The sequence below is a fragment of the Caulobacter sp. GW822-FHT01G02 genome (genome assembly GCF_058802865.1).
On sequence record NZ_JBXAON010000007.1, the window covers coordinates 115,344 to 168,229 of the forward strand.

The 52,886-nt window shown below is 68.1% G+C and carries 55 protein-coding genes, 1 tRNA gene and 2 pseudogenes (2 of these 58 cut by a window edge); 21 read left to right on the forward strand and 37 right to left on the reverse strand.

What is annotated here, in order from left to right; genetic code table 11:
- On the forward strand, positions 1 to 879 hold the end of the coding sequence (locus tag AC1RNC_RS20055) for a TonB-dependent siderophore receptor (RefSeq protein ID WP_492888051.1). The gene continues 1,242 nt to the left of window position 1, outside the view; only the last 879 of its 2,121 coding nucleotides appear in the window; the start codon falls outside the window, past its left edge; its stop codon occupies positions 877 to 879.
- Positions 873 to 2,114 carry a PepSY-associated TM helix domain-containing protein gene (locus AC1RNC_RS20060; protein ID WP_492888052.1) on the forward strand — a complete coding sequence of 414 codons (1,242 nt, stop codon included), beginning with the start codon at positions 873 to 875 and terminating at the stop codon, positions 2,112 to 2,114. Before AC1RNC_RS20055 ends, AC1RNC_RS20060 begins: the two co-directional genes overlap by 7 nt.
- Positions 2,115 to 2,516: 402 nt before the next feature.
- On the opposite strand, the gene AC1RNC_RS20065 is transcribed toward AC1RNC_RS20060, so the two are convergent.
- The 4 genes from AC1RNC_RS20065 to AC1RNC_RS20080 all read right to left on the reverse strand — a co-directional run bounded on the left by AC1RNC_RS20065 (position 2,517) and on the right by AC1RNC_RS20080 (position 8,215).
- Positions 2,517 to 4,034, reverse strand: a complete 1,518-nt coding sequence (locus AC1RNC_RS20065; RefSeq protein ID WP_492888053.1) for an alkaline phosphatase D family protein — start codon at positions 4,032 to 4,034, stop codon at positions 2,517 to 2,519.
- A gap of 64 nt (positions 4,035 to 4,098) precedes the next feature.
- Positions 4,099 to 6,597, reverse strand: coding sequence for a TonB-dependent receptor (locus AC1RNC_RS20070; protein WP_492888054.1), 2,499 nt, complete (start codon positions 6,595 to 6,597; stop codon positions 4,099 to 4,101).
- A gap of 116 nt (positions 6,598 to 6,713) precedes the next feature.
- A complete protein-coding gene (locus AC1RNC_RS20075) occupies positions 6,714 to 7,661 on the reverse strand; it encodes a FecR family protein (RefSeq protein WP_492888055.1) in 948 nt (315 codons plus the stop codon).
- Positions 7,661 to 8,215 carry an RNA polymerase sigma factor gene (locus tag AC1RNC_RS20080; protein WP_492888056.1) on the reverse strand — a complete coding sequence of 185 codons (555 nt, stop codon included), beginning with the start codon at positions 8,213 to 8,215 and terminating at the stop codon, positions 7,661 to 7,663. The genes AC1RNC_RS20075 and AC1RNC_RS20080 overlap by 1 nt, the downstream gene beginning before the upstream one ends.
- 246 nt (positions 8,216 to 8,461) lie before the next feature.
- Here AC1RNC_RS20080 and AC1RNC_RS20085 point away from each other — a divergent pair, with 246 nt between their 5' ends.
- Positions 8,462 to 9,037 carry a TetR/AcrR family transcriptional regulator gene (locus tag AC1RNC_RS20085; RefSeq protein WP_492888057.1) on the forward strand — a complete coding sequence of 192 codons (576 nt, stop codon included), beginning with the start codon at positions 8,462 to 8,464 and terminating at the stop codon, positions 9,035 to 9,037.
- Positions 9,038 to 9,061: 24 nt separating this feature from the next.
- Positions 9,062 to 10,096: an NAD-dependent epimerase/dehydratase family protein gene (locus AC1RNC_RS20090; RefSeq protein WP_492888058.1), complete on the forward strand. Its 1,035-nt coding sequence runs from the start codon at positions 9,062 to 9,064 to the stop codon at positions 10,094 to 10,096.
- Between the two features lie 300 nt (positions 10,097 to 10,396).
- Here the strand turns inward: AC1RNC_RS20090 and AC1RNC_RS20095 are convergent, their stop codons facing one another.
- The 3 genes from AC1RNC_RS20095 to AC1RNC_RS20105 all read right to left on the reverse strand — a co-directional run bounded on the left by AC1RNC_RS20095 (position 10,397) and on the right by AC1RNC_RS20105 (position 12,444).
- Entirely contained in the window at positions 10,397 to 10,762 is a 366-nt protein-coding gene (locus AC1RNC_RS20095) for a PRC-barrel domain-containing protein (protein WP_199743435.1), read from the reverse strand.
- 297 nt (positions 10,763 to 11,059) lie between these two features.
- Positions 11,060 to 11,362 (reverse strand): putative quinol monooxygenase, encoded by a 303-nt coding sequence (locus AC1RNC_RS20100; RefSeq protein WP_492888059.1) that lies wholly within the window; start codon positions 11,360 to 11,362, stop codon positions 11,060 to 11,062.
- A gap of 65 nt (positions 11,363 to 11,427) precedes the next feature.
- Positions 11,428 to 12,444, reverse strand: coding sequence for an NADP-dependent oxidoreductase (locus tag AC1RNC_RS20105; protein WP_492888060.1), 1,017 nt, complete (start codon positions 12,442 to 12,444; stop codon positions 11,428 to 11,430).
- Here AC1RNC_RS20105 and AC1RNC_RS20110 point away from each other — a divergent pair.
- Positions 12,443 to 13,471 (forward strand): LysR family transcriptional regulator, encoded by a 1,029-nt coding sequence (locus AC1RNC_RS20110; protein ID WP_492888061.1) that lies wholly within the window; start codon positions 12,443 to 12,445, stop codon positions 13,469 to 13,471. The two genes, AC1RNC_RS20105 and AC1RNC_RS20110, sit on opposite strands and share 2 nt — an antisense overlap.
- A gap of 50 nt (positions 13,472 to 13,521) precedes the next feature.
- Here AC1RNC_RS20110 and AC1RNC_RS20115 read toward each other — a convergent pair whose 3' ends face one another.
- On the reverse strand, positions 13,522 to 13,902 hold the full coding sequence (locus AC1RNC_RS20115; protein WP_199743437.1) for a winged helix-turn-helix transcriptional regulator: 381 nt from the start codon (positions 13,900 to 13,902) through the stop codon (positions 13,522 to 13,524).
- A 67-nt stretch (positions 13,903 to 13,969) separates the two neighbouring features.
- Here AC1RNC_RS20115 and AC1RNC_RS20120 point away from each other — a divergent pair, with 67 nt between their 5' ends.
- Positions 13,970 to 14,701 (forward strand): SDR family NAD(P)-dependent oxidoreductase, encoded by a 732-nt coding sequence (locus tag AC1RNC_RS20120; RefSeq protein WP_492888062.1) that lies wholly within the window; start codon positions 13,970 to 13,972, stop codon positions 14,699 to 14,701.
- 272 nt (positions 14,702 to 14,973) lie between these two features.
- Here the strand turns inward: AC1RNC_RS20120 and AC1RNC_RS20125 are convergent.
- The 6 genes and pseudogenes from AC1RNC_RS20125 to AC1RNC_RS20150 form a co-directional block, all read right to left on the reverse strand.
- Positions 14,974 to 15,599 (reverse strand): annotated as a pseudogene (locus AC1RNC_RS20125) (site-specific integrase).
- Positions 15,600 to 15,920: 321 nt separating this feature from the next.
- A complete protein-coding gene (locus AC1RNC_RS20130) occupies positions 15,921 to 17,435 on the reverse strand; it encodes a CehA/McbA family metallohydrolase domain-containing protein (RefSeq protein WP_492888063.1) in 1,515 nt (504 codons plus the stop codon).
- A gap of 107 nt (positions 17,436 to 17,542) precedes the next feature.
- Positions 17,543 to 20,431: a TonB-dependent receptor gene (locus AC1RNC_RS20135; protein WP_492888064.1), complete on the reverse strand. Its 2,889-nt coding sequence runs from the start codon at positions 20,429 to 20,431 to the stop codon at positions 17,543 to 17,545.
- A gap of 105 nt (positions 20,432 to 20,536) precedes the next feature.
- Positions 20,537 to 21,460: a FecR family protein gene (locus AC1RNC_RS20140; protein WP_492888065.1), complete on the reverse strand. Its 924-nt coding sequence runs from the start codon at positions 21,458 to 21,460 to the stop codon at positions 20,537 to 20,539.
- Complete coding sequence (locus AC1RNC_RS20145) at positions 21,457 to 21,963, reverse strand: RNA polymerase sigma factor (protein ID WP_099503481.1); 507 nt, start codon at positions 21,961 to 21,963, stop codon at positions 21,457 to 21,459. Before AC1RNC_RS20145 ends, AC1RNC_RS20140 begins: the two co-directional genes overlap by 4 nt.
- A gap of 408 nt (positions 21,964 to 22,371) precedes the next feature.
- Positions 22,372 to 22,448: transfer RNA gene (locus AC1RNC_RS20150), tRNA-Arg, on the reverse strand.
- 264 nt (positions 22,449 to 22,712) lie between these two features.
- Here AC1RNC_RS20150 and ggt point away from each other — a divergent pair.
- On the forward strand, positions 22,713 to 24,455 hold the full coding sequence (ggt, locus tag AC1RNC_RS20155; protein ID WP_492888066.1) for a gamma-glutamyltransferase: 1,743 nt from the start codon (positions 22,713 to 22,715) through the stop codon (positions 24,453 to 24,455).
- Between the two features lie 120 nt (positions 24,456 to 24,575).
- Here ggt and AC1RNC_RS20160 read toward each other — a convergent pair whose 3' ends face one another.
- The 6 genes from AC1RNC_RS20160 to AC1RNC_RS20185 are packed head-to-tail and all read right to left on the reverse strand — an operon-like array spanning position 24,576 to position 28,957.
- Positions 24,576 to 24,791, reverse strand: a complete 216-nt coding sequence (locus tag AC1RNC_RS20160) for a hypothetical protein (protein WP_492837329.1) — start codon at positions 24,789 to 24,791, stop codon at positions 24,576 to 24,578.
- An 11-nt stretch (positions 24,792 to 24,802) separates the two neighbouring features.
- The gene (locus AC1RNC_RS20165; RefSeq protein WP_492888067.1) at positions 24,803 to 26,296 is read right to left on the reverse strand and encodes a sensor histidine kinase; all 1,494 of its coding nucleotides are present in this window, start codon (positions 26,294 to 26,296) and stop codon (positions 24,803 to 24,805) included.
- A 9-nt stretch (positions 26,297 to 26,305) separates the two neighbouring features.
- The gene (locus tag AC1RNC_RS20170) at positions 26,306 to 27,055 is read right to left on the reverse strand and encodes a TVP38/TMEM64 family protein (protein WP_492888068.1); all 750 of its coding nucleotides are present in this window, start codon (positions 27,053 to 27,055) and stop codon (positions 26,306 to 26,308) included.
- On the reverse strand, positions 27,052 to 28,110 hold the full coding sequence (locus tag AC1RNC_RS20175; protein ID WP_492888069.1) for a quinone-dependent dihydroorotate dehydrogenase: 1,059 nt from the start codon (positions 28,108 to 28,110) through the stop codon (positions 27,052 to 27,054). The genes AC1RNC_RS20170 and AC1RNC_RS20175 overlap by 4 nt, the downstream gene beginning before the upstream one ends.
- Positions 28,107 to 28,451 (reverse strand): DUF952 domain-containing protein, encoded by a 345-nt coding sequence (locus AC1RNC_RS20180; RefSeq protein ID WP_492837334.1) that lies wholly within the window; start codon positions 28,449 to 28,451, stop codon positions 28,107 to 28,109. Before AC1RNC_RS20180 ends, AC1RNC_RS20175 begins: the two co-directional genes overlap by 4 nt.
- Complete coding sequence (locus AC1RNC_RS20185) at positions 28,448 to 28,957, reverse strand: SixA phosphatase family protein (RefSeq protein ID WP_492888070.1); 510 nt, start codon at positions 28,955 to 28,957, stop codon at positions 28,448 to 28,450. Before AC1RNC_RS20185 ends, AC1RNC_RS20180 begins: the two co-directional genes overlap by 4 nt.
- Before the next feature lie 79 nt (positions 28,958 to 29,036).
- Between AC1RNC_RS20185 and metX the strand changes: the two genes are divergently transcribed.
- Genes metX through AC1RNC_RS20200 form a run of 3 tightly spaced genes read left to right on the forward strand, consistent with a single transcriptional unit; the run spans position 29,037 to position 31,617 of the window.
- On the forward strand, positions 29,037 to 30,185 hold the full coding sequence (gene metX / locus AC1RNC_RS20190; RefSeq protein WP_492837336.1) for a homoserine O-acetyltransferase MetX: 1,149 nt from the start codon (positions 29,037 to 29,039) through the stop codon (positions 30,183 to 30,185).
- On the forward strand, positions 30,182 to 30,874 hold the full coding sequence (gene metW, locus AC1RNC_RS20195; RefSeq protein ID WP_492888071.1) for a methionine biosynthesis protein MetW: 693 nt from the start codon (positions 30,182 to 30,184) through the stop codon (positions 30,872 to 30,874). The genes metX and metW overlap by 4 nt, the downstream gene beginning before the upstream one ends.
- A complete protein-coding gene (locus AC1RNC_RS20200; protein ID WP_492888072.1) occupies positions 30,871 to 31,617 on the forward strand; it encodes an endonuclease/exonuclease/phosphatase family protein in 747 nt (248 codons plus the stop codon). The genes metW and AC1RNC_RS20200 overlap by 4 nt, the downstream gene beginning before the upstream one ends.
- On the opposite strand, the gene AC1RNC_RS20205 is transcribed toward AC1RNC_RS20200, so the two are convergent.
- From AC1RNC_RS20205 to AC1RNC_RS20215, 3 genes are all read right to left on the reverse strand, one after another.
- On the reverse strand, positions 31,607 to 33,118 hold the full coding sequence (locus AC1RNC_RS20205; RefSeq protein WP_492888073.1) for a phospholipase D-like domain-containing protein: 1,512 nt from the start codon (positions 33,116 to 33,118) through the stop codon (positions 31,607 to 31,609). The genes AC1RNC_RS20200 and AC1RNC_RS20205 overlap by 11 nt on opposite strands.
- Positions 33,119 to 33,178: 60 nt before the next feature.
- Positions 33,179 to 33,523 (reverse strand): P-II family nitrogen regulator, encoded by a 345-nt coding sequence (locus AC1RNC_RS20210; RefSeq protein ID WP_010918409.1) that lies wholly within the window; start codon positions 33,521 to 33,523, stop codon positions 33,179 to 33,181.
- A 72-nt stretch (positions 33,524 to 33,595) separates the two neighbouring features.
- A complete protein-coding gene (locus tag AC1RNC_RS20215) occupies positions 33,596 to 34,402 on the reverse strand; it encodes a class I SAM-dependent methyltransferase (protein ID WP_492888074.1) in 807 nt (268 codons plus the stop codon).
- A 69-nt stretch (positions 34,403 to 34,471) separates the two neighbouring features.
- Here AC1RNC_RS20215 and gloB point away from each other — a divergent pair, with 69 nt between their 5' ends.
- The 3 genes from gloB to AC1RNC_RS20230 all read left to right on the forward strand — a co-directional run bounded on the left by gloB (position 34,472) and on the right by AC1RNC_RS20230 (position 36,285).
- A complete protein-coding gene (gene gloB / locus AC1RNC_RS20220) occupies positions 34,472 to 35,221 on the forward strand; it encodes a hydroxyacylglutathione hydrolase (protein WP_492888075.1) in 750 nt (249 codons plus the stop codon).
- Positions 35,218 to 35,700, forward strand: coding sequence for a cupin domain-containing protein (locus tag AC1RNC_RS20225; protein WP_492888076.1), 483 nt, complete (start codon positions 35,218 to 35,220; stop codon positions 35,698 to 35,700). The genes gloB and AC1RNC_RS20225 overlap by 4 nt, the downstream gene beginning before the upstream one ends.
- 144 nt (positions 35,701 to 35,844) lie before the next feature.
- Positions 35,845 to 36,285, forward strand: coding sequence for a hypothetical protein (locus tag AC1RNC_RS20230; protein WP_492837344.1), 441 nt, complete (start codon positions 35,845 to 35,847; stop codon positions 36,283 to 36,285).
- A 16-nt stretch (positions 36,286 to 36,301) separates the two neighbouring features.
- Here the strand turns inward: AC1RNC_RS20230 and AC1RNC_RS20235 are convergent, their stop codons facing one another.
- From AC1RNC_RS20235 to AC1RNC_RS20250, 4 genes are all read right to left on the reverse strand, one after another.
- Positions 36,302 to 37,291 carry a LacI family DNA-binding transcriptional regulator gene (locus AC1RNC_RS20235; protein WP_492888264.1) on the reverse strand — a complete coding sequence of 330 codons (990 nt, stop codon included), beginning with the start codon at positions 37,289 to 37,291 and terminating at the stop codon, positions 36,302 to 36,304.
- 238 nt (positions 37,292 to 37,529) lie between these two features.
- Entirely contained in the window at positions 37,530 to 38,312 is a 783-nt protein-coding gene (locus tag AC1RNC_RS20240) for a DUF4908 domain-containing protein (RefSeq protein WP_492888077.1), read from the reverse strand.
- 135 nt (positions 38,313 to 38,447) lie between these two features.
- Entirely contained in the window at positions 38,448 to 39,170 is a 723-nt protein-coding gene (locus AC1RNC_RS20245; RefSeq protein ID WP_492888078.1) for a beta-ketoacyl-ACP reductase, read from the reverse strand.
- Positions 39,171 to 39,307: 137 nt separating this feature from the next.
- Positions 39,308 to 40,483 (reverse strand): acetyl-CoA C-acetyltransferase, encoded by a 1,176-nt coding sequence (locus AC1RNC_RS20250; RefSeq protein WP_492837347.1) that lies wholly within the window; start codon positions 40,481 to 40,483, stop codon positions 39,308 to 39,310.
- 218 nt (positions 40,484 to 40,701) lie between these two features.
- Between AC1RNC_RS20250 and phaR the strand changes: the two genes are divergently transcribed.
- Together phaR and AC1RNC_RS20260 are read left to right on the forward strand one after the other, a co-directional pair.
- Positions 40,702 to 41,367, forward strand: a complete 666-nt coding sequence (gene phaR / locus AC1RNC_RS20255) for a polyhydroxyalkanoate synthesis repressor PhaR (RefSeq protein WP_492888079.1) — start codon at positions 40,702 to 40,704, stop codon at positions 41,365 to 41,367.
- A gap of 61 nt (positions 41,368 to 41,428) precedes the next feature.
- Positions 41,429 to 41,758, forward strand: a complete 330-nt coding sequence (locus AC1RNC_RS20260; protein ID WP_492837349.1) for a hypothetical protein — start codon at positions 41,429 to 41,431, stop codon at positions 41,756 to 41,758.
- On the opposite strand, the gene AC1RNC_RS20265 is transcribed toward AC1RNC_RS20260, so the two are convergent.
- Positions 41,755 to 42,057: a helix-turn-helix domain-containing protein gene (locus AC1RNC_RS20265; RefSeq protein WP_492888080.1), complete on the reverse strand. Its 303-nt coding sequence runs from the start codon at positions 42,055 to 42,057 to the stop codon at positions 41,755 to 41,757. The two genes, AC1RNC_RS20260 and AC1RNC_RS20265, sit on opposite strands and share 4 nt — an antisense overlap.
- A 73-nt stretch (positions 42,058 to 42,130) precedes the next feature.
- Here AC1RNC_RS20265 and AC1RNC_RS20270 point away from each other — a divergent pair, with 73 nt between their 5' ends.
- Together AC1RNC_RS20270 and AC1RNC_RS20275 are read left to right on the forward strand one after the other, a co-directional pair.
- The gene (locus AC1RNC_RS20270) at positions 42,131 to 42,196 is read left to right on the forward strand and encodes a hypothetical protein (protein ID WP_125155815.1); all 66 of its coding nucleotides are present in this window, start codon (positions 42,131 to 42,133) and stop codon (positions 42,194 to 42,196) included.
- A gap of 6 nt (positions 42,197 to 42,202) precedes the next feature.
- Positions 42,203 to 42,306: pseudogene (locus AC1RNC_RS20275) on the forward strand (hypothetical protein); the annotation flags it as partial.
- On the opposite strand, the gene AC1RNC_RS20280 reads toward AC1RNC_RS20275, so the two are convergent.
- Positions 42,303 to 43,592, reverse strand: coding sequence for an acetyl-CoA C-acyltransferase (locus tag AC1RNC_RS20280; protein WP_492888081.1), 1,290 nt, complete (start codon positions 43,590 to 43,592; stop codon positions 42,303 to 42,305). The pseudogene AC1RNC_RS20275 and the gene AC1RNC_RS20280 sit on opposite strands and share 4 nt — an antisense overlap.
- Before the next feature lie 136 nt (positions 43,593 to 43,728).
- Here AC1RNC_RS20280 and hemF point away from each other — a divergent pair, with 136 nt between their 5' ends.
- Both hemF and AC1RNC_RS20290 read left to right on the forward strand, forming a co-directional pair.
- Positions 43,729 to 44,616: an oxygen-dependent coproporphyrinogen oxidase gene (hemF, locus tag AC1RNC_RS20285; RefSeq protein ID WP_492888082.1), complete on the forward strand. Its 888-nt coding sequence runs from the start codon at positions 43,729 to 43,731 to the stop codon at positions 44,614 to 44,616.
- Positions 44,607 to 45,404 carry a CPBP family intramembrane glutamic endopeptidase gene (locus AC1RNC_RS20290; protein ID WP_492888083.1) on the forward strand — a complete coding sequence of 266 codons (798 nt, stop codon included), beginning with the start codon at positions 44,607 to 44,609 and terminating at the stop codon, positions 45,402 to 45,404. The genes hemF and AC1RNC_RS20290 overlap by 10 nt, the downstream gene beginning before the upstream one ends.
- Here the strand turns inward: AC1RNC_RS20290 and AC1RNC_RS20295 are convergent.
- Positions 45,353 to 46,009: an O-methyltransferase gene (locus AC1RNC_RS20295; protein ID WP_492888084.1), complete on the reverse strand. Its 657-nt coding sequence runs from the start codon at positions 46,007 to 46,009 to the stop codon at positions 45,353 to 45,355. The genes AC1RNC_RS20290 and AC1RNC_RS20295 overlap by 52 nt on opposite strands.
- Before the next feature lie 86 nt (positions 46,010 to 46,095).
- Between AC1RNC_RS20295 and AC1RNC_RS20300 the strand changes: the two genes are divergently transcribed.
- Complete coding sequence (locus AC1RNC_RS20300) at positions 46,096 to 46,728, forward strand: TetR/AcrR family transcriptional regulator (protein WP_492888085.1); 633 nt, start codon at positions 46,096 to 46,098, stop codon at positions 46,726 to 46,728.
- On the opposite strand, the gene AC1RNC_RS20305 is transcribed toward AC1RNC_RS20300, so the two are convergent.
- The 7 genes from AC1RNC_RS20305 to AC1RNC_RS20335 all read right to left on the reverse strand — a co-directional run bounded on the left by AC1RNC_RS20305 (position 46,715) and on the right by AC1RNC_RS20335 (position 51,529).
- Entirely contained in the window at positions 46,715 to 47,365 is a 651-nt protein-coding gene (locus tag AC1RNC_RS20305; RefSeq protein WP_492888086.1) for an Isoquinoline 1-oxidoreductase subunit, read from the reverse strand. The two genes, AC1RNC_RS20300 and AC1RNC_RS20305, sit on opposite strands and share 14 nt — an antisense overlap.
- A 42-nt stretch (positions 47,366 to 47,407) precedes the next feature.
- Complete coding sequence (locus tag AC1RNC_RS20310; protein ID WP_492888087.1) at positions 47,408 to 48,112, reverse strand: glutamine amidotransferase-related protein; 705 nt, start codon at positions 48,110 to 48,112, stop codon at positions 47,408 to 47,410.
- Between the two features lie 10 nt (positions 48,113 to 48,122).
- Positions 48,123 to 49,376: a CCA tRNA nucleotidyltransferase gene (locus AC1RNC_RS20315; protein WP_492888088.1), complete on the reverse strand. Its 1,254-nt coding sequence runs from the start codon at positions 49,374 to 49,376 to the stop codon at positions 48,123 to 48,125.
- A gap of 198 nt (positions 49,377 to 49,574) precedes the next feature.
- Positions 49,575 to 50,225 carry a CoA pyrophosphatase gene (locus AC1RNC_RS20320; protein WP_492888265.1) on the reverse strand — a complete coding sequence of 217 codons (651 nt, stop codon included), beginning with the start codon at positions 50,223 to 50,225 and terminating at the stop codon, positions 49,575 to 49,577.
- 11 nt (positions 50,226 to 50,236) lie between these two features.
- Positions 50,237 to 50,830: a DUF1285 domain-containing protein gene (locus AC1RNC_RS20325; RefSeq protein ID WP_492888089.1), complete on the reverse strand. Its 594-nt coding sequence runs from the start codon at positions 50,828 to 50,830 to the stop codon at positions 50,237 to 50,239.
- A 50-nt stretch (positions 50,831 to 50,880) separates the two neighbouring features.
- Positions 50,881 to 51,420 (reverse strand): GNAT family N-acetyltransferase, encoded by a 540-nt coding sequence (locus tag AC1RNC_RS20330; RefSeq protein ID WP_492888090.1) that lies wholly within the window; start codon positions 51,418 to 51,420, stop codon positions 50,881 to 50,883.
- A 64-nt stretch (positions 51,421 to 51,484) separates the two neighbouring features.
- Positions 51,485 to 51,529, reverse strand: a complete 45-nt coding sequence (locus AC1RNC_RS20335) for a hypothetical protein (RefSeq protein ID WP_199170699.1) — start codon at positions 51,527 to 51,529, stop codon at positions 51,485 to 51,487.
- Positions 51,530 to 51,626: 97 nt separating this feature from the next.
- On the opposite strand from AC1RNC_RS20335, the gene AC1RNC_RS20340 reads away from it, so the two are divergent.
- Positions 51,627 to 52,886, forward strand: the 5' portion of a protein-coding gene (locus tag AC1RNC_RS20340; protein ID WP_492888091.1) for an MFS transporter. It continues 6 nt past the right edge of the window; 1,260 of the gene's 1,266 nt are visible here — the first part of the coding sequence; the start codon lies at positions 51,627 to 51,629; the stop codon falls past the right edge of the window.

Here is a 52,886-nt window from a genome sequence, read left to right on the forward strand (position 1 = left end):
GTGCGCACTTCGGCCATCCAGGAACGGTCCGGCGCCTATCTGCTGGAAGAAGCCACGATCGGTCAATTCATCGCCACCGCCGGCGTGCGTTTCGACCGCTATGAGGACCGGTCCGACGCCAGCACCTTCGAGGACGAGAAGGCAACCTGGCGCGCCGGCCTGGTCTGGCGCGCCCGTCCCGACGTTTCGGTCTACGGCCAGTGGGCCCAGAGCTACGAGCCGCAGAGCGTGTCCAGTCAGGACCCGCGGGCGGGCGGCCCCTTCGCCCCGACCGAGGGCGAGATCCTGGAAGGCGGCGTCAAGACCGAGCTGCTGGGCGGCCGTCTGCAGTCGACCATGGCCGTCTATAGGATTGTCCGCGGCAATATGCTGCAGAACGATCCGCGCGGCGACGTCGACGGGGATGGCGTCGACGATCTGGTCGCGTTCGGCGAGGTGACCAGCAAGGGCGTCGAGTTCGACCTGGCCGCCGACCTGACCAACAACTGGGTGCTGACCGGCTCCTACGCCTACAACGACACCCGCATCACCAAGACCAACGGCGCGACGGTGATCACCAACAGCGTCGGAGACCGCTTCGCCAACGCGCCCAAGCACAAGGCCGGCTTCTGGACCCGCTATCAGTTCCCCAAGCTGGGCCTGGCCCTGGCCCTGGGCGGTGACTATGTCGACGTCCGCACCTCGATCAGCGGTCAGAAGGTGCGTCCCTATACGGTGTTCGACGCCTCGGTGATCTACAAGCTCGGGCCGTGGTCGACGCTGCTACGGGTCGACAACCTGTTCGACGAAACCTACGCCGCCTCCGGCTTCATCGACCGCACCGGCCACTTCCCCGGCAAGCCGCGGTCGGTGTTCCTGGAAGTGTCGCGGGAATGGTGAGCGTCGAGCGCGCCCAGACGGCGGCGACGCCTCGGCGCGCCGCCAAGCCCAAGGCCTCGCGTCTGTGGTGGAGCGTCCACCAGTGGGTGGGGCTGAAGCTGTCGATCCTGCTGGCCTTCGTCTTTTTGACGGGGACGATCGCGGTGTTCAGTCACGAGATCGATTGGGCGTTGCGGCCCGCCCTGCGCGTCGATCCAGCGACGGTCCACGGTCCCATCGCCTGGTCGGCGGCGGCTCGCAACGTCGCGGCACTGCACCCCGACGCCAGGATCCTTTTGCTGGACGAGCCCATTGACCGGGGCTTCGCCCTGACCGCGACGATCCAGAAGCCGGACGGCGTCCGCGCCTTCGTCTATCTGCACCCCTCGACGGGGGCGGTGCGGGGCGAGGGCCCGTGGGTCGGGGCCCATCGCGTCCTGCGCAACATGCACCGCCACCTGAACCTGCCCACCCCGATCGGGGTGCCGATCGTCTCGGCCTTGTCGATCCTGCTGCTGATCAGCGTCGGCACGTCCTTCGTGGTCTACAAGAAGTGGTGGCGGGGCTTCTTCAAGCCGGTGCGCTGGCGTGACGCCCGCACGGCCATGGGCGATCTGCACCGCCTGGTGGGATTGTGGAGCCTGTGGTTCATGGCCCTGATCGGCGCGACGGGCCTTTGGTACCTGGCCGAGAGCACCGTGGCCAAGGCCCCGCCCTCGCCGCGCGCCAAGGTCGCCGCCGTCAAGCTGGACACCCGGAAGCTGGCCGACCGGCTGGAGACCAGTCTCAGCGCGGCCCAGACCGCCTATCCCGGCCTGCGCATCCAGCGCATCGCCTTTCCGGCCGGCAAGGTGGGCGCCTTCCAGTTCGCGGGCCAGTACAAGGCCGTTTTGGTGCGGGAGCGGGCGAATGTGGCCTGGACCAACCCGGCCACCGGCGCCGTGGTGCTGCTGACCGACGGGCGCGAATTGACCGTCCACCAGCGCATTTCGGAAATGGCCGACCCGCTGCATTTCGGCACGTTTGGCGGGGTGTGGACCAAGTTGATCTGGTTCGCCTTCGGCCTGGCTCTCACCGCGCTGGCGGTGTCGGGTGTGGCGATCTACGCCTTGCGGCTGTCGCGCGAACAGCGGGCGTCGGCCATTTGGGCGTCGGCATGGCGCGGCATGGGCGCCTGGCGCTGGCCCGCCCTGGCCGGGATCGGCGTCGCTCTGGCCCTGCTGCCGGCGTTGTTCCTCGCCGCGGGTGGCGACTAAGGCGCCCCCCTTGACGCTCAGCAACCCGTCCGGCCTTTCGTTCCACCAAGCGCTTCAGGGCGTTTTCCCTTCGAGGCGAGCGGCTCGTCAGGGAACTGTTTGGTGGCCGCACTGGCAAAGCCCAGCACATTTATACGATGCGCGTGTGGCGGCCGTCAGCCACCGCCCCGATCGAAGCTATCCTTAATCAACAACGGTGATCCTCCCTCGTTTGAGTGGACACCCATGCTAGCTTTTCGGAACTGGAGAGGAGTGTCTGATGAGCGTGAAGCGTCGGGTCCGTCCGTACTCCAGACTTCAACCGCCTTGTCGATGGCGCAGCCGTCTCAGCGCGGGGCCTCCGCCACCTGAGTTCCGCGCCTCGCCGCTTGGGTTATGAAGAAGCCGCGGGCGAAGCGGAGGTCATACGGTGAATTGCGCGCCTGGGCGTTGATCCTCGATCACGCACCGCGCCAGGCTTTGGGCGACACCTTTGGGGTCGGCCTGATCGGAGACGGCCCTCAGATCAATGTCCAGTTTCCGGGGCGTCGCCTCGATCAAGGTGTAGCCAGAGCGTTCGATGTCGGCGAAGCGGACGTGGTCATTGCGGGCCCGGACATCGCCATAACGCGCCGGCGGCGCGTGGCTGGCGGCCAGGCATGTCGTCACGAGCTCGGTGGCCACGGGCGCCGCGTCGGCTCGGCCGATCCGCAGGTCGTTGACCATATAGGCATGGATGTCGCCGCTTAGGACCACGGCGTTGCGCACCGATGGACGGGTCATGCTGCGCATAAGGCGGTCGCGCGCGGCGGCGTAGCCGTCCCACTGATCCGACATCACGCCGTCCGGCGTTTCGATCGGCGCGACCACCGTCTGCTGAGCCAGCAGGGTCCAGCGCCCGCGCTCGGCCTTCAGCGTCCGGTCCAGCCAGAGCTCCTGGGCCGCGCCCAGCATGGTGCGGTCGGGCGCGCTCAGAGCGGGGCAGTCGCGGCGCGGTCGGTTGCCGCTCTGGCCTGGCGGATTGCAGGCCTGGGACGAGCGATACTGGCGCCCATCCAATACCGGCAGGCTCACCAGATCGCCCCAGGCCAGGCGCCGATAGAGCCGCGGCTGGCCCGGCCGCGCCCACAGACTGGGTCGCACCGGCAGGTGCTCGAAATAGGCTTGGTAGGCGGCCGCCCGCCGACGGGCGAAGATCTGAGGATCCAGCCCCTTCAGGTTGGCCAGGTCGGCGTAGTCGTTCTCGACCTCATGGTCGTCCCAGGTCACGACCCAAGGCGCCAGGCGATGGGCTTCGCGCAAGTCAGGATCGGACTTGTAGATCGCGTGGCGGCGGCGATAACCGTCCAGGTCCGTGGGCTCGTGCGTGTCGAAGCGGCGAACCTTCGGAAACTGGGCGTAGCTGTTCTCGTAGATGTAGTCGCCCAACTGCACGATCAGGTCGGGTTGGGCGGCGACCATGTCGCGATAGGCGCTGAACCAGCCCAGTTCAAAATGCTGGCACGAGCTGACGGCGATCCGCGCGCTTTCGGCGTGCTCCGGCGCGGTGGCGGTGTGGCCGACCGGGCTGACCGCGCCCAAGGCGTGAAACCGGTACCAGTAAGGTCGGCCGGGGCGCAAACCCGAGAGCTCGACGTGAACCGAATGGCCCAAGGTCGGCGTCGCCGCGCGGCGGCCACGCCGCACGATACGGCGGAAGGCCTCGTCCTCGGCGACCTCATAGGCGACGGGAACGGCCGGTGCGTCGAGCGACGCGCCGCCGGCGCTGAGGCGGGTCCACAGTACGAAGCCGTCGGTCGACGGATCACCGCTGGCCACGCCCATCGCAAAGGGCTCGGCGGGCGCGGCCCGGCGGATCTCCAGTCCCTGCGTCGCCGTCGCGCGGGCCAGGAAAAGGCCGGTCGAGGCCGCCATCACCGCGCGGCGGGTCAGCAGGGACATCGCTGGGATCCCATCAGGAGAACGAAGTGAGGCGATCCGGCCCAAGGACCGGATCGCCCCGCGATCAAAAGTCGAACCGCGCGCCGATCCCGTAGGTGGCGGGCGCCCCAACCAGTCGAGCCGCGCCGTTCAGCTCGGGGAAATAGACCTCGTCGGTGATGTTGCGACCATAGGCATAGAGCGTCCAGTTCGACGGGGTGGACAGGTCCACTCGGGCGTTGACCAGGGTGTAGGCCTTGGCCGTGTTGCCCGGCGTGGCGTTCAGGCGGTTGGATTCCTCGCCGTGGCGGGTGACGCCAACGCGGCTGCGCAGCGACCAGCCTTCCTTCAGCGTGATGCTATGGTTCAGGCTGGCGGTGGCCGAAAAGTCCGGCGCGCCCGGCAGCGGATCGCCGACGGTCTGCAGCACCTCGGCCACCCGGTTGGACGAGAACGACAGGACCTCGGTGTCGAGCCAGGCCGCGTTGACGTCGAAGGTCAGTTGCTGGCGCTCGGTGCGCAGCAACTGGGCGCTGAGCGCCACCTCGATACCCTTGCTGCTGGCCTTGCCGACATTGGCGCGGCCGTTGGTGTCGTTGGCCAGCCGCGTCGTGGCCTGCAGTTCGCTGAAGCGATAGTCGAACGCGTCCAGCGACAGACGCAGGCGCGGCGTGGTCCAGCGCAGGCCCGCCTCGTAGGCGCGCACGGTCTCCGAGGCGAAGGGCTTGGTCTCGGCCACCGTGAAGATCGAAGTGCCGTCGAAGCCGCCGCCGCGATAGCCTGTGCCCGCCGACACGAACACGTTCAGGGCCGACGTGACGTCGTACTTCACGGTCAGGCGGCCCGAGACGTTGTCGTCGTCGAACTTCTCGTCCCATGCGAACGGGTTGGTGGTGGCGAAGGTGGTCGTGAAGGTGCTGATGCCCCACGGATTGTGGTCGACGTTACGGCCGACATAGTGGGCGTTGTCGCGCGTGTAGCGCAGACCCGCCGACAGCTGCAGGCGCTCGAGCAGGTGGTAGTCGGCCTGACCGAACAGGGCGAAGCTGTTACGTTCCTGGCGGTGCAGGTTGTCGTAGTTGGTCAGCGCCGAGTAGCTGATCCAGTTGGTGTTGAACTTGACGTCGTCGGTCACGTAGAAGGCGCCGGCGATCCAGTCCAGCTTGCCGCCCGTGTCGTCGGCCAGGCGCAGTTCCAGCGACGACTGGCTGAGCTTCTCGTTGGCGTCGAAATACGAGGCCGGATAGGGCGAACCATCGCCGTTGCCCTGCACCGAACGCTTGCTGCCCTGCCAGCCGCCGATGGCGGTGAAGTTCAGGTTCTCGCGAACCTTGTGACTGAAGCTCGCCGAGCCGCCGTAGATGTCGATCCTCTGGGTCGGATAACCCGTCGAGTAGAACTCGTAAGGATCGTTGTTCTCGCCGGCGTTGGCGATCGTGGCGTCCTGGGCCCGCGAAATCCGATCGTACTGACGGGTGTCGCCCCGGTCGCGGCTGCCGAACAGCTTCACGACCAAATCGCTCTCCGGGGCCATCTTGAAGTCAAACGTCGCGCGGCCGGCGACCAGGTCCTTGTCGCCAAAGCCTTTGCGGCGGCCCGGATCGACCAGTGGCGGCACCTGGGTCTGGACGACGCCCTTGACCGATGGGCGATAGCCAGCCAGCAGGCCCGCGCCCGCCCCGGTCATGAAGCCACCACCGTTTTGGGCCAGCACGGCCAGGCGGACGCCGACGGTGTCGCTGACCGGGCCGCCGACCGAGGCTTCCATCTCGGTGTAGTCATAGCTGCCATGTTCGACGCGGCCCGAGCCTTCGAGAGCCTGACCAGGACCCCGGGTGATCGCGTTGATGACGCCGGCCGTGGTGTTGCGGCCATAAAGCGTGCCTTGCGGGCCCTTGAGCACTTCGATGCGATCGAGGTCGAACAACGGCATGCCCAGATAGGCGTTCGAGGTCTGGTAGACGCCGTCGACGTGCAGGGCGACCGAGGGGTTGCCGTTGGGCTTGTAGTCGTCGGCGCCGCCGATGCCGCGGATGCTGATCAGACCGTAGTTGGTGCCGCCGAAGGCGTAGTTCACCGACACGCCGGCGACCTGATCGACCAGATCGACGACATTGGTGATCCCGCGCCGCTGGGCGTCGCCGCCTTCGACGACGGTTACCGCGATCGGGACGTTCTCGATCCGCGCCGAGCGCTTCTGGGCCGTGACGATCACTTCTTCCAGCTCGGCGACGACCGGATTTTCCTGCGCCGAGATCAGGAAGGTGCGCGGTCCGGTGGCCGTCGCCTTCAGGCCCGAACCTGCCAGGAGGTCACGCAGCGCCTCGGCGGGCGGGCGCGTGCCGATCACGGCGTTGGCCCGCTTGCCCTTCACGAGGTTCGACGCATAGAGCACCTGCACGTCGGCCTGCTTGGCGAAGGCCGGCAGGGCCAGGTCCAGGGGTTGGGTGGGCAGGGTGAAGGCCACCGGCGGCGCGGCGGGCTCCTGGGCCAGGGCCGGCGCGGCCGCGCCCAGGACCAACAGGGCGCAGCAGGCCATCAGGCCGCGCCGAAGACCGGCGGCGTGGGAAACTCGGTTCGTCATCGTGCTTTCCTAGGCAATCCGGCCCCCGTCGACCGATCATCCCCAGGAACTGCGGCCCCGCTGAAAGCCTCACCTTGTCGTGAAAATTTCATCGAATGCCGGAACGCCAGCCGCCGTCATTCGGCGATCTCCCAGGTCGTCCGGTCGACCTGCTGGACGCGCACGCCAAAGCCCGCCCGCAGGGCGTTGGCGAACTCGCGCGCGCCGTCGTAGCGGAACGATCCGGAGATTCGGATGTCGTTCAGCCGCGCGCCTGGAACCAGGGACAACTGGTCGCTGGAATAGCGATTGAACGCCGCGACGACTTGCGGCAACGGCGTGTCGTTGAACACCAGCCGACCATCGCGCCAAGCCGTCAGCGCGTCGAGATCCGCCGCCGCTACGGACTTTGGCCCGGCCTGACCCGACAGCATATGGCCGGTCGTCAGCCTTCGCGCCGCGGCCTGCCCAGCCGCGACGACGTCGAGCGCTCCATCCTCGATAAGAATCTGCGCCGTATCGCCCTGCCTGGTCACCTGGAAGCACCCGCCGCTGCCCTGGGCGCGCTCATCGCCGACAACGACCTGGAACGGCCGGTCGGGGGCCGAGCGCATGTCGAAGTAGGCCTGTCCCTCGACGAGCCGCACACGACGACGCTGAGCGTCGTACTGCACACGCACCCTCGACAGCGGGGCTAGGGTTACGCTCGATCCGTCCGGCAACGGGGCGGTAAGACGCTCACCCGCGCCGGTGCGGATCGTCGCGCCGGCCGTGCTGGCCATCATCACCGCGACGCCGCCCCCGCCGGCCGCCGTCGCGGCGCCGACGAGGCTGAAGATCATGCGCCGACGGCCGATCCCGGCCGCATCGCGCAAAGCGGCCGCGCGCATCGCTATCAGGCCATCGGCCCCCTTGGCCGCCGCCAGGGACGACCAGGCGTCGGCGGTTTCCTGGTAGGCCTCGGCGTTGCCGGGCGCTTCGAGCCATTCAAGGAAAGCCTTGCGGTCATCCGCCGCCAGCGGCCCCCGGTCGGCCTTGGCGAACCATTGGGCGGCCTGATCTTCGTGAACGATGCGACGCCCCATCAGCCCTGCTCCCGCAAGGCGTTGCGCAGAACAGCCATCGACCGCACGAGATGCTTCTCAACGGCGCTGACCGAGATGTTCAGTCGGGCGGCGATCTGGGCGTGGCTCATGTCCTCGAAGCGACGAAGGATGACGATCGTGCGCGCCCGAGGCGACAGCGACTTGAGGGCGACCTGGATGCGTTCCAGGTTCTGTCGCCCGCCGATGACGTCCTCCGCGTCCGGGAGGTCGTCAGCCAGGTCGATACGATCCAAGTCGACCGCGCTCAGCAGCGGCCGCGCCCGTTCCCGCTTTACCTTGTCGCGAAGGAGGTTCGCCGCAGCCTCGAATACATAACCGTCGATGCTTTCCAGGGCCATCAGGCCAGGGCGGCGCAGCAGTCGCAGGAACAGGTCCTGCACCAATTCCTCGCTGTCAGGCCGCGAACCGGTGCGGCGGGTGAAGTAGCGAAGCAGCGGGATGCGAAGGCGTCGGGTCAGAGCCTCAAAGCGCTCGGCGCCTGGCGGGCCGGCCGACTCGCGCGCCAGGCCTTGATCGGAGGCTGGGATGGACATGAGCCGGCCATGCCAGCGCCTGACGACAATCGTGTGAAACTTCCGTTGGAGACCCCGGCGACTACAACGCGGCGCTAGCGAAACTTCCCCCGCCTCCAGACAGTCGAAATTGAGGAGCTGCCGCTGAACCAAGCCCCCATCAGCGCGCCTAGATCGTGACGAGGCGGTTCCCGCTCTGGTCCACAGGCTTTACGCGAGGTCTCGCATTATTTATAACCGTCCGGTCGGTTATGAATCGGAGCAGCCATGGGACGTCGACGCGTCTTTGACCAGCAAGCTATCCTCGACGCCGCCGAACGCGTCGTCGCGCGCGATGGCGCCACGAACCTCACGCTGGACGCGGTGGCTAAGGAGGCCGGGGTCGGCAAGGCCACGGTGATCTACGACTTCAAGACCAAGCAGGCCCTGATCGAGGCCGTGGTGGATCGCGCGTTCCAGGCCGACGCCGCCCGCCACGCGGCGCTGGAAGCAGAATTGGAAGGCCAGGACAGCCGCGCCATCCGCGGCCGCATCCGGGGCGGTGCCCACGCCCCGCCCGAGGACTTCCGAGCCGTCGCGCTCAACCTCAGCGCCGCCCTGGTATTGGACGCTGACCTGCGGCGTAAGATGCAGGCCAGCCAGGCCAGCGTTGTCGCCCGGGTGCTGGCGACCTCGGCCTCGCCGCGCGGCGCGCAGCTGGCTTATCTGGCCCTCGAGGGCCTGAAGTTCCTCGAGCATCTGGATTTCCACCACTTCCCGCCGGCCGAGCGCGACAGGATCGTTCGAGAGATCGAATGGCTGTCACAGGCCCAACCGCAAGACGGCGCGCCCGCCGGCGGCTGATCCCTCCCCCAACCGGATTTCAAGATGACCAACACCCCCTCCGCCGCCCCCGGCGCGGCGACGATCGCGCACGCCTGCCCGCGCCGCCTCTTCCTGACCGGCGCCGCCGGCTATGTGGGACGCAACCTGGCCCGCCGCTTCCTGCGCGACGACGTCCAAGTGGTGGCCCTGTCGCGCAATCCCCAGGACGCCGAGCGCCTGCGGGCCATGGGCGCCGTGGCGGTCGTCGGCGACATCCTGGACCCGGCGATCGGCGAGGCCATGGCCGGCTGCGACGCCCTGATCCACGCGGCGGCCGACACTGATCACGGCCATGGCGGCCCCGCGCAGATGCGGACCAACGCCGAGGGGACGCGGAACGTCCTTCGCGCCGCACGGGCGGCGGGCGTCCGCCGCGTCGTGCACCTGAGCACGGAATCGGTGCTGGGCGACGGCCGTCCGCTGAGGAACATCGACGAGACCCGGCCCTATCCGGCGCGCCCGGCGGGCTCCTATTCGCGCAGCAAGATCGCCGCCGAGACGATCGCCCTGTCCATGAACGATGTGGGGTTCGACGTCCTGGTAGTGCGCCCACGCTTCGTCTGGGGGCGCGACGACACCACGGCCCTGCCGGCCTTGGTGGAGGCCGCGCGGTCGGGACAGCTGGCCTGGATCGACGGCGGCGGCTATCTGACGTCGACAACCCACATCGACAACCTCTGCCACGGCGTCGACTTGGCGCTGCGGGCCGGACGCGGCGGCGAAATCTACTTCCTGTCCGACGGTGAGCCGGTGACCTTCCGCGCGTTCGTGTCGGCGCTGCTGGAGACCCAGGGCCAGGCCCCGCCGGACAAGACCGCGCCCCGCGCCGTGGTGCGGGTGGTCGCGGCCGTGGGCGACCTGATCGGCGCGGCCACGCGCGGCGCCAAGCCCGTTCCCCTTACCCTGCAGGGCTTCTCCGCCTCGGCCGTCGAGGTGACGCTCGACATCGGCAAGGCTCGTCGCGAACTGGGCTATGCGCCCGTCGTCTCCCTCGCCGAGGGTCTCGCCGAACTGGTCGCCTCGGCCCCGCAGAGATAGTCCTCCAAGTGTGGCACGTCCCCGCGGCGTCCAGCCGCCAGCCGGTTGTCGGTACAGGCCAGAAGTGTCCCGGAAACAGGTTAGGGCTGTCAAAAATGCGACGCAGTCGCCAAGGGGTGATTGGCGTATGGTGGAGGTAAGCAAGCGCCATGGACTGACTTTGGCGCATCTCCGGAAACCAGACACTCAGCGCGCGCAGACGGCGCCCAAGCCCCTTCCAACTCGGCTGGCGCGCAAATGAAAAGCCCCACCCGATAAGGTGGGGCCGGTTCATGGGACGCGCCCCAAAGGTCGCCTGTCCTAACCCTTCCAGTCAGGCAGCGCAGCCAGCTGAGCCTTCGTCAGCTTGGCGCGAACGATGTGGTCGTCCGGATCGCCCGGCTCGGGCGCCACGGTCACATCGGCCAGGGCCACGACAACCTTCTTGTCCGGACCCATGCGGTCGATCTCGATCACGATGGCCGTGGGTTTGCCGGCCGCATCGAGAAGCACGTGCTCGACCTCGCCGGCTTTGCGGTTAGCGGCGTCGATGACATCGGCATCTTCGATCTGGCCAACCGTGAAGGCGCCCTTGGCCGGCTGGCTTTCAAGCTGGGCGATGGTGGTTTGAGCGAGCGCACCAGTGGCGACAGCGGCGAGGGAAAAACCCAAGATAGCGAATTTCATGATCGGCTCCTTCTCACAAGGCGACAGACAGGACCCGCTGTGACGGCAAGGTCCTGTCGGATGTCGTCAATTAACGCCGTGTGCGGAGCATTGATCCGGCGTGCGTGGTAAGCGACCGAAGCTTCGGCGCCGGCGCCTATCGCTCTCGTCAGAGCCATCCGCGAGAAATTCCCTCAAATCCATCCGCTCCCGGCGCATGACTCGCGGAGCTTTGGCGCCATTCCGGTCTTTCCCGCATCGGCTCGATAGGGAGCCGGGTTCCCGCGAATACAAACACAGTGCGGTCGCTTGTAAGATTCAGGCGTCCGCCAAGGCGCGCTCGCGCGTCGCGTCGTACTTTCTGACATCCGCCGAGAGCCGCGGCCCCCATCGCGCCACAAAGGCGACGGTGTCGGCGGCCGCCAGGTGGGCGCTTAGGGCCTGCTGATCTCGCCAGCGCTCCATCACGAGCAGCCGCCCGCGAGACGCGTCGACCACGGCGGCGTCGTAGGACACAACGCCGTCTCGCTGGCGGGTGGCTTCGGCGAGATCGGCGAGATCGCGGGTGAAGGGCTCCAGTTCCGAGGGCGGAACCTGCACGTAGCCCGTGACGATGATCATGGCGAGCGACTCCAGAAGCTAGAACAAGGAAACGGATCCCGCCGCGACGAGCAGGCGCGTCGGCGTCAGGCGACGGTCAGGACGATCTTGCCCTGGATGGCGCCCTCGGCGACGCGCTGGTGCGCGCGCGAGGCTTCCGACAACGGAAAGACGCTGTCGATCACCACGCGGACGGTCCCTTGGTCGAGCAATGCGGCGGCCTGCGCCAGCTGCGCGCCGTTCGAGCGGACCTGGGTCGACGAGACCTTGATCCCGCGCTGCGCCGCGGCGTCGCGGCCCTCGAAGCCCAGCGGGTTGACCAGGAACAGGGCGCCGCCAGGCCTGATCACGTCCAGAAACCGTTCCATCCGAGCACCGCCCACCGCATCGAGCACCAGGTCGACATCCTGGACGACCGCTTCGACGGCGGTTTTTCCGTAATCGATGAACTGCTCGACGCCGAACGCGCCGAGCATCGTCGCGTTCTTGGCCGAAGCCACGGCGATCACCCGCGCGCCTCGCGCCTTGGCCAGCTGCGTCGCCAGATGGCCGACGCCCCCGCCGGCGCCGTTGATCAGCACCGTCCGGCCTTCAAGCTCGGCCGGCTCATGCGGGAAGGTCTGGAAGGGATTGGGCGCGTCGTGGCCAAGTTCGATCAGGAACTGCCACGCCGTCAGCAGGGACATCGGCGCGCCGGCGGCTTGGATGTGATCCAGCTTGGCCGGCTTGCGCGCCAGATGCGAGGCCGGCGCGCTGACATATTGGGCGTAGGCGCCGCCGCCGGTCATCACGCCGTCCGGGAAGCGCACCATGCCGAAGACCTCGTCCCCGGCCTGGAAGTCGGTGACGTCAGCGGCCGTCGCCTCGACAACGCCAGAGACGTCGGTTCCCAGGATGAGCGGGAAGTCCCCGTCCGGTCGCCACTCGGGCGGCAGGGCGCGATAGCCGTCGCGCAGATACCAGTCCGGCGGATTGAGGCCGACGGCCCGGACACGGACCAAGACCTCGCCCGGCCTAACGTCAGGCTTGGGGGCGTCTTCGTAAGTCAGCACTTCAGGTCCGCCAAAGGCGTGCAGTCGGACCGTTTTCATCGTCTCGCCCATGATCAATCTCCTCGCACGGCGCTTGACGGCTGATTTAGCGGGTGGCGATAAGGTTGATAATCAGGCCAAAAATCACTTCAATAGTGCCACCATGGAACAAATTGGCCTCGACCGCCTCACGGGATTGATCGCCTTCGCGCGGGTCGGCGCGCTGGGAAGCTACACGGCGGCCGCACGGTCGCTGTCGATCTCCCCCTCGGCCGTGAGCAAAAGCATCCAGCGGCTCGAGCAGCGGCTGGGCGTCTCCTTGTTCACGCGCACCACGCGTTCACTGGCGTTCACGCCAGAGGGTCGCGACCTGCACGAGCGCGCCTTGAACCTGATCCGCCAGGCCGAGGAGATCGAGCAGATGGCGCTGACGGCGCGCTCGGAGCCGCGTGGCACGCTTCGGGTGGCCGCGTCCCTCCCGATCGGCCTGCACGTGATCGCGCCTGCGTTGCCCGCGTTCCGGCGGCGCTTTCCGGATCTCTCGATCGATCTTCGTCTCGAGGACAGGACGACGGACCTGATCGACGACGGGATCGATGTCGCCATCCGCATCGGTGAAGTTCCGGACAGCCGCCTGTTGTCGCGCAAGCTCGCGCCCTATCGGCTTTGCTGCTTCGCCTCTCCGGACTACCTGGCCGCGCGTGGAACGCCATCGCATCCAAACGACCTCGAGGCCCACGATACGGTCAATCTACGCTATCAGAGCAGCGGCCAGATGTTTCGCTGGCCGTTCAAGATCGCCGATCGTGAAATCGAGATCCTGCCCAGATCCGACATCGTGATCGACGCCAGCGAGGCCTTGATGGCGACGCTGGTGGCGGGCGGCGGGATCGGCCTCGGCGCCTCCTTCGTGGCCGCCCCGTATGTGGATCGTGGACAGCTGACGCCGGTCCTTTCAGCTTTCGCGGTGGAACGCCACAACGTCACAGCCCTTTGGCCGGAAAGCCGGCGCAGCAACCCGGCCGTCCGGGCCTTCATTTCCATGTTGAGCGCCACCTTCGATGACCGGATGGCGGCGGCGACTTCCAGCTTGCCATGACGCCTTCTCCAAGCTCCTCGGTCGCGGCGCGCCTATTGGTGGCTAGGCGATCACCGCTCGGTGCGGCGCATCTCGTCGGCATGGGCCAGGGCCCAGGCGCACAGGGCCTCGAAAGGCTCTCGAAGCGAATGGCCCAAGGGTGTGATCGCGTACTCCACCCCAATCGGAGCGGTCGGCAGCACTGTGCGGGTCACCAGGCCATGGCGCTCGAGCCGCTTGAGCGCGTCGGCCAGCGCCTTATGGGTGATGCCGTCCAGCCGCCGCTTGATCTCGTTGAAGCGTGACGGCCGAGGGCAGAGGACGGTCAGGATCATGATCGTCCACTTGTCGGCGATCTTCTCCAGCACCGGCCGCACCTGCGCCATGTCCTGGCGCGCGCGCTCGGACAGTTGGTCCAGATCGGTATCGTCGGGGATATCTAGGCTACTCATGGTGCGTTCTTGATAGCAGATATATTCCGTATATCTAAACCGTCGTCATTGCATGAGGAGCAACATGATGGCTCGACTGGATAACGATATCGCCCTGGTTGTCGGCGGCGCCAAGGGCATCGGCCTGGCGGTCGCCGGGCGGCTGGCCGCCGATGGCGCGCGGGTTTACCTCACCGGCCGAAACGCGGCCGAGGTCGAGAAGGCGGCCGAGCAGGTGGGACACAATGCTGTCGGCTTGGTCGCGGACGCCAGCGAGGCTGGCGACCTCGCCAAGGTGGTAGAGACCGTGAGGGCTCAGGACGGGCGCATCGACGCCCTTGTGCTCAATGCCGGCTTGGCCGAACCAGCCTCGCTGGCCGACGCGAGCGTCGAGCACTTCGATCGTCATTTCACCGTGAATGTCCGGGGCGCGATGCTGGCGCTGCAAGCCAGCCTGGCGACCATGCCGGACGGCGCGGCCGTGGTGCTGGTCGGGTCGATCGCCGACGCGATCGGGGTGCCCAACTACGGCGTCTACGCGGCCACCAAGGCGGCGATCCGCTCCTTCGCCCGCACCTGGGCGGCGGAGCTCGGGCCGCGCCGCATCCGGGTGAACGTGGTGAGCCCCGGCCCCACCGACACGGCGATGATGGCGGCGACGAGCGAGGAGATGCGTGCGGCGCTCGTCGGCCAAATCCCGCTGGGTCGCATGGCGCGCCCGGACGAGGTCGCTGCGGCGACCGCCTTCTTGCTCAGCGACGACGCCAGCTTCGTCAACGGCGCCGAACTCTGTGTCGACGGCGGCATGACCCAGGTCTAGGTCGGCAGCGCCGTTGGTCGATTTCGACGCCGGAGCCTGCGCTACGCGGTCGTGAGCTCAGTGGCCTCTTGAGGTCCAGATCTCCAGACTGGAGTTCCTTACTTCTCGCCCATCATCCGAGTGGGCGAGAAGCCCCTTCCCTGGTCAGTCGACGCGTCCAACTCAGCGGCTGGGCGGCGCCAGTTGCTGACGTTGGCATGGCTCCAAGAACGCGACATTCAGAGCTGGCGCGTCATGCATTCCGGCCGCGTTAAAGCTGGCCCGCTGTTGCGCTAGAGGTCGATCTGCTCGGACATCTCCAGAGCGTCGTCGACCTCGATGCCAAGGTATCGGACCGTGCTCTCCAGCTTCCTGTGTCCGAGTAGTAGTTGGCATGCGCGCAAGTTGCCCGTCTTCTTGTAGATCAGCGCCACCTTCGTTCGGCGTAGGCTGTGCGTGCCGTACGCACGGGCTCGAGTTCAATCATCGACACCCACTTGTCGACCAAGCGGGCGTACTGCCGCGTGCTGACGTGGTCGCCTGGTCGACTGCGGCTGGGAAACAGCCAGTCGTCGTTGCGTCTTCCACGCAACTTCAGCCAAACCGCCAAAGCGTCTCTTGTGGGCTCGGTGATCTCGAACGGGACGGGCTGTCCGGTTTTCCGCTGGATGATCGTGGCGCGTGCACGTAGCGCGCCGCCCGGCGCCACGTCACTGACACGTAGCTTCACCAAGTCACAGCCCCTGAGCTTGGCGTCTATGGCGCAATTGAACATGGCGAGGTCGCGGACTCGACCGTTCGCTTTGAGCTGCTGTCGGATCCCCCAAATGTGCCTGGGCTTGAACGGCGGCTTGGGGCCGATCACCCGGCCCGTGTTCCAAGGAAGTTTGGGCGGAAGGAAGAGATCAAATTGAGCCATGTCCGCCTCCCGCGAATGGCTACTCCCCTCGTTTCATCCTACCACGTTCGAGTGTCCGGGGCTCCGGCTGCGCATAGCCGACATTGGGGGGCGCCAGGCTCCAGACATGGCATCGTTGGCGCCTTCGGCGGCTCACGACCCTGAGCGTACTTTGCTTCATGCCCGGGAAGCGGACATTCGGTGCTAGAGCAACTAACTTCGGCGCCGCCCCTTTTTGCGCCCCCTCGCGACAGGTGCGTAAGGGAAAAATCTCGCGGGATAAGGCTCCGGGGCAAGCTCGTTGACGCCGAGCCCCCTCTTGAGGGGGCCCGCCCTTGTCGCCTACTTCACGGCAATGAAGATCGGGTTGGCGTAGAACCACAGGTCCGACCACGGATCTTCGCCTGGCAAGTCCGGCAGCGGCTCGCTCTCCGCGCCGTTCGTGCCCCGGACCCGGATATAGGTGGAGCGGCGCACGTCCTTGAGCGCGTAGACCATCGACAGCACCTCGCCCTCGCGCGCCCAGGAGGTCGGGGTGAAGGCGCGCGCGACGCGGGTCGAGGGATTGGCGTCGAGCGTGCGGTCGGCGGCCGGTCTGGTGATGTCGCCCTGGATCAGGTCGATTCGGGCGACGCTGGGCGAAAAGCCGCCGAAGTTCTTGCCCGCTGGGTCGCGCACCCGGATGACCACCGTGACGTCCGCTCCCGCAGGAACCTCCAGTCGCCCGCCGATCTCGGCCCTAGCGCCGGCGGCGCTGGCGGTCACATCGACCTCGGAGACCAGGTCGCCCAGGGTTACGAAGATGCGGCCGTTGCGCAGACCGTCCAGCACGTCGTCATAGGTGTGGGCGGCCTTTACATAGGTCTTGGAATACTCGCCCGGCCAGAAGTCCGCGCCACCATCGGTGTAGTGGCGATGGGAGTCCGAGGTCGAGGTGACCCACCAGCGGCGCCCCTCGCCCAGCATCGCGTCCCAGAAGCCGCCGAGCTTGGCGGTCATCTGGTCGAAACCGCCGAGGGTCGGCGCTCGCGAATAGCCGCCGCGATCGCCCTTGCCCTTCAGCGAGCCGTCGGGGCTCAGGCCCGAGGCCTGGTGTCCGGGCGCGCCCTCCATGCCGACGGCGACGTCGGGGGCGGTGTCGTTCCAGTCGCGCAGCTCGGACGGCGAGACCAGGCCGTAGCGGTCCATGCCGGTCGCCGACCGCGACGGGTGGTTGGCGATCACCACCGGCGGCTTCGCCAGCGCCTTCATGTGGCGCAGCGCGTCCAGCATGAAGCTCTCCTCGTCGCGGGCCGGGTCCGCCGGCCAAGGTTCGCGCCGGTTGTAGCGGCTCTCGATCCCGAACAGGGCGTCCCGTTCGCCCGCCGTGCGCGGCAGGATCAGGCTGGAGTGCTCGGCCGCCGGCGTATCCAGCTCCATGCCCCAGAACTGCAGCACGCTCGGCGTCTCGCGGCGGGAGCGCGCCAGCTCGGGATAGGCCTCGTCGCGATTCAGTTTGGAGTGGTTGGGACCGCCGTGATCGGTGGCCACCATCCACGAGAGGCCATACTGGGCGGCCATCCGGGCGTTGGTGGCGATCGGGTTGCTGGCGTCGCCCGCCTTGACCAGGATCGGCGGCTGGGACGGATCGGCGCTGGGCTTCACCGAGACGCTGAACCAGCTGTGGACGTGATGGTCGCCGGCCAGCCAGCGGCGCTCGGAAGCCTTGGCCGGGCGCGTGCCGGGGCGGTTCGGCGCGACCGGCTCGACTGAGTGGCCAGGATGCGCCGACGCCGGGCTTCCGGCGGCCTGCGCCAGGCAGAGCGTCAGGGCGGCAGCCGAGCAAACGAGACGGGCTCGAGACGGAAAGGTGCGCATCCGAATATCCTAGCCAAACCCTGTGACGCTTCCCGCAGGCGATCTTGGGAAAGCAAGCCGGCCCGCGCCGCGGGGGCGCGAGCCGGCCTCGAACCCCGCCGTCAGGCCTAGAACTTGGCCCGCAGGCCGAAGCTGACCGTGCGGCCGTAGTTGGTGTAGCCGCCGAACCAGCCGCCCTTGATGAACTGCCGCTGGGAGGCTTTCGTCAGGTTCTGCCCTTCGATCGTCGCGGTGATCTGCGGAGTGATCTTGTAGCTGACGCTGCCATCCAGCGAGCCGAACGCCTTGTCGTTCAGCGCCGAGAGCCCCGCCCCGCCGACGTCCTGCAGGACGTCGTCGACCCAGCTGTAGCTGGCGCGGGCGGCGAAGCGGTCCTTCTCGTAGAAGGCCGTCACGTTGAAGCTGTTCTTGGCGACATTGACCATCTCGTCCTTGAGGGTCGGCGAGTAGGTCGCTTCGGTGTCGGTGTAGGTGTAGTTGGCCAGGAAGCCCAGGCCGTCGAACGGGGCCGGCAAACGCTTGAACAGGTGCTGGTAGGCCAGCTCGACGCCCTTGATCGTCGCCTTGCCGCCGTTGGTCGGCGAGGTCAGCACGTAGGTCTGGCCGTCGACGACGATGTTGGTGTTCTGGCTGTAAACGAAGGTGGTGATGTCCTTGTAGAAGGCCCCGCCGATCAGCGCGCTGCCCGGCGCGAAGTACCATTCCAGGGTCGCGTCATACTGCCAGGCCTCGAAGGGCTTCAGCAGCGGATTGCCGCCTACGGCCGTCAGCAGGGTCCCGGAGTTCAGGGTCAGGCGCGGCGCCAGGTCGGCCAGGGACGGCCGGGTGATCACCTTGGCGGCGGCGACGCGGGCCTGCAGGGTCTCGGTCAGCTCCAGCGCGAAGTTGGCCGTCGGCAGGACGTCGGTATAGGTCTTCTCGAAGCGGACGGGCAGCGCCGCCGCGCCGTTGTCGGCGTGACCCGACGAGACCTGCTTGGTCTGCGCCACACGCACGCCGACCTCACCGCGCAGGGGCGCGCCGAACAGGTTGGTGTCGATGTCGCCCAGGGCGTAGCCGGCCCCGATCTTCTCGGACACGCGATACGAATTGCGCTGGTCCGCGCGGGCCGTGCCCTTCTGGTTCGGGTCGCGCAGGGCCCAGAACGCGGCCGGGTCCGGCATGGCCCAGCGCGTAGGCAGGCCGGCGGAGGCGCCGCCCAGGAAGTCGGTGACCGGGAACGGGTCGAAAGAGTCCGCGCCGAAGACCTTGCCGGTCAGGTTGGTCGTGTAGTTGATGTCGGCGCGATTATAGGATCGCGAGCGCTCGCGAAATTTGACGCCGAACTGAAGGCGGCTGACCGGACCCAGGTTCACCGGCCGTTCGGCGTCGAACTGCAGGGCGGTCTCGTCGTCCGTGGCGTTGCTCACCCGCCATTCGATGCGGCGGAACGGCAGCATGGACGGGTTGTTCAGGTCGGCGGTCAGCAGGCTGACGTCCGGCAGCCCGTCGCCAGCCTGGGGCAGGTTGAACGTGGCCCGGCCCATCGACCCCTGCAGACGGGTGCGGGTGATCGGCTTGGAGGTTTCCGAATAGGCCCGGGCGTAGGCGAGGTCGCCAGTGATCGTCCAGTCCTCGAGCTTCTGACGGATCTTGCCGGCGATCATCATGTTGTCGTGAGCCAGGTCGCTGACTTCGCGACCGATCTGGCTGTTGGTGTTCGCCGTGCCGCCCGTCATGACGCCGTCCTTGATCACGGCCGAGCCGGCGACCAGGGTCGAGAGATCCGGATCGACCGAGTAGGTCAGTTCGTCATAGTGGTCGTCGAGCTTGGTGTAGCTGCCGTCCAGCGTGATTTCCGTGGCGTCGCTGGGCCGATACTGGGCCGAGAGGACGAGGCCCTTGCGCTTGCGGTCCTCGCGCTCCAGCGTCGGGCGGATATTGGTCGCATACAGCTGCACGCCCTGGGCGATCAGGCTCTTTCCCAGGGTGGTGGTCGCGCTGGGATAGCTCCAGCCCACGCCGGTGATGCGGTCCTGGCGCAGGGTGCGCTGATCGTACACCGCCGCCGCCAGCACGCCGAAGGTGCCGGCCGCGTTGGTCCAGCTGGCCAGGCCCGACACGCGCGGGTCGGTCTTGCCGGCGAGCTCGGGATGGCTGGCGGTGGCCGACAGCGCCAGGGTCGTGCGGCCTAGGTCCAGCGGGCGAAAGGTCTTGATATCGACCACGCCGCCGATGGCGCCCTCGTCCAGAGAGGCCAGCGGCGTCTTGCCGACCTCGACGCCGGCCACCAGTTCCGACGGCAGGGTGTCGAAGCGGAACTGGCGGCCGCTCTGGCCGCTGTCGCGCATGTTCTCGTTCACCGCGGCGCTGCGGCCGTTCAGGGTGACGATCTGGAAGTTCGGGCCCAGGCCCCGGACGCGGATGAACAGGCCCTCGCCCCGGTCGCGGGTGATGGCCACGCCCGGCACGCGCTGCAGGGCCTCGGCGATGTTGTTGGACGGGAACTTGCCGATGTCCTCGGCCGAGATGGCGTCGACGACATTGGCGGCCTTGCGCTTTTCGTTCAGCGCGCGGGCGAGCGAGTTGGCGAAGCCGCCCGTGACGACGAGCTCTTCGATCTCGGTGGGCTCGTCGGCTCGGGCCGGGGCGGACTCGGCGCGCGGCGCGGCCGCGGCGGGGTTGGCCTCGGTCGAGACCTTCTGGGCCGCCGGGCGCAGGATCGCCGCGCCGCCGTTGCGCACGAACGTCAGGCCCGTTCCCCGCAGCAGCTCGGCCAGGCCGCGCTCGGCGTCGAACTGGCCGCGCACGCCATTGGTGTGCTTGCCGCTCAGCAGGGCCGGATCGGCCAGCACCTGCAGGCCCGTGGCCCGGGAGAAGCTCGGCAGGGCCGAGACCAGGTCGCCAGCCGGGATCGCCAGGGTCGGCTTTTCGGGCGGCGCGGCCACGACGGGGCTCGCCGCCAGCAACGCGGCCGCGGAGGCCGAGCCAAGCCAGGTCCAGGTCTTCGAAGTCATGTCGTCATCCCCTTTTTGCGCGGCGTTCGACGCCGGTTCGGCCGGGAAGACGCTGGCCCCCGGCAAACCCGGACAGGGATTTTTGTGAAGTTTCGGCGACGGCGGTCAGCGCGAGAGCAGCAAGCCGTCCGAGGTCTGACGAACGGTGAAGCCGTGCATCAGCGCCAGATCGCGCACCAGGGCCCGGGGCTCGTCGAGCCGGAAGCGGCCAGCCACCCGTTGGCGACCCAAGGCCGGATCGGCGATCACGATCGGCGTGGCCGAGGCGCGGTTCAGGCGCTCGACCAGCCGCGCCAGGGGGATGCCGTCCGTTTCCAGCCAGCCCGAGCGCCAGTCGTCGGCATGGAGGTCGAACGCGCGGATCGCCGACAGCCGGCCCTCCTTGGCGAAGGCCCGCTGGCCCATGGTCAGCTCGGCGGTGCGGTGGATCAGCCCCGCCGGCGCCAGCCGAACGCGACCGCGACGCACCGAAAGCTCCAAGCGCTCGTCGCTGCGCTCGAGGTCGAAGGCGGTGCCCAGCACGCGGGCCGAGCCTTCGGGCGCCTTGACCGTGAACGGCCGTCCCGCGTCGTGGGCGACGTCGAAGAAGGCCTCGCCGCTGACCAGCTCGACCTGGCGCCGCCGGGCGCCCAGGCGCACCTCCAGGCGGGTCGCGCCGTCCAGGGTGACCCGCGTGCCGTCGGCCAGGGTGGCGACCCGGTGCTGGCCCGGCGCGGTCTGCAGCACCACCGGCGCGACGGTCATCAGCTGGATCTGCGGCCAGGCGAGGACGGCGGCCAGGCCGCAGGCCGCCAGACCGCCCGCCAGCGCGGCCCAACGCCCAGCGCGGCGCGGGACGCTCCGCCGTTGCTCGCTCAGCCGCATCGCCTCAGCCAGGGCGGGGTCCTGACTGGCGCGCCAAACCGCGTCGAAGGCTTGGCCGTGGGTCGGATCGGCCGACTTCCAGGTCTCGAAGGCGGCGTCCTGACGGTCGCCGTCGTCCAGACGTCGCGCCGCCCAGACGGCGGCCTCTTGGCGGATGCGGCTCATCGGCGGCCTCCGCTGGCGCGGCGCTCGGCCCGCGCGATCTCGCGATGCAGCTGCTCCAGCGCCCGCACCACGTGCTTTTCGACCGCCGCCTCGCTGAGGCTGAGATCCTGGGCGATCTGACGCGGCGAGTGGCCGTGCAACCGGCGCCGGATGAAAACGTCGCGACGCAGGGGCGGCATTGCATCCAGCGCCTTGCCGAACACCTCGACCTTCTGGCGATGCATCAGGATCTGCTCCGGCGCAGGGGCTTGGCAGGGAATGTCGTCGTCCAGCGCCTGGGCGGGCCGTCGGCTGGCGCGGCGGAAGTGGTCGCGCACAAGGTTCAAGGCGATGCGATAGCCCAGCGCGGCCCTGTCAACGATGGTCCGCGCCTGCTCGTAGGCAAGCAGGCGCTCGAACGTTTCCTGCACCAAATCCTCGGCCGTCGCGGGATCACGCGTCCGCCGAACGATAAACTGATAAAGGTCGCGCCGCTGCGCGCGCAGGCTAACCAGGTCGCTCATCGTAGCGCTTGGCTCCCCCAGGGAGCGGAATAGCGGACGGACCGACCAAGCATGGCCAGGCGCTAGCACGACTTTGTGACACTATCGCCTTTTCGCGCCGAACGTCGCCTCAGCGCCGATTGTGTTGAAAAAGTCGACCCCACGATTTCACAGGCTTATTTTCAGCACGAATAATGCCGATCGATCCAGTTTCCTAAACGGTTGAATCTGCAGCGTGCGCGTTCACGCAGATAAGCCTCGATCGCTGAGCCCGGCGGACTTTTTCAACACAATCCGCCAAAAGCGGTCACAGGGGCGTCAGACCAAGGCTCCCGAACTGTCGCCAAAGCCATCCCCCGAGGTTGTCACGAAACCGTCTAAACCGTTGAAGGAAAAAGGTTCTCGACGGTCTGGGATGTCAGGAGAAAATGGCGCGCCCGGAACGATTCGAACGTCCGACCCTCAGATTCGTAGTCTGATGCTCTATCCAGCTGAGCTACGGGCGCGCATTGCCTTTCGGCGAGGCGGGGGAAGTAGCCCGTCCGTTTCGGGAACGCAAGCCCGGTTCGCAGGAAAATTCGAAAAGTTTCGCACGCCGGTGTTCGCTCGGCGCAACGGCCTTGCCGCATAGTGGTTCAGGGCGCGGGATTGAAGCGGCTTGCAGACTATCTGGACGTGACAGCGTCGCTTGATTGGTGTCCATGGGTGGCCTCGGGACGGCGGGCAGGCCTTCCCCAATGTTCGCCCCTCGTCCGCCATAGAGGATCCGTATGCGTCGTTTTGTTTCCCTGCTCGCCCTCGCCGCGTCGCTCCAGCTGGCGCTGGCTCCGGTCTCCGCCGCCCACGCCGAGTCGATCCCGCTGGGCATGCCGGCGGCCAGGCCGGTCTCCACCTCGACACCCGCCAAGGGCATGGTCGCCGCGGCCAATCCGCTGGCGGTCGAGGCCGGCCTGCGGGTGCTGCGCGACGGCGGCTCGGCCGTCGACGCCGCCGTGGCCATCCAGGCGGTGCTGGGCTTGGTCGAGCCGCAGAGCTCGGGCCTGGGCGGGGGGGCGTTCATGGTCTTCTACGACGCCAAGACCGGCAAGGTGACCGCCTATGACGGCCGCGAGACCGCGCCGAGCGGCGCTTCGCCGGACATGTTCATGGCGCCGGACGGCAAACCCCTGCCCTTCGTGACGGCGCTGCTGTCGGGCCGCTCGTCGGGCGTGCCAGGCGCGGTGGCCATGCTGGCCCAGGCCCAGAAGGAACACGGCAAGGCTGCCTGGAACACCCTGTTCAAGGACGCCGAAAAGCTGGCCGACGACGGCTTCGTAGTCAGCCCGCGCCTGGCTGGCATGATCGTCAGCCGCGCGCCCCAAGCCTCGCAGCCGGACGCGGTGAAGTACTTCACCAAGCCGGACGGAACCCGCTACCAGGCCGGCGACGTGCTGAAGAACCCGGCCTATGCCGCGACGGTGCGCAAGATCGCCGCCGAGGGTCCGGCGGCCCTGCTGGACGGCTCGATCGCCCAGGCGATCGTCGACCGGCTGCACGAGGGCGACCTGCCCAGCAGCATCACCCTGGCCGACTTGAAAAGCTACAAGCCGCGCGTGGCCCCGGCCCTGTGCCGCCCGTGGAAGGTCTATACCGTCTGCGTGCCCAACCCGCAGTCGTCGGGTCTGGCCGTGATCCAGGCGCTGCGGATGCTGGAGCACACCGACATCGGCAAGCGCGGTCCGACCGATCCGGTGGCCTGGACCCAGCTGGCCCAGGCCGAGCGAGTGATGTACGCCGACCGCGACCGCTATGTCGGCGATCCCGCGTTCGTGACCGTGCCGGTCGACGGCCTGCTGGACCCGAAATATGTCGCCGAGCGCGCCAAGCTGATCACCGACACGGCGGGCGCGGCCCCGCCGTTCGGCAAGCCGAAGGGCGCGCCGAAGGTCGGGATCGACATGACCAAGGAGCCGGGCGGCACCACCCATCTGGTCGTAGTCGACCCCGCCGGGAACGTCGTGTCGATGACCACCACGGTCGAGAGCATCTTCGGCAACGGCCGGATGGTGAACGGCTTCTTCCTCAACAACCAGCTGACCGACTTCTCGTTCTCGCCGAAGGAGAAGGACGGCGCGCCGGCCGCCAACGCCATCGCGCCGGGCAAGCGCCCGCGCTCGTCGATGTCGCCGATCATCGTGCTGGACAAGAAGGGCAAGTTCCTGGCGGCCGTCGGCTCGCCGGGCGGCAACGCCATCCTGTCCTATAACCTGAAGGCCATGGTCGGGCTGTTCTACTGGAACCTGAACATGCAGGAGGCCGTGTCGCTGCCAAATGTTGTCGCGCGGGGGGATGCCTATTCGGGCGACGCCCAGTGGTTCGGACCCGCGATGCTGTCGGCGCTGAACGCGCGCGGCGTCAATATCAAGGTCGGCCAGGTCGAGGGCTCTGGCCTGCACGGCGTGATCGTGCGGCCGGGCGACGTGCTGGAAGGCGGCGCGGACCCGCGTCGCGAGGGCGTGGCCAAGGGGCTCTGAACCTCTCCGCCAAGGACTAGGTGCGGGCCTGATGCTCTTCCAGGGCGTGGCAGCCGAAAGTGTAAGCGGTTTCGGCGCCTGCCACGCCCTGCCTTTTAGAGATGGACCCTGATCGAACGATCAGGGCTCCAGGCCCGCCTCGACCTCGGCGCGGGAGAAGACTTCCTCCTGGCCGTCGATGAGCAGTTCGGTGTCGGAGGCTTCCTGCACAGCGACCATGGCCGCCACCCGGCGCAGAGCGCTCGGGACATCGGGCGCCTCGACCGTGATCTCGTGGATCGGCGCGCCCCCAGTCGAGGCGCCGATCTTCACCGCGATGGTCCAGGTGGTGGTCATCGCACGTCCTCCTAGGTGGCCGAGGCGTCGGCGGCCTTGTCATCCGGCTCCGGCAGCGGCTCGGGCGCGCCGGCCAGGGTGAGATCGAACACCGAACCGCCGGGTCCGGTCTCGACCAGCGCAAGATCTCCATGATGACCCTGGGCCAGCTCGCGGGCGATGGCCAGACCCAGTCCCGTGCCGCCGCGCCGCACCGAGCCGACGAAGGGTTGGAACAGGTTGGCGCGGGCGCGCTCGGGCACGCCGGGGCCGTCGTCCGACAGGCGTAGGATGCTGTGGCCGGCGTCGCGGCGCAACTCGACGAAGACCTTGCCCTTGCCGCCCCGGTCGGTCGCGCCCTCGATCGCCTCGCGGGCGTTGCGGAACAGGTTAGTGAGGATGCGGTGCAGTTGGTCCGGGTCGGCGACCACCTGTTCGCGCGGACCGATGACAGTCTCCAGGGCGACGCCCTGCGGGGTCAGGCCGGCGTCCTCGGCGGCCATGTCCAAGGCCGGACGCAGCGGGATGATCCGCGTCACCGGCTCGGGCTCCTTGGACTTGCCATAGGCCATGACATCGGAGGCCAGGGTGATGGCGCGGTCCAGGGCTCGTTCCAGGCGGGGCAGGGCCTGAGCCACCTTGGGATCGCCGAGGGCGGCCAGGCGATCGGACGCCATCTGGGCGCTGGTCAGCATGTTGCGCAGGTCGTGATTGATCTTGGCCACCGCCTCGCCGAGGGCGGCCAGACGAGCCTTGGACGCGAGCGCCGCCAGCAGGTCGACCTGCATGCGGTCCAGCTCGGCCTCGGCGCGGCCGATCTCGTCGCGGCGCTTGGACACGGCGATACGCGCCTCCGGATCGCCGGGGTCGACCCGGAAGGCTTCCATGGCGCGGGTGATCCGCTGCATCGGCCGGACCAGGAAGACATTCAGGAAGGCGTAGACGAACAGGCCAGCAAGGGCGGCGACAAAGATGGTCACGCCGGCCAGTCGCCAGAAGTACTCGACCAACGCAGCCTTCAAGGGAGCGTCGGGAACCACGACCTCGACGAACTCGGCCTTGCGGAAGCGCGGCTCGGCCATAACGCGGACCATGCTGCCCTTGGGGCTGGTCAGGGTGAAGAACGGCGCGGCCAGCCACGAACCGGGGTTCTGGCGGCGCAGGTCCACGAGATACGGCGTCTTGAAAGGCTGCTTGGGCGGCAGGACGAGGCGGCGCGCGCCCTCGGCCTGGACGGCGACGGTGACCGCCCCGGCCTGGTCGAACATCTGGTTGGCGACGGCGTCGCTGACCCGCAGGTCCGGATCCGACTCGGCGATGGTCGAGGCCAGTTCCCCGGCCCGCACGCGGTCCAGCAGCCACTGCTCCTCATAGGCCGCCAGGGTCGGCGGCAGGATCAGCAGGCCGCCGAAGGTGACGACGATGGCGGTGAACAGCAGCAGGCGCGCCGACAGGCCGCCGGGCCACGGAAATCGCTTCCGGGGCGGGGCGGGCTCAGTCTCTGACGGCGAAACCGTTTCGACCATCCGGGGCGGCTACTTCTCGTCCAAAGGCTTTGGCAGGGGCGCTGCTCCGCGCCGCTTGCGCCAATGGCGCCACAACGGCGGCAGAAAGGCCAGAACGCCCATGCCGACAATGGGAAGATAAATCCGTGGCGAGAAGAGGGTCTCCAACGTCACGGGGCCGCCCCGCGCGAAGAGATGGCCCAGTCCCGCGCCGATGCCGGCATAGACGAAAGAGCTCGGGATCATGCCCAGCACCGAGGCCAGAATGAAGGTGCGGGTCGGAATATTCATCAGCCCGGCCGCGACATTGACGATCAGCAGCGGAAAGGCCGGGATCAGGCGCAGGGTCAGCAGGTAGTTGAAGGCGTTGTGCTTGAAGCCCTCCTCAACCCGCGCCAGGAACGCGCCGGGCTTGCGGCGCAGCATGTCGCCAAACGCGGTGCGGAACACGAGATAGATGATGGTCGACCCGCCGGTGGCGCCGGTCACCGCCGCGAATCCGCCGCCTATGGGTCCGAACAGAAAGCCGCCCGTCAGCGACAGGATCAGGGCTCCCGGCAAGGAGACGGCGACGGAAGCGATGTAGATCGCCAGATAGATGGCCGCGCACAGCAGCGGTTTTTCGCGCGCGAAAGTCTGGAGTTCGGCGCCGCGAGCGCGCAGCTCCTCGAGCGAGATATGATCGGCGACGCCGCTGGCGAAGGCGGCCACGAACAGGACCACGATGACCACCAGCGGGCCAAAGCGGCGCAACAGCATTACAGCCCGGTCTCGCGTCATGCGGCGCCGACCGCGTCCTCGACGGCGGCGAAGCCATCGGCCCGCAGGCGGGCGGCGAGATCGCGCTTGATGCGGGTGACCAGGCCAGGGCCGCCATAGACGAGGGCCGAATAGAGCTGCACGGCCCGCGCGCCGGCGCGGATCTTGGCGTAGGCCCCGGCGCCGTCGGCGATCCCGCCCGTGCCGATCAGGTCAACGCGACCGGCCGCGGCGGCATGGAAGCGCTTCAGCACCTGGGTCGAGGGTTGCAGCAGCGGCGCGCCGGAAAGGCCGCCACTCTCCTTGGCATGGGCCGACTTCAGGCTGTCAGGGCGGGCGATGGTGGTGTTGCTGACGATGATCGCGTCCAGGCCCGCGTCGACCACAGCCTCGACGATGGCCTCGACCTCGCCGTCTTCCAGGTCGGGCGCGACCTTGAGGAAGATCGGGTAGTCGGCGCCCGAGGCGACCTTCATCGCCTCGCGGGTCTCGGAGATGCGGCCCAGCAGGTCCTCCAGCGCCGCCTTGGTCTGCAAGGCGCGCAAGCCCGGCGTGTTGGGCGAGGAGATGTTGGCGGTGAAGTAGTCCGACAGGCCCCACAGGCGGGTCAGGCCCGTCACGTAGTCCTCGATGCGGTCGCTGGCGTCCTTGTTGGCGCCGATGTTCGCGCCAACGATCCCGCCCCTGCCCTGGCGCTTACCGAGCCGCGCCGCGAAGGGTTCAAGGCCGCCATTGTTGAAGCCCATGCGGTTGATCACCGCTCGATCCTCGGTGAGGCGGAAGAGACGCGGGCGCGGATTGCCGGCCTGGGCCAGGGGCGTGACCGTGCCGGCCTCCACGAAGCCGAAGCCGGCGGCCAGCATGGGATCGGCGACCTCGGCGTTCTTGTCGAAGCCTGCGGCCAGACCCACGCAGTTGGGCAGTTCCAGGCCGGCGATCTTCACCGCCAGGATCGGATCGTCGGGACCGGTCTCGCGGGGGCCCAGGCCCATCCTGAGGCCGCGAATGGCCCAGCCGTGGGCGTCCTCGGGATCGAAGGCGTGCAGGGCGCGCGCGGCGAGGTCATGCAGGTTCATGCGAGGTGATCGCCCAGTCGAGGAACGCCGTCGGCGTCGAGACCAAGATCGGCCTCGGTGATCACCTCGCTGGCCAGCAGCGGGCGATAAAGATGGGGGAACAGCGCCCCGCCGCGCGAGGCTTCCCACTTCAGGTCCGCGCCCAGGCCCTCGGCCTCGACGCCCAGCAGGACCAGGTCCGGCTGATCCTTGAAATATCTGGCGGCGGTCTCCTGGGCCTGGTCGGCGGCGGAGAGGTGGATGAAACCGTCCTGGTGGTCGACGGCCGAGCCTTCGAATCGACCCACGGCCTTGGCGGCGTCCCACTCGGCGCGGGACAGGATCTTGTAGATCAGGGTCATTCGCCGCCGGCTCCGCCGTTCTCGTGCGCGTAAAGGAGGTGCTCCAGCACGGGGCCCCTGTCGGTCCAGCCGAACACCACCGTGGTCGAGGTCGGGAAACGGCCGCGCAGCTTGTTGGTCTGGATCGGCGAGGCCTCGCCTTGCTGGGCCAGACGCAGGGCCAGTTCGTGCAGGCCGGGATTGTGCCCGACCACCATGACCGTGGCCACGCTGTCGGCGTGCGCCTCGATCACCTGGACGACCTCTTCAGGATCGGCGTGATAGAGGTCGCGGAACTGCTCGACCCGCGCCTTGGGAAAGCTCGGCGCGACGCGCTCGGCCGTCTCGCGCGTGCGGCGGGCCGAGGAGACCAGAATCAGGTCAGGCGCGAGGCCGGCCCGCGCCAGCGTCTGGCCCATGACGGCCGCGTCGGCCCGGCCGCTGTCGGCCAGGGCGCGTTCGAAATCGCCGCCGCTCTGGGCGTGCCGCTCGGCCTTGCCGTGGCGCATCAGGATCAGTCGCTCCATGCGACCTCCATAGCCGTCCCTCGCCTTGTCAGGAAGCCGGTGGTTGACACCTTGTTCGCCAAGGGGTCCAAGGCAGGCCATGGCTGCGCTCGATCTGGTTACACCCGCCGGCGGGGGAACCTGGCGGTTTCCCGCGAACGAACCCCTGCGGCTCGATTCCGGCGCCATGCTCGAGGGCCTGGAGATCGGCTACCAGACCTATGGCGCGCTCAACGCCGACAAGTCCAACGCCGTCCTGATCTGCCACGCCCTGACCGGCGACCAGTACGTCGCCTCGCCGCACCCGACGACGGGCAAGCCCGGCTGGTGGTTGCGGATGATCGGTCCCGGCAAGCCGCTGGACCCGGCGCGGCACTTCATCATCTGCACGAACGTGATCGGCGGCTGCATGGGCTCGACCGGGCCGGCCTCGATCAACCCGGCCACCGGCAAGGTCTACGGGCTGGCGTTCCCGGTCATCACCATCCCCGACATGGTCCGCGCCCAGGCGATGCTGGTCAGCGCCCTGGGCATCGAGACCCTGTTCGCCGTGATCGGCGGCTCGATGGGCGGGATGCAGGCCCAGCAGTGGGCGGTGGACTATCCGGAGCGGCTGTTCAGCGCCGTGGTGCTGGCGTCCGCTTCCCGGCACTCGGCCCAGAACATCGCGTTCCACGAGGTGGGCCGCCAGGCGATCATGGCTGATCCGGACTGGCGCGGCGGCGCCTATGCCGAGCATGGCGTGCAGCCCGGCAAGGGCCTGGCGGTGGCGCGGATGGCCGCGCACATCACCTATCTGTCCGAGCCCGCCCTTCAGCGAAAGTTCGGCCGCGAGCTGAAGCGCGACGGCCTGTCCTGGGGTTTCGACGCCGACTTCCAGGTCGAGAGCTATCTGCGTCACCAGGGGGCCAGCTTCGTCGACCGGTTCGACGCCAACAGCTATCTCTACATCACCCGGGCCACCGACTATTTCGACATCGCCGCCAGCCACGGCGGGGTGCTGGCCAAGGCCTTCACCGGGGCGCGCGACGTGCGCTTCTGCGTGCTCAGCTTCACCAGCGACTGGCTCTATCCCACCGCCGAGAGCCGTCATCTGGTCCGCGCCCTGACCGCGGCCGGGGCCCGCGCCGCCTTCGCCGAGATCGAGAGCGACAAGGGCCACGACGCCTTCCTGCTGGACGAGCCGGTGATGGACGCGGCGCTGGCGGGCTTCCTGAGTTCGGCAGAGCGTGACCGGGGGCTGATTTGACCCCAAATTCCCAGAATAAAGTTCGGGAGGACTTCCGCGAGATCCTGCGCCTGGTGCGCCCCGGCTCGCGGGTGCTGGACGTCGGCTGCGGCGAAGGCGCGCTGCTGGACCTGCTGAGTCACGAAAAGCAGGTCGACGGCCGGGGGCTGGAGATCAGCGCCAGCGGCGTGGCCGCCTGCATGGCGCGCGGCCTGTCGGTGGTGCAGGGCGACGCCGACCTGGACCTCGACCACTTTCCCGACCGCTCGTTCGACTACGCGGTGCTGTCCCAGACCCTGCAGGCGACGCGCCATCCGCGCCACGTGCTGGACGAACTGCTGCGGATCGCCGACCGGGCCATCGTCTCGTTCCCGAACTTCGGCCACTGGCGGGTGCGCTGGTCGTTGCTCAGCCGAGGCCGGATGCCCGAGACCAAGGCCCTGCCGATGCCGTGGTGGTCGACGCCGAACATCCACCTCTGCACCCTGGCCGACTTCCTGGCCCTGACGGCCGAGCTCAACCTGCGCGTCGACGCCTGCGCCGCTTTCGCCGGCGCCGGTCCGGCCCGACCGATGAATCCGGCCAGCACGCTCGAGAACTGGCGGGCCGAGACCTGCCTGTTCATGCTCAGCCGCAACGGCGCGACCGCCCAAGGAAAGTCTTCCGGCAAGGAACTTCCGCCGGTCTCGGGCGATCTGTTCGACGGATGAAGACGCTTCGTCTCATGACCTACAACGTCCACCGCTGCGTGGGCACGGACCGCAAGCTCGATGTCGAGCGTGTGGCCGAGGTCATCGCGGCCGAAAAGCCCGATGTCGTCGCCCTGCAGGAACTGGACGTCCTTCGCGCCCGCACCAAGGGCGTCGACCAGGCCCATCGCCTCGCCGAGTTGCTGAAGATGAGCTTTCACTTCCACCCGGCCATGACCGTGGAGGAAGAGCTCTATGGCGACGCCATCCTGACCGCCCTGCCCGAGCGGCGGGTCAAGGCCAAGAGCCTGCCGCTCTACAAGCGCGTGCCGGGCCTGGAGCCCCGCGGCGCCCTGTGGGTGGAGGTGGATGTCGGCGGGACCAAGGTCCAGATCATCAACACCCACCTGGGCCTGATCCCACAGGAACAGAAGCGCCAGGCCGCCGCCCTGCTGGGTCCCGACTGGATGGGCGCGGACGAGTGGCTGGCCCCTGGCGTGGTGCTGGGCGACTTCAACGCCACGCCCTATTCGGCGACCTACCGGATGCTGCGAACCGCCCTGCGCGACGCCCAGGCGCCGACGCCAAGCTGGCCGCGACCGGCCACGGCGACCTTCCCGTCCAGCTTCCCGTTCATGCGCATCGACCATGTCTTCCTGACCAAGGGCCTGGAGACGCGCGGGGTCAATTCGCCGTTCAGCCCGTTGGCCCGCGTGGCCTCCGACCACCTGCCGCTGGTGGTCGAGCTGGAGGTCACGGCTTAAGCCGCTCTGGAGGCTCGGGCGGCGGCTGAGTAAGCCGGGCGATGTCGCGCCGCAGACGCGTCCGGCGGCCCCAGGGTCGCCAGGCGTCGTCGGGCGCGATGGCGTCGCCCAGGCTCCAGTCGGCGATGAACTTCTGAACGCCGCTCAGGTGGCGCGCCGGCACGGGCCGCAGCCGGCGCGGCGGGCCGCCCTTGACGTCCAGCGCATTGATCGCCGCGCCCAGGCCGCCTTCGCGATCCATGGCCTCCAGGACGTCGGCGGCCGAACGATCGATGAAGTGACCGACCAGACGGCCCAGGAAGGCGCGGACCGTCTCGCGCTCCAACTCGCTCCTGGCCTCGAAGGCCAGGTCGCACTCGCTGTCGAGCCCGATCGAACGGTTGTTGAGGTTGGCGCTGCCGATCCGCAGCATCCAGTCGTCCATGATCGCCACCTTGGAGTGGACGATGATCGGCGCACCCTTGGGGGTGTGGGCCGAGAAGGCCGAGAAACGCCCATGGACGTCGACCTCGCGCAGGCGGTTGATGGCCGAGGTCCGCGCGCTGTCCATGGTCATCTGGTCGAAATAGCTGGGGCTGCGCGCCGGTCCGACCGTGACCACCTCGGGACCATCGGGCTCGGCGAGGCGCTCGGCCAGGGCTTCGACGATGATCGGCGAGGTCAGGTACTGGTTCTCCAGATAGATCAGCCGCTTCGCGCGCCGGATCGCCGAGAGGTGCAGCATAAGGCACTCGATGATCTCCGGGCGGCCTTGCCACGCGGCCGAGGTGCGGGCCACGGCGACCGGCAGACGGCGCAGATCGGGCGGCAGATCCTCGGGCCAGGGCGTCTCGTCGGGGCGGTCCGGGCGCTCGACCGGATCGCCGCCCGAGGCCTTCCAGCGGTCGACGAACAGGTCGGCCATCGCCTCGCCCGCCCGGCCATCGACCAGGATCGAGACCTCGTGGCGGGCGGGATAGTGACGGCCGGTCGGCAGGCGACGCAGCGGATTGTTGTCCAGGTGCAGGGTGTCGTCCCAGCGGTCGACGCCGATGTCGCCGCCGCTGACGAGAGCGGTCACGCCGTCGATGATCACCGCCTTCTGGTGATGGCAGGCGCTGGCCGGCAGAGTGGCGTCCAGCCGGTACTTGACGCGGGAGCCCGCGAAGAAGGCCGCGCCGCGATGCGGACCGAACAGCTGCGAGGCGGCGATCGGAAGCGGCATGTCCCAGGTCAGCACCCGAACGTCGAGCGCGGGATTGAGCGCCGCCTGTCGCCGCAGGATCAGGCCGATGCGGTCGGCGTGGCTGGGATCACGGCTTTTCCTGACGCGGTCGGGGTCCAGGCGCGTCAGGGGATCGAACACCCAGGCCAGGATCCAGATCGACTTCCTAGCCGACAGGATCAACGGCTTCAGCGCGTCGAACGCCTCGTCGTTGTCGATGAACAGGGCCACGCGATCGGCGGGCTCGACCCGCCAGCAGTTGTATCCCGGTTGGAAGACGGAAGGTTCCGGATCCATGTCGCCCCAAATCGCCGTGAACCACGACAACGCGCAGGGCGGCTCATGGCTCCGCTTGTCTTACCCCGCGATGGCCGCCGCGTCGCGTTCGCCGGTGCGGATGCGCAGGGCTTGTTCCAGGTCCATGACGAAGACCTTGCCGTCGCCGATCTTGCCGGTGTTGGCGGTGCGCTGCAGAGCCTCGATGACGGGCTCGAGCACGTCGGTGGGCACGGCGATCTCCAGCTTTACCTTCGGCAGCAGCTTCACCTCGTATTCGGCGCCGCGATAGACCTCGGTCTTGCCCTTCTGGCGGCCGTAGCCGCGCACCTCGGTGACGGTCAAACCCGACGCGCCCGCCTCGGTGACCGCTTCAAGCACCGCATCCAGGCGGCTCGGCTTAATCACGGCGACGATCATCTTCATGGCGGTGTTCCCGGGAGCGAACGGTTGTCAGGACCACAAGCTAGGCGTCCGCGCGCTTCGCTCCAAGTGAGATCAGACGTCCCGACCGTTCGGCGCCTGAGGAACGGGCGCCTGATGAACGGGAACGGACCGGCCACCTTCGTGCCGCGCGGGGGTCGGCCCGGCCGGACTGGGCAGCAGGACGCCGGGCGCGAACACCCGCGCGCGAGCGCGATGGCCGCGCGGCTTGACCGCGAAGGTCTGCTTGATGGCCTCCATCAGGATCACCCCGGCGAAGCGCGGCCACAGGCGCGCGCCAACCTGTTCGAAGCCCTCGGCCCACGACGCCATGGCCCCGACCGGAGGCACATAGAGCGCCCGCGTCCAGCCGGCCGGCTCCAGGTCTGCCTCTCGAATCAGCGATTCCAGCTGGCCGCGGCTGTAGGGGCGGCCGTGGCCGAACGGCGTGGTCTCGGCTCCCGTCCAGACGCCGTCGCGCGACGACACCGCCACGATAAGCCGTCCCGTCGGGGCCATCACCCGGCCAATCTCGGCCAGCAGGGCGGCCGGGTCGTCGGCCTCTTCCAGGGCGTGGACGGCAAGAACGCGGTCGAACATGGCGTTGGGCAGCGGCAAGGCTGTCTCTTCGACCAGGCAGGCCTGGTTGCGGCCGCCATGCGGCCAGACCTCGACGCCCTGCTGGGCCGGCATGGCGGCCACAACCCGACGGGCGTTGCTCCGGGCGGCGTCCAGAAAGGGAGTGGCGTAGCCGACGCCCAGCACGTCGAGGTCCCGCGTATTACCCCATGCCTCTTCCACCTTGCGGGTCAGCATGGTCCGCGCCGCGCGGCCCAGCGGGGCGGCGTAGAAGGCTCTCAGATCCAGCACGTCGCGGCGCATTGAGTCTCCCGAGCGTCGAGGCCATCCTTGTAGGCGCGCCCGCGTCGGCGCGATAGAGCAAGCCCTCTCATGTCCCTGACCGTCCACCAGTTCCCGTGTCTGTCCGACAACTACGGCTTCCTCGTGCGCGACGAGACCAGCGGCAAGGTCGCGACCATCGACACGCCGGACGCCGACGCCATCCTCGCCGAGCTCGACACGCTGGGCTGGAGCCTCGACTTGATTCTCAACACCCACTGGCACCCAGATCATGCCGGCGGCAACGCGGCGCTGAAGAAGGCCACGGGCGCTACCATCACCGGCCCGGCCGAAGTGACCCGCATCGCGCCGCTGGACCGCGTGGTGCGCGGTGGTGACATCGTCCTGCTGGGCGAGACCCGGTTCGAGGTCATCGACTCCGGCGGCCACACCCTGGGCCACATCGCCTACCACGACGCCGCCGACGGCATCGCCTTCGTCGGCGACACCCTGTTCGCCCTAGGCTGCGGCCGCCTGTTCGAGGGTACGCCCGAGCAGATGTGGGAGTCGCTCTCCCGCATCACCGCCCTGCCCGACGACACCGTCGTCTACTGCGCTCACGAATACACCGCCGCGAACGCCCGCTTCGCCCTGTCGGTCGACGACGACCCCGCCCTCAAGGCCCGCGCCGACGCGGTGTTCGCGGCCCGCGAGCGCGGCGAACCGACCGTGCCCACCACCATCGGCGCCGAGAAGGCGACCAATCCCTTCCTGCGCGCGCCGCGGCTGCGGCCGGCCGCCTCCACCCCCGCCCAGGCCTTCGCCGAGATCCGGGCCGCCAAGGACAGCTTCAAGGGATGAGTGACAGCGTGATCGACTCCAACAAGACCGTACGGGGCGTCTCCGGCGACCTGGGCGCCAAGGAAATCATCCGCGTGCTGGACATGCAGCCCCATCCCGAGGGCGGCTGGTACAAGCGGACCTTCGAAGACGAGCCCGGTCCCGACGGCCGCGCCCATTCCACCTGCATCTACTACCTGCTGGAGGCCGAGCAGATGTCGGCCTGGCACCGCGTCGACGCCGTCGAGACCTGGCACTGGTACGCCGGCGCGCCGATCTCGATCACCCTGTCGCCGCCCGACGGCCGAGGCGCCACGGCCTATGTCCTGGGTCCGGACCTGCGCGCCGGCTGCCGGCCGCAGGTGGTCGTGCCGACGCTGTGGTGGCAGACCGCGGTCAGCCTGGGCGCCTGGACTCTGGTCGGCTGCACCGTCGCGCCGGGCTTCCGCTTCGAGGGCTTCGAACTGGCCGCGCCCGATTGGAGCCCCTCGAAAACCTAAGCCCTCCATACCTGCGTCAACCGGTCGCGGGTGCTCAGATAGGGTACCCATAGTGGGCAACTTGGTCGCATGGCGTCGTTCATCGAGCCATGCAATCCTTTTCACGTCGCGCCGAAACGACGACCCTGGGGAACCGAGTAACCTATGTCCGATGAGTACATCAACGCTCGCGCGGCCAGCCGCTACGCGACGGACTACATTCTACGCTGGGTCGAGATCGCCAACGAAGTCCATGGTTCGGACCTCCTGTACGCCCTCGTTTTCACTACCCTTTGGGCCGGCAACTGCTCGCATATCCGCGGCGGCCTCTACGCCGAGGTCGACGAAGTTCCGCCGGACCATGAGCGCCGCCCGCTGACCGTGCGCCAAGTCGCCGACTCGCTGGCCCTGCCTTACGAAACCGTTCGCCGCCGTTTCGTCGAGATGCTGGAGAAGGGCATGGCCCAGCGCGTCGGCCGCGAAGGTTTCATCGTCCCGCAGTCGGCCCTGTCCAAGCCCGAGGTTCTGCAAGGCCTGAAGCGTTCGCACCAGAGCCTGGCCCGTTTCCTCAAGGAATTGAAGTCGATCGGCGTCGAAGCGACGTAAGTCACCGTCGGCGCTGCTAGACGCTGGAGCCGCGCACCACCAGCTCGACCGGCGACAGGATCCCGGGCGCATCCTCGCCGGCCATGCGGCGGAACAGCAGGTCGACCATCGCCCGGGCCCCGAACGCCAGGTCCTGGCGGATCGTGGTCAAGGGCGGAGTGCTGTAACGGGCCAGGACGATGTCGTCGAAGCCGACCACCGCCACCTCGCCCGGCACGCTCTTGCCGGCCTCGGTCAGGGCGCCGATCGCCGCCAGGGCGATGATGTCCGAGAAGGCGAAGGCGGCGTCGAACGACACACCGGTCGCCAAGAAGGCCGTGATCGCTTCCTGAGCCTCTTCCATGGCGCAGGGCGCTGGCACGACCAGACTCGCGTCGAAAGGAAGGCTCGCCTCGGCCAAGCCCATCTTGTAGCCCTCGAAGCGCTGGGCGGCCTCGGGCGCCTCAACCGCACCGAGGAAGGCGATGCGCTTGCGGCCGGCGCCGGCCAGGTGCGCCACGGCCAGTCGACCGCCCTGGACGTTGTCGCTGCCCACCGCGCAATAGCGCTGGCCCGGCAGCGGGGCGCCCCAGACCACCATCGGCTTGTAGGTGTCGGCGACGGCGTTCAGCGCCTCGTGCTGGACTCTCTGGCCGATCAGAACCAGACCATCGGCGCGGTGCGACTGGATGATACGGTCCAGCCAGCCCGGCTCGGTCACGATCACCTTGTTGAGCAGAACGGAGTAGTTGCGGCGCGTTATCTCGTCGGCCAGTCGCCCGACCATCTCCAGTAAGAACGGGTCGGAGATCAGCTGCCCCGCCTCGTGGGCCAGCGGAATGATGACGCCGATGGTGTCGGTCTTGCGCAGGCGCAGGGACCGCGCCGACTGGTTGACGACATAGCCGTGGGTCTGGGCGATCTCGACGATCTGGTCGCGCAGCGTCTTGGGGATCAGCGGATTGCCCGCCAGCGCGCGCGACACCGTCGAGATCGACACGCCCGCCATGCGGGCGATGTCGGCCATCTTCAGCCGCCCACGCTCAGGAACCTCGGCGAGCTCGGAGCTATCCATGACCAGACAATAGAACCTTGCGGATGCACGAAAAGCCTCGCTGGCGTCGCACCACGCGGGGTTGATCCCATGCGGCGGCGCCATCGTGGCCGTGTGTCATCAAGCTAGACCATTCGGGTAAACGGTCGCTGAGGAGTTATGGTTACGCTTGGAGAACGGCGTTCGCCAGAATTCAGTACGCCGCGACGGATCAGCGGTTCATGACCTTGATGATCCGCTTGGACGAGGGCCGGCCGGCCAGGCCCTGATCCGGCGAATAGGTGATGGTCAGGGCCCCGTCCTTCAGCGCCGCGGACGGCTTGCGGCCCTCGGCCAGCAGGACACGGAAGACCTTGGCGATGATCGAGCGGTCGCCCTTGCGAGCCATCCGCTCGAAAGCCTCGGCCACGACCGTGGCGGAGTCGGCGGCCAGGACGGAGGTCTCGGGCCGCACATCCTCGACGGTCGAGAACTCGATATCGCGTTGGGCCGCGCGGCTGGCGCGGGCCGTGGCGATGCGGACGCGCTGGACGAACACGCTGAACGACATGATCGCCGGCGGCTGGATCGACGAGGCGCGGCCCGACAGGGCGGCGGCCGCGCCCATCGGGGCGTCGTCGGTGAACAGGATCATGCCGCCCAGCTTGGTCACCCGCAGTACGGGTTCGCCCAGGTCGTTTCGGTAGATGACATCGCCGCGCGAGGCCGGCTGGGCCGACAGCACCCAGACCTCGGCGCTGTTGTCGAACTTCATCAGCGGCTGGGGCGCGGCCTGGTCGAAGATGAAGGCGCCGCCGCTTTCGGAGACATAGCGCCCTACCGGCGGAGCGGCGACGCGGCGGGCCTCGGCCGGTCCCTTATGACCAAGCAAGGCGTCCCGCAGCGAGTGCGGCAGCTGCTGGGCGTTCGCGGACGCCGTCATGACCATCAGAGCCGCGATCGCCAGGGGCACACGGGCCCCGAGGTCAGCCAACTCCGCCTTACAGAATTTCATGCGATCCGTACTGCCCGCCGACTGGGGCGAATCTTGGACGCGTTAACGCCCATTCCCCGAAGCCGGCGGCATGAGGCCCAACCGCAACAGTCGGCGTCAAGCCTTGGGCTTCAGGGAACCAGGATCAGGCCCGCATCAGGCCATGTACTGGCCACCGTTGAGGCTGAGCGTGGCGCCTGTGACGAAGCCTGCGCGTTCACCCGACAGGAACGAGACCATGTCGGCGATCTCCTCGCCCTTGCCCAGGCGACCGACGGGGATGCCGGCGATGATCTGGGCCAGAACGTTCTCCGGCACCGCCGCCACCATCTCTGTGTCGATGTAGCCGGGGCAGATCACGTTGACCGTCACGCCCTTCTTGGCGTTCTCGAGCGCGAGCGCCTTGGTGAAGCCGATCAGGCCGGCCTTGGCGGCTGAATAGTTGGTCTGGCCCATCTGGCCCTTCTGGCCGTTGATCGAGCTGATGTTGACGATGCGACCCCAGCCGCGGTCGCGCATGCCCTCGATCACCGGGCGGGTCATGTTGAAGGCCGAGTCCATGTTGACCCGGATCACTTCGGACCACTGCTCGTAGGTCATCTTGTGCAGCATGCCGTCACGGGTGATGCCGGCGTTGTTGACCAGGATGTCGATGGGGCCAAGCTCGGCCTCGACCGTCTTCACGGCGGCGGCGCAGTCGTCGAACGAACCGACATTGCCCTTCACCACCATGACGCCCAGCGCCTTGGCGCAGGCCGCGGCCGCTTCCTCGTTGCCGGAATAGCCCGCCGCCACCTTGTGTCCGTCGGCGATCAATCGCTCGCAGATCGCCCGGCCGATCCCGCGGGTGCCGCCGGTCACGAAAGCCACTCTCGTCATCTGATCTCTCCCGAACGCTGTTTTCTTATGGTTCGCGTGATCCGCGCGCCTCAGCAAGAGGAAGCGCGCGGATCACGCCTAAGGATGCGCGACGTTATTGAGGCAGCCGACTTTCTTGAGGCCTGGGCGCTCCGGACCTAGACGGCCTCGACACACATGGCCACGCCCATGCCGCCGCCGATGCAGAGGGTGGCCAGGCCCTTCTTGGCGCCCGAGCGCTTCATCTCGTGCAGCAGGGTGGTCAGGATCCGCGCGCCCGAGGCGCCGATCGGGTGGCCGATGGCGATGGCGCCGCCGTTGACATTGACCTTGGCCGGGTCGAGGCCCAGTTCGCGGACCACGCACAGCGACTGGGCGGCGAAGGCTTCGTTGCTCTCGACCAGGTCGAGGTCGGCGACGGTCCAGCCAGCCTTTTCCAGCGCCTTTTTCGAGGCCGGGATCGGACCCGTGCCCATGATCTCCGGCTCGACGCCGGCATTGGCCCATGAGGCGATGCGGGCCAGCGGCTTGAGGCCGCGCTTGGCGGCTTCGTCGGCGGTCATCAACACCAGGGCGGCGGCGCCGTCATTGAGACCCGAGGCGTTGGCGGCGGTGACCGAGCCTTCCTTGTTGAACACGGGCTTGAGGCCCTGGACGCTTTCCAGCGTCGCGCCATGGCGGATGAACTCGTCCTTGTCGACGATCGTGTCGCCCTTGCGGCCCTTGATGGTGACCGGAACGATCTCGGCGTCGAACTTGCCGGCCTTCTGGGCGGCCTCGGCCTTGTTCTGGCTGGCGACCGCGAAGACGTCCTGGTCCTGGCGGGTGATTTGCCAGCGGTTGGCGATGTTCTCGGCCGTCTGGCCCATGTGGTAGCCGTGGAAGGCGTCCCACAGACCGTCCTTGATCATGGTGTCGACGAAGGTCAGGTCACCCATCTTCTGGCCGCCGCGCAGGTTCTGGGCGTGCGGCGCCTGGCTCATGCTCTCCTGGCCGCCGGCCACGACGATCTTGGCGTCGCCGGCGGCGATCTGCTGGGCCGCCAGGGCCACGGCCCGCAGGCCCGAGCCGCACAGCTGGTTCAGGCTCCAGGCCGGGCTCTCGACCGGGATGCCGGCATTGACCGAGGCCTGGCGAGCGGGGCCCTGGCCGGCGGCGGCCTGCAGCACCTGGCCCAGGATAACCTCGTCGACATCGGCGGGGGCGATGCCGGCGCGCTCGACGGCGGCCTGGATCGCGATCTTGCCCAGGTCCGAAGCGGGCAGGCTGGACAGCGCCCCGTTGAACGAACCGACCGGCGTGCGCGCGGCGGAGACAATGACGATGTCGCTCATGGATAGGCTCCCGTGACGTTCTGACGTGACGCCTTCGCGGTTGCGGCGCCCGTGCTTTTGCGATGCAGCATCCAACATGCACATCGCGACGGCGTTCGTCACGGCTACATTTTCACGGCTTGGCGACAGCTCCAAGTCATCTGACCACTGGCGCCTCGCCTTTGCATTAGCGATAGTGCGGTGCGAGAAGCGGCCCAACCGCTACCTTAGGGAACGAAATGTCCGAGAACCCTGAAAAAGGCGAAACGGCCGCGAACAGCGAAAAGGCGGGCGCCGAGAAGGCGGCCGGCCAGCGCGTCATCATCAAGAAGTACGCCAACCGCCGCCTCTACAACACGGCCTCGTCGTCCTACGTGACCCTCGAACACCTGTCGGACATGGTGAAGGAGGGCGTCGACTTCGTGGTCTATGACGCCAAGACCAACGACGACATCACCCGCTCGGTCCTGACCCAGATCATCTTCGAGGAAGAGAATCGCGGCGGCGGCCAGAATCTGCTGCCCATCCAGTTCCTGCGCCAGTTGATCGGCTTCTACGGCAATTCGATGCAGGCCTTCCTGCCGTCGTACCTGGAAATGTCGCTGGAGAGCTTCTCCAAGCAGCAGGAGCGCATGCGCGGACAGTTCGCGGGCCTGGCGCCCGGCAAGATCCCCGGCATGGGCGTCTATGAAGAGCAGATCCGCCAGAACATGGCTCTGTTCGACCGGGCCATGAAGATGTTCTCGCCGTTCGCCTATGTGCGCCCGGAAGACGGCGGCGCGGCGCCCGCCGAGCCTCAGCCTTCGCCTGCGCCCACCCCCGCCGGCGACGACTCCCTGGCCGACCTGAAGCGCCAGATGGAGGCGATGCAGGAGCAGTTGGCCAAGCTGGCGAACAAGTCCTAACCCACGCCTTAACCAAGACGCTCCAGCGGTTCTTAACCGTCCGGCTTCTAGGCTCTTCACCATGAGCGGCCCGATCGATCCCCTTCGACGCCCTGGTCCCGCGCGCCGCGCCCTGCCGGCGCCGCGCGATGGCGAGCGTCATGAGACCGAAGAAGAGGTTGTATTCGTCGTGGAGGAAGACGCCCCCCCACCGCGTCAGGACACCCCGCCGCGCCGGGGAGGCTTCGCCGCCTTCGCCGCGCATGTCATGGGTCAGCCTGGACAGAAACGCGGCCTGCGCGGTGGGCAGGAAGTGCTGGATACGGCCAGATCGACCTATCTCGGGACGGAATATTCCGGGCCGGCCGATCGCCGTCCCCCAACGGGCCTGCTGAAGAAGACCAAGATCTAACCCTTCAGGCGGGCCAGCTCGGCCTCGAGCGCGGCGACCCGCGCCTCCAACGCCGCCAGACGCTGGGCGTCGCTGACCGGCGGTGGACGCATCCCGGCGCGCGACGCGGCCTCGGCCGGCGTGACGCCCAAAAGCTCGGCGAAGACAGAGACTTCCTGCATCGATAGCTCGCGCTGGTCCTTGAACGCCAGGGCGAGGTCGGCCTCGCTCAGACCAGCGGCGGCGGCCAGGATCGTGCGGCTCAGACCGCGCTCGGCGAGGCGTTCGTCGTACCAGGCGGCGTCGAAGAAGAGCGCCATCAGCGGGAACCGAAGGGTTGGCGCCAGTCTTGCTTAATCGTTGGTGAATTCATCGCCCACGGGTCTTCAAATGCTGTCCGTCGCCATCCGCATCTTCGACGTCGCCGTCGTGGCCCTGATCTTCACGGCCCTGACCTAGGATACGCCCTCGCCCTTCGACAAGCTCAGGGTGAGGACGACATCAAACGACGCAGTAGAAACCTCATCCTGAGCTTGTCGAAGGACGAGGTTTCGGCTCCTCGAACCTAAGCGCTCTCCAGCAGCATCATCGTGCCCTGGCCGCCGTCGGCGCAGATGCTGACGATCGCGCGCTCGCCCTTCGGACGGGCGGCCAGCTCCTTCACCGCCTGGCTGAGGATCCGCGCTCCGGTCGCCCCGAACGGGTGACCCAACGCCAGCGAGCCGCCGAACGGATTCATGCGATCGCGTGGGAACGCCCCCATCGGCGCGGTGACGCCGGCCTTCTCGCTCAGGAACTTGGCGCTCTCCCAGGCCGCGATGTGCGACAGCACCTGGGCGGCGAAGGCCTCGTGGATCTCCCACAGCCCGACATCGGCATAGGTCATGCTGTTGCGGGCCAGCATGCGCGGCACGCCATAGGCGGGCGCCATCAGCAGGCCCTCGTGGCGCAGGTCGATCGAGGTGACCTCGTAGTCGACGATCTTCACTTTCGGCGTCTCACCCGGCAGGCGGGCCATGCCGGCCTCGGACCCGACCCAGATCGCCGCCGCGCCATCGGTGAGCGGCGAGGAGTTGCCGGCCGTCAGCGTGCCCTTGCCGCTGGTCTTGTCGAAGGCCGGACCCAGCTTGGCCAGCTTCTCCAGCGTCGAGTCCTTGCGGGGGATGGTGTCGCGCTTGGCGCCGCCGATCGGAATGACCAGGTCGTCGAAGAAGCCTTCCTCCCAGCCCTTCACCGCGCCCTGGTGGCTGGCCAGGGCGTGGGCGTCCTGGTCGGCGCGCGACAGGTTCCATTCCTTGGCGGTGATCTCGGTGTGCTCGCCCATGGACAACCCCGTGACCCGGTTGGCCACCTTGGGGATGAACAGCTTCACGTCCTTCAGGTTCAGCGCGCCCAGGGCCGCCAGTCGCTGCTGGCCCGTCTTGGCGCCCTGGAACTTGCGGATCCAGTCCGACAGGGCGACCGAAAGGCCGATCTGCACCCGGCTCATGCTCTCGACGCCGCCGACCAGGGCGAGGTCGCGGCCCCGCCCGTCGATCATGCCGGCCGCCTCGATCGCGCCGATCATGCTGGTCGAGCAGGCCATGATGGTCGAGAAGGCCGGAATGGTCGGGTCGGCCCCGGCGTCCAGCAGCACTTCGCGCGCCAGGTTGCTCCAGGTCAGGTTCGGAATGACCGTACCCCAGACCGCGAAGTCCGGCCGCGCGCCTTTCGCCAGCATGGCCTTCACGACCGGCACGGAGAGTTCGATCGCGTCGTAGGAAGCCAGCGGCCCGTCGACCTTGGCGAACGGGGTGCGGACGCCCGAGGCGATCCAGACATCCGAGGACTTGGCGGCGGATTTGGCGACGGGCATGACGAACTCCGGAAGGCGCGGAAACCTTGATCTATATGGGGTCGCCGTCCCGTTCTTGTCGAATACCGCCCTTCGGTTTTGCCTCAGGCGCGGCGACCCATTTGCACGCGGGCGTTCTGCGGCTTAATCCGACGGCATGAGCACCGACCAAGACCTCGAAATTCTGGCCCTCGACGACAAGAAGGCCAAGGCCCGCGCCTGGTTCGAAAGCCTGCGCGACCAGATCTGCGCGGAATTCGAACGCCTGGAGGACGAGGCCCCGGCCGATCTCTATCCCGGCGCGCCCGGCCGCTTCGAGAAGAAACCCTGGGACCGCCCGGCCGGCGGCGGCGGCGTCATGGGCATGATGCACGGCCGCCTGTTCGAGAAGGTCGGCGTCCACGTCTCGACGGTGCACGGGACCTTCACGCCCGAGATGGCGAAAAACATGCCCGGCGCGGCGGACGACCCCCGGTTCTTCGCCACCGGCATCAGCCTGATCGCGCACATGACCAATCCGCGGGTGCCGGCCGTGCACATGAACACCCGCTTCATCGCCACGACCAAGAGCTGGTTCGGCGGCGGCGGGGATCTCACACCCCTGCTCGGCTATCAGCGCCAGCAGGACTTCCCCGACGCCATCGACTTCCACGCCGCCTACCAGCGGGCCTGCGACAAGCACGATCCGGACTGGTACGCCAAGTACAAGGCCTGGTGCGACGAGTACTTCTTCCTGCCCCACCGTAATGAACCGCGCGGTATCGGCGGCATCTTCTACGACCACCACGCCAGCGGCGACTGGGACCGGGACTTCGCCTTCACGCAGGACGTTGGCCGGGCGTTCCTGGAGATCTATCCGGAGCTGGTCCGCCGCCGGATGGGCGAGGCCTGGACGGCCGAAGAGCGCGAGCAGCAACTGGTCCAGCGCGGCCGCTATGTCGAGTTCAACCTGCTCTACGACCGTGGCACCATGTTCGGTCTGAAGACGGGGGGGAACGTGGAATCGATCCTGAGCTCGATGCCGCCGGCGGTGAAATGGCCTTAGGGACAGTGTCGGCCGGCCGCCGGATCGCGGCCTTCGTCATCCTATTCGCCCTCTACCAGTCGGCCGAGGGCGTAGGCATGCTCTGGCTGCACAGCCCCGCTCTCCAGGCCGTGCTGATGATCGCCGCCCTGCTGGCGGCCTGGCCGGTTGGGCGCTGGCTGCTGGGTCATCGCGGCTATGACGCCTATGCCCTCGACCTCAAGCCGGGTTGGGCGCGGCTGGTGCTGGTCGGCATTCTACTGGCCGCCCTGGCGCGACTCGCCGCGGTCTTCTGGGGCCTGGCGAACGGAACCTTCGTCTTCGGTTCGCCACCTGCCTCGCACACACCGATCTTCTGGATCGGCATGGTCGCCGGCGCGGCCCTGTCGACCTTCGTCGCCTCGATCACCGAGGACATCCTGACCCGAGGCTTCTGGCTGAAGGCCTCGGGCGTCGCCTGGACCGGCTCGGCCTTCGTCCTGGCCAGCAGCGCCATCTATCTGCTGAACCACATCTACCGACTGGGCGACGGGCCGTTGGCCTGGATGCGGATCTTCTGCTTCGGCCTGGCCTATGCGGCCGCGGCCTGGCGCTGGAAGAGCCTCTGGGCCGCCGTCGGTCTGCACTGGGGCTGGAACCTGACCAACACCTTGCTCGATGGCGCAGTCACCATCGACGCGGCCCGTCCGGACGGGTCGCCCTGGCTCTCGGCCGGGGCGCACCTCGCCCTGACGGCGATCGTGCTGCTGTGGCCCGTTCAGAGCTTCATCGACAGTTCCACGTCCTCGCCGAACGGCACGGACAGGTAGCCGGCTTCGGTGGACCGCACCTTCGCCAGATACTCCGGCGCATAGTCGGCGTTGTCGGCGATGATCAACGCGCCCGGCCGCAGGCGGCTTTCCAGTAGGGCCAGGATCTCCGGATAAAGCGCCTTGGCGCCGTCCAGCAGGACGAGGTCGATCGTCTCCGGCAGGTCGACGGCCAGGGTCCGCAGCGCGTCGCCCAGGCGGATCTCGACTAGGTCCAGCAGGCCGCCGGCGACGAGATGCTCCTGGGCGCGCTCGGCCTTGAACGGCTCGAACTCGGTGGTGATCAGGCGACCGCCGCCCCCATCCCCCCAATTGTCGCGCAGGGCCGCGGCCAGGTGCAGGGTCGAGACGCCGAACGAGGTCCCGAACTCGACGATCGTCTTCGCGCCGATCGATCGCGCCAGCATGTAGAGCAGCGCGCCGGTGTCGCGCGACACCGCCAGCGGAAATTCCTTCAGGGCGCCGTAGAGCTCGAGATACTCGGTCTTGCTGCGCATCAGCCGCTCGCGCTCGGCGGCGGGCACGCCGGAGAAGACGGGGCGCGCCGTGTCGCTCAGGTCGAACAGACGGCCCAGCAGCGGTCCAAGCTTGATCAGGGTGTTCATGGAGGTCTCCAAAAGCGCGGTGTTGCGCCGGCCTCAGAAATGCGACTAATTCGTCAGGTTTCCTATTCGCGTTGCTGGACGCTCCTATGAACGACCATCCAAGCCCCCGGATTTCCTCACGAAAGCAGCCCAAGCAGGCCCGTTCGACCGAGCTGGTGGCGGCGATCCTGGAGGCGGCTGTTCAGGTTCTGGCCAAGGAGGGCGCGGCGCGTTTCACCACCGCCCGGGTCGCAGACAAGGCAGGAGTCAGCGTCGGCTCGGTCTATCAGTACTTCCCGAACAAGGCCGCGATCCTGTTCCGGCTGCAAAGCGACGAATGGCGCCAGACGACCGACCTGCTGCGCACCATCCTGGAGGACCGCGCGCGGCCGCCCCTGGAGCGCCTGCGCGCCCTGGTCCACGCCTTCGTCCGATCCGAATGCGAGGAAGCCGCGATGCGCACGGCGCTCAACGACGCCGCGCCGCTCTATCGCGACGCCCCCGAGGCCCAGGCGGCGAGGGTCTCGGGCACGGACACCATCCGCGACTTCATGCGCGAGGTGCTGCCGGACACGGACGAAGACGTCCGCGTCCAGGCCGGCGACCTGATCACCCTGACGCTCAAGGAGGTCGCCAAGGCTTTCTCCGAGACGCCGAGGACGGACACCGAGATCACGGCCCACGCCGACGCCATGGCCGACATGTTCACCGCCTATCTGGAAAGTATCAGGCGGCCTTAGGGCATTTGGCGCCGGTGTCGATCCACGCCTTGATCAGCTCGCCGAACCGCGCCTGCGTGCCGGGGGCCGGGATCCGTCCGGCGCCCGGGTTCCAGGCCCAGCCGACCAGGTGATCCTGCGCCATGTGATGATGCAGCTCGGCCATGGACTTGCCGCCGTTGGTCGAGGGATTTTTGATCTGGGCGCAGATCTGGCCCAGCGACTTGCCTTGCCAGGCCATCTCGGCGGGGGCCAGGGCCCACTTCGGATCGCCGGGGATACTTTTGATATCCGCACCCCAGGTCGGGACGTTGGCCTGGGTATGACACGAGAAGCACGGCATGCCCGCCGGGCCATGGCCGCTGTCGCCAGCGATCATCGGCGGATTGTGCGGATGCAGGTTGTCGCCTTGCGTCGGGGCGCGCTGGACCGGATGGCAGTTCAGGCAGCGCGGGCTCTGGATCACCTTGCCGGCCTCCTGGAACAGGGCGATCGACCGCGCGGCCGGATCCTTGATCGACTGGAAGCTGGCGGCGGTCTTCAGCGCCACGGGCGCTGGCCCCGCCGCCTTCGTTTCAGGCGCCGCCTGGACGCTGGCGACGACCGCGCCGGCGGCGGCCAGGGCTCCGGCCAGGATCACGACGGTAGCGATACGCATGGACGGACCTCCCGGATTTCACCGCGGGAGGAACGCGCCCGCTTAGCCTTGGGTTTCCTGCTTCAGGAATGCGCCGATCCATTCGGCCATCCGCGCGCGGTCGTTGTCGGCCGAAAGGCTGGCGATCGCCGCGTCGGCCTGCTCGTCGGTGAGCCGCGCGCCGCGCCGCGTCTCGATCAGCGCCTTGGCGTAGTCCGGCGAGAACTCGGGGTGGACCTGCATCGAGATCGCCTTGGCGTCGTCGTACGTCAGAATCCCGTAGGGCGTGAACGCGCTGCCGGCCAGCACCCGCGCGCCAGGGGGCAGCGCGACGACCTGGTCCTGGTGCGAGCCGGGCACGGCGAGGTGGTGGGCATCGTCCATCCACGGTTCCTGCGCCTCGACCGCGTAGGCCTGTAGGCCCACGCCCCAGCCCTTGTCGGACTTGATGACCTTGCCGCCGAACGCTTCGGCCATGATCTGGTGGCCGAAGCACACCCCGACCATCGGCTGCTCGCCCTTGGCCTGGACGAGGAACGCTTTGAGCGGCTCGATCCACGGCAACGGGTCATAGACTCCGGCCGCCGAGCCGGTGATGACATAGGCGTCGTTCTCGCCCGGATCCTCGGGCAGCTCGCCCTTCTGGACGTCGTAGACGCGGTAGCTGTGCTCCGGCCCCAACAGCGCCTTGAACATCGCCGAATAGCTGCCGTGGGTCTCCGCGAGGTCGCCTGGCGGATTGCCGGTCTCGAGCAGGCCGATCTTCAAGACACCCCTCCTAGTAAACCATACCCTGCGCGACCGCCTTCAGCCGCTCGATGGCGCTGAACTTGTCCTCGATAAAGTCCTGGTCGATCCACCAGATTTCGATTTCGCGCATCACCTCGCCGACCATCGGCCCTTTTGGCACGCCGGCCTGCATGACCTCCTCGCCCGACAGCGGGAAGGCCGGCGGGTTCCAGGTCTCGGCCAGGGCCAGCAGGGCCCGCCACTGCGGGGCGGTCGAGTCACGGCCCGAGCCGGCCCAGGCCAGCTTGATCCGGTCGCTGAACGCCCGCACGCCCAGGCCATAGACGGCGCGGCGCGCTTCACGCGGGCTCATCCACGAGACGATGCGCGGACTCTTGCCAACCGCGTCAACGATCCGGTCGCGGACATTGTTGGGCAGGCGCAGTCGCTCGGCCAGGTCGGCGGCCTGCTTGGGATCGTCCGGGATCAGCGCCGCCAGGCGCAGGTCCGGGTCGTTCTCGAACAGTTGCTCGGTCTCGATGGCCACCAGGGCCTCGAAGCGGGCCAGAGACTTCACCTGGGGCAGGATCGAGGACAGCACGCTGGTCGCCGCCATCAGGCGCAGAGCCGGGCGCGGATCCTCCGCGGCCAGCATCTTCATCAGTTCCTTCTGAGTACGCTCGGCGGCGCGGCCGGAGACCATGCCCTTCAGCGCCTTGCAGGCGGCCAGGGCCTTCTGGTCGGCGTCGCCCTTGCCGTACCAGGCCTGGAACCGGAAGAAGCGCAGGATGCGCAGATAGTCCTCGCGGATACGGGTCATCGGATCGCCGACGAACACCACCCGGCCTTCGTGAGCGTCCTTGATCCCCTCGCCGGTCGGGTCGTAGAGCCGTCCTTCCAGATCCGCGTACAGGGCGTTGAAGCGGAAGTCGCGGCGCTCGGCGTCCTGGCCCCAGTCCTGGGTGAAGGCCACCACCGCCCGGCGGCCGTCGGTCGAGACGTCCTTGCGTAGGGTGGTGATCTCATAGGGCCGGCCGCCCGACAGCGCCGTGATCGTGCCGTGGTCGACGCCGGTCGGAATGGCGCGCAGGCCGGCCTGCTCCAGGGCGTCGATGATCAGGTCCGGCGTCAGGGTGGTGGCGATGTCGATATCGTCGATGGGCTTGCCCATCACCGCGTTGCGAACGCAGCCGCCGACGAAGCGCGCGCAGCCGGGATAGCCGCGCGCCTCCAGGGCGGCGAACACCGCCCTTGTTCCAGGTAGCGCCATCCACGGCTGAACGCCGATCGATTCACTGCTCAACGCCTGACTCCCCACAGCACGCGTCATCGCCCCTTGAACGGGGCGACATTGTTAGGCCAGGAGACCCTGGCTTCGCCAGAGCCTGTCCGTTTCGGACCGCACAAATCCGAAACGGATAAACAGGCTCTGTTCAAACATTGGAGCGCGATAACCGCCGAAACCGCTCACACTTTCGGCTATCGCGCTCTGCGAAACACCCTATTCGGAGGGTGTCCGTCCGCTTTCGTCGTAAAGCGCCTCGTACAACGACCGGAGCATGCCGGCCGTCGCCCCCCAGATGAACCGATCGTTCCAGGGCATCGCATAGAAATGACGTCGCGCCCCATCCGGAGCCTCCCTCGACTGCCGTTGATGGTTGACCGGATCCATCAGGAAGGCGAACGGCGTCTCGAAGACGTCGGCCACTTCCTCGGGGCTGGCGACGAAGGTCGCCTTCGGATCGATGAAGCCGACCACCGGCGTCACGTGGAAGCCGGTCACCGTCTGGTAGCCGTGCAACAGGCCTACCACGGTCACCAGGGCCGGATCGAGGTTTACTTCCTCCTGCGCCTCGCGCAGGGCCGTCTGCCAGGGCGTCTCACCCGGATCGCAGCGACCGCCGGGAAAGGCGATCTGTCCGGTGTGGCTGCGCAGGGTGTCGGACCGGCGGGTCAGCAGGACCGTCAACCCGTCCTCGTGCTCGATCAGCCCCACCAGCACGGCGGCCGGACGCAGAGCGTGCGGGTTGTCGACCTTCAAACCGGGATTGAGGTCGTAGTCGGACTTCTTCGGATTGGCGAGACTGGGGTCGTAGTCCGAGATCGGATGCAGACGGCTGGCGATCCAGGCGCGGCGCTCCTCCCGCGTCATGTCTGGGTGCGTCATGCCGGGACGGCTCCCGGCGGCGCGATCGGGAAGAACGCGCCGTTCGAGCTGACGCCCCAAGCGTCGTTCTGCTGGCCAGCCATCTCGGCCAGTTCGTAGAACACCGGCCGGGCGATCAGCGCCTCCAGCCCGCGACGGACGTGAACATAGGGGCGCGGCTCGCCGGTCACCGGATCGATCTCGACGCGGATCGCATTGTCCGGCCCCGCCTCGACCGCGTCGCCGACATTGGTCTGGAAGACCAGCGCCTCGCCGCCATCGTCTTTCTGGACGCGGTCGACGCGGGTGGCGATGAACGGCGCGTCCTCGACCGTGATCCTCATCTTCTCGACGGGCGTGACCAGGTGATAGCCGTCCGGATCGAGCCGCAGCACGGTCGAGAACAGCCGCACCAGGGCCTCCCGGCCGATCGGCGAGCCTTCGTGGAACCAGACCCCGTCCTTGCGAATGCGGATGTCGATCTCGCCGCAATGCGGCGGGTTCCACAGATGGACCGGCGGCAGGCCGCGCGCGCCGGCGGCCCCCCCTTGTGCGTTTTGGGCGGCCTGGGCGACGCCGTCCAACCCGGTCTTGGGAGATGCGTCGGTCATCACGGATCAGTTAGGCCCATAGGCCATCGCACTCAAGCAGGAGTGGCGGTTCAAGCGCGCGGATCGATCGCGACCAGACCCGCGAGTCCTTCGTCCCCGGCTTCCTTCAGCGGCAGCAGCAGCACCCGGCGCTGATCCACCGGGCCGGGCATGACGACACCGGCCGTGTGGGCGTTGGTGAAGCCGACCCGGCCGAAATAGGGGCCATCGCCGACCAGCAGCACCGCGCGCCAGCCGGCGGCGCGGGCGGCCTTGACGGCGCTCTCGACCAGGGCCTGGCCCAGGCCCGCGCTGCGCTCGTCGGGATCCACCGCCAGCGGCCCCAGGAAGGCGACCGGCTCGCCGCCGATGGTCACCGGCCACATGCGACAGCAGCCGACCGGCTCGCCGTCGCGCAGAGCCACGAACGAGCAGTCGCTCAACAGGGTGTTGCCCTCGCGCAGACGCTCGGACGACTTGGCGAAACGGCCGGGGCCGAACACCCGGTCGATCAGGCGGGTGACGGCCGCCTCCATCGCCGGGGTCTCATGGACCAAGGGCGGATAGGCGGGCGCGGGCGGAACGGTCTTTTGGGCTGTTGTCGGGGTCATCGGCCTTCGGGAAATGCGAAAGGGCGTCGGGGGCTCCCGACGCGAAGGCGCGACCGGGAGGGCGTCAGATCGTGGCGCGTTCGCGCGTCATTCGTCGCAGGCGGGGCATACCCGGAAACCTCCAGAAGATGCGCGCGCTGTAGGGCCAAGCCTTTCTCAGGTCAATAACGTTGCGGTGCGCGAAGCGCGGCCTATGTTGCGACCCAATGTCCGACCCCGCCTCTCCCGCGCCGCCCGCTCCCGACACCTCTACCCGCGCCCTGTTGCGGGAGCGTGACTTCCTCCTCTTCTGGGTGGCCCGCTTCGTCTCCACCCTGGGGGTGCAGATCCAGTCCGTGGCCCTGGGCTGGCAGGTCTACGCCATCGCCCGCCTGACCCACTCGGTGGGCGAGTCGGCCTTCATGGTCAGCATGATCGGCCTGGCCCAGTTCGTGCCGCTGTTCCTGCTGACCCTCATCGCCGGCGAGACGGCCGACCGACGGACCCGCAAGCTGATCGTCGCCGCCACCCTGTGCCTGGACGCGATCAGCGCCAGCGTGCTGCTGATCCTGGCGCTGATGGGCTCGCATGCGCTGTGGCCGATCTTCGCCGTCTCGGTGATGTTCGGGGCCAGCCGCGCCTTTCTCTCGCCCGCCAGCAGCGCCATGGGGCCGATGTTGGTGCCGCGCCCCCTGCTGCCGCGCGCCATCGCCTGGAACTCGCTGTCCTGGCAGGGCGGCTCGATCCTGGGCCCGGCCCTGGGCGGCCTGCTGCTGATCCACTCGCCGGCCCTGGCCTTCGGCGCTTCGCTGGTCTTCTACCTGGCCGCCGCCGTGCTGGCCCTATCGATCCGCAAGAACACCCAGCCCGAAACCCAGCCCGGCTCGCGCGTGGAGCTGATCAAGGAAGGCCTGTCCTACGTCTGGAACAACAAGATCGTCTTCGGCTCGATCTCGCTGGACCTGTTCGCGGTGATCCTGGGCGGGGCCACGGCCCTGTTGCCGGTGTTCGCGAAGGACGTGCTGCACATCGGCCCCGGCGGTTTCGGCCTGCTGCGCGCGGCTCCCGCCATCGGCGCTTCGCTGGTCGGCGTCTACCTGGCCAGCAACCCGATCCGCCGCAACGCCGGCAAGATCATGTTCGCCGGCGTGGCCGTGTTCGGCCTGGCCACGGCGGTGTTTGGCCTCTCCAAGCTGGAGTGGCTGTCGGTCGGGGCCCTGGCCGTGCTGGGCGGGGCCGACATGCTGTCCGTCTATGTCCGCCAGACCCTGGTGCAGATCGTCACCCCGGACGCCATGCGCGGCCGCGTCGCCGCCGTCTCCGGTGTGTTCATCAGCGCCTCCAACGAACTGGGCGAGGTCGAGAGCGGGGCCATGGCCTGGCTGCTGGGTCCCATCGGCGCGGCGGTGTTCGGCGGCGTCGGGGCCATGGCGGTCACCGCCGTGTGGGCCTTCCTGTTCCCCGACCTGCGCAAGGCCGACCGACTG

Excerpts from the sequence above, each read along its gene's own strand:
- AC1RNC_RS20065 (WP_492888053.1), bottom strand. The coding sequence starts at position 4,034 with ATGTCCCTGCTGACCCGCCGCGCGGTGATGGCGGCCTCGACCGGCCTT.
- AC1RNC_RS20180 (WP_492837334.1), bottom strand. The coding sequence starts at position 28,451 with ATGACCCTGATCTACAAGATCCTGTCCCGCGCCGAGTGGGACGCCGCC.
- AC1RNC_RS20075 (WP_492888055.1), bottom strand. The coding sequence starts at position 7,661 with ATGGGGCGTCGCATCGTTCACGAAGATCAGGCCGCCCAATGGTTCGCC.
- AC1RNC_RS20170 (WP_492888068.1), bottom strand. The coding sequence starts at position 27,055 with ATGACGCGAGACCGGGCTGTAATGCTGTTGCGCCGCTTTGGCCCGCTG.
- AC1RNC_RS20120 (WP_492888062.1), top strand. The coding sequence starts at position 13,970 with ATGGCTCGACTGGATAACGATATCGCCCTGGTTGTCGGCGGCGCCAAG.
- AC1RNC_RS20130 (WP_492888063.1), bottom strand. The coding sequence starts at position 17,435 with ATGCGCACCTTTCCGTCTCGAGCCCGTCTCGTTTGCTCGGCTGCCGCC.
- AC1RNC_RS20320 (WP_492888265.1), bottom strand. The coding sequence starts at position 50,225 with ATGACGCGGGAGGAGCGCCGCGCCTGGATCGCCAGCCGTCTGCATCCG.
- hemF (WP_492888082.1), top strand. The coding sequence starts at position 43,729 with ATGAGCACCGACCAAGACCTCGAAATTCTGGCCCTCGACGACAAGAAG.
- AC1RNC_RS20305 (WP_492888086.1), bottom strand. The coding sequence starts at position 47,365 with ATGCGTATCGCTACCGTCGTGATCCTGGCCGGAGCCCTGGCCGCCGCC.
- AC1RNC_RS20250 (WP_492837347.1), bottom strand. The coding sequence starts at position 40,483 with ATGAGCGACATCGTCATTGTCTCCGCCGCGCGCACGCCGGTCGGTTCG.
- AC1RNC_RS20240 (WP_492888077.1), bottom strand. The coding sequence starts at position 38,312 with ATGAAATTCTGTAAGGCGGAGTTGGCTGACCTCGGGGCCCGTGTGCCC.
- AC1RNC_RS20295 (WP_492888084.1), bottom strand. The coding sequence starts at position 46,009 with ATGAACACCCTGATCAAGCTTGGACCGCTGCTGGGCCGTCTGTTCGAC.
- AC1RNC_RS20230 (WP_492837344.1), top strand. The coding sequence starts at position 35,845 with ATGTCCGATGAGTACATCAACGCTCGCGCGGCCAGCCGCTACGCGACG.
- AC1RNC_RS20110 (WP_492888061.1), top strand. The coding sequence starts at position 12,443 with ATGATCAATCTCCTCGCACGGCGCTTGACGGCTGATTTAGCGGGTGGC.
- AC1RNC_RS20260 (WP_492837349.1), top strand. The coding sequence starts at position 41,429 with ATGAGCGGCCCGATCGATCCCCTTCGACGCCCTGGTCCCGCGCGCCGC.
- gloB (WP_492888075.1), top strand. The coding sequence starts at position 34,472 with ATGTCCCTGACCGTCCACCAGTTCCCGTGTCTGTCCGACAACTACGGC.
- AC1RNC_RS20090 (WP_492888058.1), top strand. The coding sequence starts at position 9,062 with ATGACCAACACCCCCTCCGCCGCCCCCGGCGCGGCGACGATCGCGCAC.
- AC1RNC_RS20175 (WP_492888069.1), bottom strand. The coding sequence starts at position 28,110 with ATGAACCTGCATGACCTCGCCGCGCGCGCCCTGCACGCCTTCGATCCC.
- AC1RNC_RS20330 (WP_492888090.1), bottom strand. The coding sequence starts at position 51,420 with ATGACCCCGACAACAGCCCAAAAGACCGTTCCGCCCGCGCCCGCCTAT.
- AC1RNC_RS20225 (WP_492888076.1), top strand. The coding sequence starts at position 35,218 with ATGAGTGACAGCGTGATCGACTCCAACAAGACCGTACGGGGCGTCTCC.
- AC1RNC_RS20080 (WP_492888056.1), bottom strand. The coding sequence starts at position 8,215 with ATGTCCATCCCAGCCTCCGATCAAGGCCTGGCGCGCGAGTCGGCCGGC.
- AC1RNC_RS20140 (WP_492888065.1), bottom strand. The coding sequence starts at position 21,460 with ATGAGCCGCATCCGCCAAGAGGCCGCCGTCTGGGCGGCGCGACGTCTG.
- AC1RNC_RS20200 (WP_492888072.1), top strand. The coding sequence starts at position 30,871 with ATGAAGACGCTTCGTCTCATGACCTACAACGTCCACCGCTGCGTGGGC.
- AC1RNC_RS20145 (WP_099503481.1), bottom strand. The coding sequence starts at position 21,963 with ATGAGCGACCTGGTTAGCCTGCGCGCGCAGCGGCGCGACCTTTATCAG.
- AC1RNC_RS20325 (WP_492888089.1), bottom strand. The coding sequence starts at position 50,830 with ATGACCGACGCATCTCCCAAGACCGGGTTGGACGGCGTCGCCCAGGCC.
- AC1RNC_RS20215 (WP_492888074.1), bottom strand. The coding sequence starts at position 34,402 with ATGCGCCGCGACGTGCTGGATCTGAGAGCCTTCTACGCCGCCCCGCTG.
- AC1RNC_RS20095 (WP_199743435.1), bottom strand. The coding sequence starts at position 10,762 with ATGAAATTCGCTATCTTGGGTTTTTCCCTCGCCGCTGTCGCCACTGGT.
- AC1RNC_RS20235 (WP_492888264.1), bottom strand. The coding sequence starts at position 37,291 with ATGGCCGACATCGCCCGCATGGCGGGCGTGTCGATCTCGACGGTGTCG.
- AC1RNC_RS20300 (WP_492888085.1), top strand. The coding sequence starts at position 46,096 with ATGAACGACCATCCAAGCCCCCGGATTTCCTCACGAAAGCAGCCCAAG.
- AC1RNC_RS20205 (WP_492888073.1), bottom strand. The coding sequence starts at position 33,118 with ATGGATCCGGAACCTTCCGTCTTCCAACCGGGATACAACTGCTGGCGG.
- AC1RNC_RS20280 (WP_492888081.1), bottom strand. The coding sequence starts at position 43,592 with ATGCCCGTCGCCAAATCCGCCGCCAAGTCCTCGGATGTCTGGATCGCC.
- AC1RNC_RS20165 (WP_492888067.1), bottom strand. The coding sequence starts at position 26,296 with ATGGTCGAAACGGTTTCGCCGTCAGAGACTGAGCCCGCCCCGCCCCGG.
- AC1RNC_RS20185 (WP_492888070.1), bottom strand. The coding sequence starts at position 28,957 with ATGGAGCGACTGATCCTGATGCGCCACGGCAAGGCCGAGCGGCACGCC.
- phaR (WP_492888079.1), top strand. The coding sequence starts at position 40,702 with ATGTCCGAGAACCCTGAAAAAGGCGAAACGGCCGCGAACAGCGAAAAG.
- AC1RNC_RS20060 (WP_492888052.1), top strand. The coding sequence starts at position 873 with ATGGTGAGCGTCGAGCGCGCCCAGACGGCGGCGACGCCTCGGCGCGCC.
- AC1RNC_RS20265 (WP_492888080.1), bottom strand. The coding sequence starts at position 42,057 with ATGGCGCTCTTCTTCGACGCCGCCTGGTACGACGAACGCCTCGCCGAG.
- ggt (WP_492888066.1), top strand. The coding sequence starts at position 22,713 with ATGCGTCGTTTTGTTTCCCTGCTCGCCCTCGCCGCGTCGCTCCAGCTG.
- AC1RNC_RS20245 (WP_492888078.1), bottom strand. The coding sequence starts at position 39,170 with ATGACGAGAGTGGCTTTCGTGACCGGCGGCACCCGCGGGATCGGCCGG.
- AC1RNC_RS20115 (WP_199743437.1), bottom strand. The coding sequence starts at position 13,902 with ATGAGTAGCCTAGATATCCCCGACGATACCGATCTGGACCAACTGTCC.
- AC1RNC_RS20070 (WP_492888054.1), bottom strand. The coding sequence starts at position 6,597 with ATGACGAACCGAGTTTCCCACGCCGCCGGTCTTCGGCGCGGCCTGATG.
- AC1RNC_RS20085 (WP_492888057.1), top strand. The coding sequence starts at position 8,462 with ATGGGACGTCGACGCGTCTTTGACCAGCAAGCTATCCTCGACGCCGCC.
- AC1RNC_RS20160 (WP_492837329.1), bottom strand. The coding sequence starts at position 24,791 with ATGACCACCACCTGGACCATCGCGGTGAAGATCGGCGCCTCGACTGGG.
- AC1RNC_RS20135 (WP_492888064.1), bottom strand. The coding sequence starts at position 20,431 with ATGACTTCGAAGACCTGGACCTGGCTTGGCTCGGCCTCCGCGGCCGCG.
- AC1RNC_RS20105 (WP_492888060.1), bottom strand. The coding sequence starts at position 12,444 with ATGGGCGAGACGATGAAAACGGTCCGACTGCACGCCTTTGGCGGACCT.
- AC1RNC_RS20210 (WP_010918409.1), bottom strand. The coding sequence starts at position 33,523 with ATGAAGATGATCGTCGCCGTGATTAAGCCGAGCCGCCTGGATGCGGTG.
- AC1RNC_RS20100 (WP_492888059.1), bottom strand. The coding sequence starts at position 11,362 with ATGATCATCGTCACGGGCTACGTGCAGGTTCCGCCCTCGGAACTGGAG.
- metX (WP_492837336.1), top strand. The coding sequence starts at position 29,037 with ATGGCTGCGCTCGATCTGGTTACACCCGCCGGCGGGGGAACCTGGCGG.
- AC1RNC_RS20290 (WP_492888083.1), top strand. The coding sequence starts at position 44,607 with ATGGCCTTAGGGACAGTGTCGGCCGGCCGCCGGATCGCGGCCTTCGTC.